The sequence below is a fragment of the Paenibacillus sp. VT-400 genome (assembly GCF_001029205.1).
Taxonomy (GTDB): Bacteria; Bacillota; Bacilli; order Paenibacillales; family Paenibacillaceae; genus Paenibacillus; species Paenibacillus amylolyticus.
The window spans coordinates 1-57,671 of record NZ_LELF01000039.1 but is presented as its reverse complement, the minus strand read 5'-3'; the positions used below and the strand labels follow the sequence as shown (position 1 = coordinate 57,671).

General features: G+C 47.0%; 48 protein-coding genes, 1 rRNA gene and 1 riboswitch (1 of these 50 running past the window's edge). Of the genes, 8 read left to right on the top strand and 41 right to left on the bottom strand.

Annotated features, from left to right (window positions below; all coding sequences use genetic code 11):
- A protein-coding gene (locus tag EL84_RS02030; RefSeq protein ID WP_036606047.1) for a DUF4395 domain-containing protein crosses the window boundary here: on the bottom strand, nt 1-52 show its start. Its footprint begins 365 nt before the window's first position; 52 of the gene's 417 nt are visible here — the first part of the coding sequence; it begins with the start codon at nt 50-52; its stop codon lies off the left edge, out of view.
- Nucleotides 53-123: 71 nt separating this feature from the next.
- Nucleotides 124-1,050: a ketopantoate reductase family protein gene (locus EL84_RS02025; RefSeq protein ID WP_047840508.1), complete on the bottom strand. Its 927-nt coding sequence runs from the start codon at nt 1,048-1,050 to the stop codon at nt 124-126.
- A gap of 168 nt (nt 1,051-1,218) precedes the next feature.
- Between EL84_RS02025 and EL84_RS02020 the strand changes: the two genes are divergently transcribed.
- Complete coding sequence (locus EL84_RS02020; protein ID WP_047840507.1) at nt 1,219-1,788, top strand: TetR/AcrR family transcriptional regulator; 570 nt, start codon at nt 1,219-1,221, stop codon at nt 1,786-1,788.
- 145 nt (nt 1,789-1,933) lie between these two features.
- Here EL84_RS02020 and EL84_RS02015 read toward each other — a convergent pair whose 3' ends face one another.
- Together EL84_RS02015 and EL84_RS02010 are read right to left on the bottom strand one after the other, a co-directional pair.
- Nucleotides 1,934-2,719 carry a sirohydrochlorin chelatase gene (locus EL84_RS02015; protein WP_036606050.1) on the bottom strand — a complete coding sequence of 262 codons (786 nt, stop codon included), beginning with the start codon at nt 2,717-2,719 and terminating at the stop codon, nt 1,934-1,936.
- A gap of 1 nt (nt 2,720) precedes the next feature.
- Entirely contained in the window at nt 2,721-3,011 is a 291-nt protein-coding gene (locus EL84_RS02010; RefSeq protein ID WP_017690665.1) for a YerC/YecD family TrpR-related protein, read from the bottom strand.
- A 454-nt stretch (nt 3,012-3,465) separates the two neighbouring features.
- On the opposite strand from EL84_RS02010, the gene EL84_RS02005 reads away from it, so the two are divergent.
- Together EL84_RS02005 and EL84_RS02000 are read left to right on the top strand one after the other, a co-directional pair.
- Complete coding sequence (locus EL84_RS02005) at nt 3,466-4,101, top strand: hypothetical protein (RefSeq protein ID WP_053061353.1); 636 nt, start codon at nt 3,466-3,468, stop codon at nt 4,099-4,101.
- A 133-nt stretch (nt 4,102-4,234) separates the two neighbouring features.
- Nucleotides 4,235-5,317: a DNA alkylation repair protein gene (locus tag EL84_RS02000; protein WP_047840506.1), complete on the top strand. Its 1,083-nt coding sequence runs from the start codon at nt 4,235-4,237 to the stop codon at nt 5,315-5,317.
- A 913-nt stretch (nt 5,318-6,230) separates the two neighbouring features.
- On the opposite strand, the gene EL84_RS01995 is transcribed toward EL84_RS02000, so the two are convergent.
- The 5 genes from EL84_RS01995 to EL84_RS01975 all read right to left on the bottom strand — a co-directional run bounded on the left by EL84_RS01995 (nt 6,231) and on the right by EL84_RS01975 (nt 11,063).
- Complete coding sequence (locus EL84_RS01995; protein WP_047840505.1) at nt 6,231-6,665, bottom strand: DUF4259 domain-containing protein; 435 nt, start codon at nt 6,663-6,665, stop codon at nt 6,231-6,233.
- Between the two features lie 73 nt (nt 6,666-6,738).
- Nucleotides 6,739-7,698, bottom strand: coding sequence for a magnesium/cobalt transporter CorA (corA, locus tag EL84_RS01990; protein ID WP_036668386.1), 960 nt, complete (start codon nt 7,696-7,698; stop codon nt 6,739-6,741).
- A 349-nt stretch (nt 7,699-8,047) separates the two neighbouring features.
- Entirely contained in the window at nt 8,048-9,037 is a 990-nt protein-coding gene (locus EL84_RS01985; protein ID WP_036668387.1) for an inorganic phosphate transporter, read from the bottom strand.
- Nucleotides 9,038-9,051: 14 nt separating this feature from the next.
- Nucleotides 9,052-9,672: a DUF47 domain-containing protein gene (locus EL84_RS01980; RefSeq protein WP_017690670.1), complete on the bottom strand. Its 621-nt coding sequence runs from the start codon at nt 9,670-9,672 to the stop codon at nt 9,052-9,054.
- A 317-nt stretch (nt 9,673-9,989) separates the two neighbouring features.
- A complete protein-coding gene (locus EL84_RS01975; protein ID WP_082218803.1) occupies nt 9,990-11,063 on the bottom strand; it encodes a DUF3048 domain-containing protein in 1,074 nt (357 codons plus the stop codon).
- Nucleotides 11,064-11,400: 337 nt separating this feature from the next.
- Here EL84_RS01975 and EL84_RS01970 point away from each other — a divergent pair, with 337 nt between their 5' ends.
- Nucleotides 11,401-11,943: a DoxX family protein gene (locus EL84_RS01970; RefSeq protein WP_047840504.1), complete on the top strand. Its 543-nt coding sequence runs from the start codon at nt 11,401-11,403 to the stop codon at nt 11,941-11,943.
- A gap of 155 nt (nt 11,944-12,098) precedes the next feature.
- Nucleotides 12,099-12,311 carry a hypothetical protein gene (locus EL84_RS01965; protein WP_017690673.1) on the top strand — a complete coding sequence of 71 codons (213 nt, stop codon included), beginning with the start codon at nt 12,099-12,101 and terminating at the stop codon, nt 12,309-12,311.
- Nucleotides 12,312-12,478: 167 nt separating this feature from the next.
- On the opposite strand, the gene EL84_RS01960 is transcribed toward EL84_RS01965, so the two are convergent.
- The 3 genes from EL84_RS01960 to EL84_RS01950 form a co-directional block, all read right to left on the bottom strand.
- The gene (locus EL84_RS01960; protein ID WP_047840503.1) at nt 12,479-13,264 is read right to left on the bottom strand and encodes a DODA-type extradiol aromatic ring-opening family dioxygenase; all 786 of its coding nucleotides are present in this window, start codon (nt 13,262-13,264) and stop codon (nt 12,479-12,481) included.
- 103 nt (nt 13,265-13,367) lie between these two features.
- Nucleotides 13,368-14,198: an alpha/beta hydrolase gene (locus EL84_RS01955; protein WP_036606057.1), complete on the bottom strand. Its 831-nt coding sequence runs from the start codon at nt 14,196-14,198 to the stop codon at nt 13,368-13,370.
- Between the two features lie 254 nt (nt 14,199-14,452).
- Nucleotides 14,453-14,686, bottom strand: coding sequence for a hypothetical protein (locus EL84_RS01950; RefSeq protein WP_047840502.1), 234 nt, complete (start codon nt 14,684-14,686; stop codon nt 14,453-14,455).
- 412 nt (nt 14,687-15,098) lie between these two features.
- Here EL84_RS01950 and EL84_RS30645 point away from each other — a divergent pair, with 412 nt between their 5' ends.
- Nucleotides 15,099-15,911 (top strand): DUF1129 family protein, encoded by an 813-nt coding sequence (locus EL84_RS30645; protein WP_053061352.1) that lies wholly within the window; start codon nt 15,099-15,101, stop codon nt 15,909-15,911.
- A 26-nt stretch (nt 15,912-15,937) separates the two neighbouring features.
- Here EL84_RS30645 and EL84_RS30640 read toward each other — a convergent pair whose 3' ends face one another.
- Nucleotides 15,938-16,843: an AraC family transcriptional regulator gene (locus tag EL84_RS30640; RefSeq protein ID WP_053061351.1), complete on the bottom strand. Its 906-nt coding sequence runs from the start codon at nt 16,841-16,843 to the stop codon at nt 15,938-15,940.
- A gap of 305 nt (nt 16,844-17,148) precedes the next feature.
- On the bottom strand, nt 17,149-20,292 hold the full coding sequence (locus EL84_RS01935; protein WP_053061350.1) for a copper amine oxidase N-terminal domain-containing protein: 3,144 nt from the start codon (nt 20,290-20,292) through the stop codon (nt 17,149-17,151).
- Nucleotides 20,293-20,608: 316 nt separating this feature from the next.
- Between EL84_RS01935 and EL84_RS01930 the strand changes: the two genes are divergently transcribed.
- Complete coding sequence (locus EL84_RS01930; RefSeq protein WP_053061349.1) at nt 20,609-21,577, top strand: hypothetical protein; 969 nt, start codon at nt 20,609-20,611, stop codon at nt 21,575-21,577.
- A 156-nt stretch (nt 21,578-21,733) separates the two neighbouring features.
- Here EL84_RS01930 and EL84_RS01925 read toward each other — a convergent pair whose 3' ends face one another.
- The 24 genes from EL84_RS01925 to EL84_RS01810 all read right to left on the bottom strand — a co-directional run bounded on the left by EL84_RS01925 (nt 21,734) and on the right by EL84_RS01810 (nt 51,892).
- Nucleotides 21,734-22,321 (bottom strand): GNAT family N-acetyltransferase, encoded by a 588-nt coding sequence (locus EL84_RS01925; protein WP_047840589.1) that lies wholly within the window; start codon nt 22,319-22,321, stop codon nt 21,734-21,736.
- A 14-nt stretch (nt 22,322-22,335) separates the two neighbouring features.
- The gene (gene ilvA / locus EL84_RS01920; RefSeq protein WP_017690682.1) at nt 22,336-23,628 is read right to left on the bottom strand and encodes a threonine ammonia-lyase IlvA; all 1,293 of its coding nucleotides are present in this window, start codon (nt 23,626-23,628) and stop codon (nt 22,336-22,338) included.
- Nucleotides 23,629-23,920: 292 nt separating this feature from the next.
- Nucleotides 23,921-24,811 (bottom strand): alpha/beta fold hydrolase, encoded by an 891-nt coding sequence (locus EL84_RS01915; RefSeq protein WP_047840588.1) that lies wholly within the window; start codon nt 24,809-24,811, stop codon nt 23,921-23,923.
- 366 nt (nt 24,812-25,177) lie between these two features.
- A complete protein-coding gene (locus tag EL84_RS01910) occupies nt 25,178-27,469 on the bottom strand; it encodes a beta-glucosidase family protein (protein WP_047840501.1) in 2,292 nt (763 codons plus the stop codon).
- Nucleotides 27,470-27,685: 216 nt separating this feature from the next.
- Complete coding sequence (locus EL84_RS01905) at nt 27,686-28,291, bottom strand: alpha/beta hydrolase (RefSeq protein ID WP_047840587.1); 606 nt, start codon at nt 28,289-28,291, stop codon at nt 27,686-27,688.
- 14 nt (nt 28,292-28,305) lie between these two features.
- Nucleotides 28,306-29,256: a ring-cleaving dioxygenase gene (locus EL84_RS01900; RefSeq protein WP_047840500.1), complete on the bottom strand. Its 951-nt coding sequence runs from the start codon at nt 29,254-29,256 to the stop codon at nt 28,306-28,308.
- A 399-nt stretch (nt 29,257-29,655) separates the two neighbouring features.
- Nucleotides 29,656-30,738, bottom strand: a complete 1,083-nt coding sequence (locus EL84_RS01895; RefSeq protein WP_036606063.1) for a hemolysin family protein — start codon at nt 30,736-30,738, stop codon at nt 29,656-29,658.
- A gap of 285 nt (nt 30,739-31,023) precedes the next feature.
- The gene (locus EL84_RS01890; protein WP_047840499.1) at nt 31,024-32,361 is read right to left on the bottom strand and encodes a hemolysin family protein; all 1,338 of its coding nucleotides are present in this window, start codon (nt 32,359-32,361) and stop codon (nt 31,024-31,026) included.
- Nucleotides 32,362-33,080: 719 nt separating this feature from the next.
- Nucleotides 33,081-34,346: a phosphoribosylamine--glycine ligase gene (purD, locus tag EL84_RS01885; RefSeq protein WP_047840498.1), complete on the bottom strand. Its 1,266-nt coding sequence runs from the start codon at nt 34,344-34,346 to the stop codon at nt 33,081-33,083.
- Nucleotides 34,347-34,474: 128 nt separating this feature from the next.
- Nucleotides 34,475-36,022 carry a bifunctional phosphoribosylaminoimidazolecarboxamide formyltransferase/IMP cyclohydrolase gene (gene purH, locus EL84_RS01880; protein ID WP_047840497.1) on the bottom strand — a complete coding sequence of 516 codons (1,548 nt, stop codon included), beginning with the start codon at nt 36,020-36,022 and terminating at the stop codon, nt 34,475-34,477.
- A 293-nt stretch (nt 36,023-36,315) separates the two neighbouring features.
- Entirely contained in the window at nt 36,316-36,933 is a 618-nt protein-coding gene (gene purN / locus EL84_RS01875; protein WP_047840496.1) for a phosphoribosylglycinamide formyltransferase, read from the bottom strand.
- The gene (gene purM / locus EL84_RS01870) at nt 36,933-37,973 is read right to left on the bottom strand and encodes a phosphoribosylformylglycinamidine cyclo-ligase (protein WP_047840495.1); all 1,041 of its coding nucleotides are present in this window, start codon (nt 37,971-37,973) and stop codon (nt 36,933-36,935) included. The genes purN and purM overlap by 1 nt, the downstream gene beginning before the upstream one ends.
- Nucleotides 37,974-38,561: 588 nt before the next feature.
- A complete protein-coding gene (purF, locus tag EL84_RS01865; RefSeq protein ID WP_036606069.1) occupies nt 38,562-40,040 on the bottom strand; it encodes an amidophosphoribosyltransferase in 1,479 nt (492 codons plus the stop codon).
- The gene (gene purL, locus EL84_RS01860; protein ID WP_047840494.1) at nt 40,025-42,268 is read right to left on the bottom strand and encodes a phosphoribosylformylglycinamidine synthase subunit PurL; all 2,244 of its coding nucleotides are present in this window, start codon (nt 42,266-42,268) and stop codon (nt 40,025-40,027) included. The genes purF and purL overlap by 16 nt, the downstream gene beginning before the upstream one ends.
- The gene (gene purQ, locus EL84_RS01855) at nt 42,246-42,935 is read right to left on the bottom strand and encodes a phosphoribosylformylglycinamidine synthase subunit PurQ (RefSeq protein WP_047840493.1); all 690 of its coding nucleotides are present in this window, start codon (nt 42,933-42,935) and stop codon (nt 42,246-42,248) included. The genes purL and purQ overlap by 23 nt, the downstream gene beginning before the upstream one ends.
- Before the next feature lie 4 nt (nt 42,936-42,939).
- Nucleotides 42,940-43,185 (bottom strand): phosphoribosylformylglycinamidine synthase subunit PurS, encoded by a 246-nt coding sequence (gene purS / locus EL84_RS01850; RefSeq protein WP_017690695.1) that lies wholly within the window; start codon nt 43,183-43,185, stop codon nt 42,940-42,942.
- A gap of 570 nt (nt 43,186-43,755) precedes the next feature.
- Nucleotides 43,756-44,628, bottom strand: coding sequence for a phosphoribosylaminoimidazolesuccinocarboxamide synthase (locus tag EL84_RS01845; protein ID WP_047840492.1), 873 nt, complete (start codon nt 44,626-44,628; stop codon nt 43,756-43,758).
- Between the two features lie 250 nt (nt 44,629-44,878).
- Nucleotides 44,879-46,177, bottom strand: a complete 1,299-nt coding sequence (gene purB, locus EL84_RS01840; protein ID WP_047840491.1) for an adenylosuccinate lyase — start codon at nt 46,175-46,177, stop codon at nt 44,879-44,881.
- Nucleotides 46,174-47,376, bottom strand: a complete 1,203-nt coding sequence (gene purK / locus EL84_RS01835) for a 5-(carboxyamino)imidazole ribonucleotide synthase (protein ID WP_047840490.1) — start codon at nt 47,374-47,376, stop codon at nt 46,174-46,176. The genes purB and purK overlap by 4 nt, the downstream gene beginning before the upstream one ends.
- Nucleotides 47,373-47,858 carry a 5-(carboxyamino)imidazole ribonucleotide mutase gene (purE, locus tag EL84_RS01830; RefSeq protein ID WP_017690699.1) on the bottom strand — a complete coding sequence of 162 codons (486 nt, stop codon included), beginning with the start codon at nt 47,856-47,858 and terminating at the stop codon, nt 47,373-47,375. The genes purK and purE overlap by 4 nt, the downstream gene beginning before the upstream one ends.
- Nucleotides 47,859-48,052: 194 nt before the next feature.
- Nucleotides 48,053-48,154: riboswitch (purine riboswitch) on the bottom strand.
- A gap of 270 nt (nt 48,155-48,424) precedes the next feature.
- On the bottom strand, nt 48,425-48,859 hold the full coding sequence (locus EL84_RS01820; RefSeq protein ID WP_047840488.1) for a universal stress protein: 435 nt from the start codon (nt 48,857-48,859) through the stop codon (nt 48,425-48,427).
- A gap of 211 nt (nt 48,860-49,070) precedes the next feature.
- Nucleotides 49,071-49,334: a DUF1294 domain-containing protein gene (locus EL84_RS01815; protein ID WP_017690702.1), complete on the bottom strand. Its 264-nt coding sequence runs from the start codon at nt 49,332-49,334 to the stop codon at nt 49,071-49,073.
- A 126-nt stretch (nt 49,335-49,460) separates the two neighbouring features.
- The gene (locus EL84_RS32205) at nt 49,461-49,598 is read right to left on the bottom strand and encodes a hypothetical protein (RefSeq protein ID WP_017690703.1); all 138 of its coding nucleotides are present in this window, start codon (nt 49,596-49,598) and stop codon (nt 49,461-49,463) included.
- A 164-nt stretch (nt 49,599-49,762) separates the two neighbouring features.
- Entirely contained in the window at nt 49,763-51,892 is a 2,130-nt protein-coding gene (locus EL84_RS01810; protein ID WP_047840487.1) for a DNA topoisomerase III, read from the bottom strand.
- A gap of 366 nt (nt 51,893-52,258) precedes the next feature.
- Here EL84_RS01810 and EL84_RS01805 point away from each other — a divergent pair, with 366 nt between their 5' ends.
- Complete coding sequence (locus EL84_RS01805; protein WP_047840486.1) at nt 52,259-54,193, top strand: amidase family protein; 1,935 nt, start codon at nt 52,259-52,261, stop codon at nt 54,191-54,193.
- Between the two features lie 174 nt (nt 54,194-54,367).
- Here EL84_RS01805 and EL84_RS01800 read toward each other — a convergent pair whose 3' ends face one another.
- The 3 genes from EL84_RS01800 to rrf all read right to left on the bottom strand — a co-directional run bounded on the left by EL84_RS01800 (nt 54,368) and on the right by rrf (nt 57,560).
- A complete protein-coding gene (locus EL84_RS01800) occupies nt 54,368-55,375 on the bottom strand; it encodes a ketoacyl-ACP synthase III (protein WP_047840485.1) in 1,008 nt (335 codons plus the stop codon).
- A 336-nt stretch (nt 55,376-55,711) separates the two neighbouring features.
- A complete protein-coding gene (locus EL84_RS01795) occupies nt 55,712-57,217 on the bottom strand; it encodes an alpha/beta hydrolase family protein (protein ID WP_047840484.1) in 1,506 nt (501 codons plus the stop codon).
- A 226-nt stretch (nt 57,218-57,443) separates the two neighbouring features.
- A 5S ribosomal RNA gene (gene rrf, locus EL84_RS01790) occupies nt 57,444-57,560 on the bottom strand.
- Between the last annotated feature and the right edge of the window lie 111 nt (nt 57,561-57,671).

The window sequence follows — 57,671 nt, the reverse complement described above, 5'->3', positions numbered from 1 at the left end:
ATACAATACCAACCTGATTTGCTTTCACATAGCGCATAGGTACTTCCCGCATCTGTATATCTCCTTATCCCCATTTTATTAGTTGGTTTTATTGTAGTCGGTATTGGGTTAATGAGCAACACTTCATTTAAGGGGAGTAAAATCTCTTTTCAGCACATCCCAATGGGGAGTCGGGGTGCCTGTTGTCTTTTTCCAATCGGTAAATGCATTATTTAACGCCTCAATCTCTCCAAAAGAACCCGCGACCAGCTTATGAACCGGAAGCATGCTATAGATCTTCAACAGAAGGTACAACATCCGTTGATGCTTGCGGATCATTTTAGCCTGAATCTCCGGTATAATCGTTATGCCCATAGCCTCAAGTACGCTAAAGCCTTCATCCATCGCCCTAATCATATGTTGGATTTGCTTTCTATTCCCGTCCAACTTGATCAACTCACGCTCCTCATTAAAGCTCACCGCATTAAGCATCAGAATGGGGATGATATGGCTTTTCAGCCAGGCATCAATATCGCTCAGAACATTTAACCTGTATTTCACATGTTGGAAAGCTTGATCCAGCAAAGGTTTAAAGCCTATTTCACCGTCCAGACTACCGATCACCATTTGTCCGTTGCCTCCACCGACCGATAACATGCGGTCCTTTTCCCGCTTCCCTGCACTCACATGAAATCCAAACGCGACCTTTTTTGGTGCCCGGCTGTTTTCCTCCAAAAAGTTTTGCATGCTTCGTGCATCTGCGTTGTTTCCCACAATCACAATATTACTGCTCTGATTGTCTGCCAGGACAGGCAAGACTGAAGGAAAATCGTTATATTTCATGACAACAAAAATCAGATCATATTGGTCATCCACTTCCAACGTTCTGGCTACCCGAACCTGATCAACTGTCGTTTTGAATTGAAAAATATGCCGGATGACGATTCCATCCTTCTCCAGCTCCTCTGCCCGCTTCCCTCTAGCCAGAATAGTAACATCATTGCCGCCGCGCACCAGAACCTGTGCCAGTTGACTGCCCAAAACACCTGCACCATACACTAATATCTTCATTGGTTATCCCTCAATTTCATGGTTTATAAATAATCGTTGTTTTATCAACATTTGTTGATAAAATAAGAGTAACAAAGCACCTACTGTGCTTCAATCGTTAAAATATCCGTTTTTGTTGAATAATCAACGAATGATTCCTTATTGTTGAAAACCATCATAGGAGGGGCCATGGACAGACGAGTACTCAAGACACGAAAGGCGATAATCGAGGCTTTTGTGGGGTTACTGGAAGAACGGGATTTCGAGCAAATTACGATAAACGATATTGCTGATCGGGCTAATGTAAACCGAGGAACAATCTATTTGCATTACGCTGACAAGTTCGACCTGTTGGATCAATGCATTGAGACCTATTTGCAGCGGTTGTTGGATGCCTGTATGATCGAAAGCCCTACTACAACACCCGTTACGGCCAAGGATGCGCTGCTCAGAACTTTCCGTTATCTGGAACAGCATGCCTCTACCTATACCACACTTCTAACCAAAAAAGGTATTCCGGCATTCCGTAGTAAGTTGATGACATTGTTGGTCCAGGGAGTGGAGGAACAGATGGATGCCTGTGGCATCCAGGAAGGTATGAAAAAAGAGATCACCATACAGTTTCTTGCTTCCGCTGCTGTGGGCCTCCTGGAGTGGTGGATTATGAATTCCATGCCTTATCCGGCCGAGGAGATCGTTGACCAATTAATAAATTTACTGGAGCTACATCTGCAATTGCACGCACCCATTAATGGATAACCCAATCTCTTTCAAGTGATCTACAACAAACAAAAACCACGTCCTTCGACGTGGTTTGATTGTTTATGAAGCTATGGAGTTCAAATCAATTGATACTGCATTACTACGAGCGATGCGATCACACACCTATGCCAAAGCGATCACTTCAAGAAGAAGCTTTAACTTCATTACATCTCTCCAGCAAAATCTGGATCTGGCGCTCCAGCCACTGCCCAAGCAATGGATGTGGCAACAGTGTCTCACCGCTGTACACATAGTTCAGTTCTTGCAACCGACCCGGGATAACGTTCCTCGTGAAATAACCGGCACTCAAAAACAGCGGCGCCACAATGACTCGGTTCCCCCGCTCTTCGCTCCAATACTTCACTTTGTCGTACACACTCTCCGGATTCAGCAATGCATAATCCGTATGGGCTACATCACTAACTTCCTGCACACGCTCTGCAAGGGAAGAAATTCCGGCTTCCCAACGCTCGCGAAAACCATCATGAATACTCCCATGGCCAACCAGCAGAATCGTTTCTTCCTCCGGTTGCTGCGACAGTACTCGGACTTTGTCCCACACCATCACGGCAATATCCGGATCGTTATCCACCGGATAACCGAAGTGAACCCGAGCCTTCACATCGAACGGTTCCAGATCCGTTTCGCGATCAGGTGTTTCCTTTGCACCAATGGCATATTCAATTTCATCCACATGTGTACTGCCGGACGAAACAAATAGAGGTACGACCAGAATATCGGTTACGCCTTGTGCTTCCAGTCGGTCGATACCGTCCTGGATCAGGCGTCCTTCCACAAGTTCAAGAAAACCGGCTTCAACCGGTAATGGAACAGGCAGATTCAACCGGGAGATCGCGTCATCGACGGATTCCACCCAGGTCTGCTCCTGTGAACCGTGACTGATGATGAGTACACCCGGCTTCTTCATGTTAGCGTCCCAGGCGTTCCAGCGTCATTTTATAACCATCATTACCGTAATTCAGGCAGCGTTTCACACGTGAAATTGTAGCTGTACTCGCACCTGTCTCTGCTTCAATCTGGTTATACGTATTGCCTTTACCCAACATACGAGCCACTTCCAGCCGCTGGGACATGGATTGGATCTCGTTAACTGTGCAGAGGTCATCAAAGAAAACATAACACTCTTCAATATCTTTTAGCGTCAAAATAGCCTCGAATAGTTGTTCAATGCTTTTATCATTTAGCTTTTTCAGCTGCATTTCATCATCATCCCCTAGCGGTTACTGTGTACCTACATTGTACTCACCCTGAGTTGGTATTTCAAGCGTTACCGATTTCACGCACTACAGAATAAAAATACATGTTACCGCTTACAAAAGGTACTATTGTCCTCCCCTCGTGTACATCGGGCGAAATTTCCGCGCTTTTTCCCAGTTTTCACCTGTATATATCCGATTACTTATGTAGGATTTCAATCCTCCTAAATGTTACAATTTTGTGTCTAAACTTCATTTTACTCTTCGTGAACCTGCCATCTTACATGCGCCCAAATCCGCAAATATCCCGTTTTCCGGGATACCCGCCTACGCCGTCTCTCCGCGAATGACATACAGTATAACAAAAGGGAGTTCCACAAGGGTCTATGATGTACATCTGTCATGCAACTCATGGAACGCAATTCCGAAATCCAACATAGAAGGAACGTGATCGTTCATGCCACAGCATTATTATCACCGCCAGCCAGCACCAGGGCAACGTCCGTCTTCTCATGCTCATCGGCAGGCGCATACTTCTGCCTATATGCCGCCCGGTGTGGTTCCGCGGTCTTTGAATGAAACCCAGATCCAACCGATGTATCCTGGAGTAGAGCCCCATTACCCGAGCTTCGGTGAAGTCGAAGCTTCTGCAGTCGTACCCTATGGGCAGGGTGTGGCTGGCGGGAACTTTTATGGAGGTGCAGCTCAGGTTGTTCCCCCACCTCCGGTAACGGCGCCTGCTACTGGCAGTTCCGGCTTTTCATTAGCCAACATCGGTGAGTTAAAAGGAATGATCGACCGCTTCGGCGGCATTGATGGAATCATGACTGGAATAGGCAAAATGCAAAAGGTCGTCGGTGGTATCCAGCAGATGGCTCCGATGATGAAACTCGTTATGGGCATTCTGCCTTTTGGAAAAGGAAAAACGGATAACAGCGCGGCCGATGCAGACTATGAAGAATATAAGCCGTCCCGCAAACGCAAAAACAAACGTCGGAACAAAGCAACGAATGTTCCACGTCGCCGTAATACGACTCCAACCCGTCGCAAATCCAATTCCACGAAGCGCCGTCCCAAAAGTCGCAAAGGTTAAGAAGATTCAGGCACCCCCATACAGAAGGTGGGTGCCTTAACACCGTTCATCCGTATACAAATAAATTTCAGGAACTTACGTTCTTATTTCTGTAATTTGAGGTATACTGGATAGTAACTAAAGGAGGCGGACCATGGAACTTATCAAAGACAAATACACTCCCGCATTAATCAATCGGACCGGCGAACAGATGCGTCAATTCTACCCTAAGCTAGATACACAGCAATTTCATGAATTGGTTTTCGCTGAAGGCTGGGAACAGTTGGAATTCAAAGCGCGCATTCGCAGAATCACATTGGCTTTGACCCAAGTACTGCCTGACAATTATGAGGAAGCATTACATATTATCGAACAAGCCGCCCCTACGATGAGAGGCGTTGAATATCTGTTTGTACCGGATTTTATCGAAGTGAACGGACTTGACCCAGAGGATTACGAGTTATCCATGAAGTATCTGACCCTCTTCACACCTTATTCCAGCTCGGAGTTCGCGGTACGCCCGTTTATTGAACATTATCCAATCCAAACGATGAAACATATGATGGAGTGGGCAGAGAGCAACAACGAGCATATCCGCAGACTTGCCAGTGAAGGCAGCCGGCCACGTTTGCCATGGGGTGCGAAACTCCAGAACTTTATCACTGATCCAACACCTGTACTTCCGATTCTGCATGCATTGAAACAGGACGAGTCCCTCTATGTTCGCAAAAGTGTCGCCAATCATCTGAATGACATCTCCAAGGACCACCCTGAACTAGTTATGGATCTGGCCACGACCTGGTACGGACAACATGTACACACAGACTGGATTGTCCGGCATGCCAGCAGGTCATTGCTAAAGAAAGGACATAGCAAAGCACTAAGTCTTTTTGGTTATAATGAGCAGGATTCGATTCACATTGAGCAGCTTCAGCTTGTCCAGGATACGATTAGCATTGGCGAGGATCTTCATTTTTCGTTTGATGTCGTTAATGAGAGCGGCGAGTCACAGATGCTGCGAATTGAATATGAGATGGGTTATATGAAGGCAAACGGCAAGCAGGCTCCCAAACGATTCAAATGCTCCGATAAAATGTACCCGACAGGCAGAACCAAGGTAGCCACTAAACAATCTTTCAAAGTCATCACAACGAGAAAATATTATGCCGGTCTGCATACGCTAACGATTGTTGTCAATGGACAACCTACCTCTACTACTACCTTTGTATTGGAGTAAGAAGTGTAATATATGAACGTTGCATTTCAGCCGATCATGAAACTAGGGCTTGTCTTAGAACTCTAAAAGGAGCAGATTTTTCCAAATTTACATTCCAAGCCAGAAACCTTTTCGCAGACGTACCGGGGTACATCAAGAGAAAGTAACGCAGCAGGGGACGAAAAGGCGGTGAAAGATGCCCATAACTGAGATTTAAGACACGCCCTAATATTACATCTAATGAAGTTCAAGTCATGAAATTAAATTTTTGGAATTTTCGAAGGAGATGTCCCATAAGTCATGAATCTGACGGGGGACATCCCTTTTAGCGTTATTTTGTTTTAAAAAACCTGACACACGCTATTCGCTCCATTTGCTCATATCTGAGATCTAACAAATCACAGAGACGTTATTTCGACGATTTGGTCGATTTTTTAGGTCTTGACACCGTTTTATGACGGAATAGCGTTACTGAGGTTCGTTAAATCTTGCATACGTAGATGATCCGCCTTTTAAGATGCGGGAGGCTCGTTAGCGCTTGAAGCGAGGAGGAATTCCTTTTGGGACATCCCCTTTTTGAACTTTTTTTCACCTAAACTAATAACTATTTCTTCATCAAGTTATACACATCATTCAACTTAATTACCTTATCCACATGTGGACATCTTCTCAGAAAATGATTCTATATGTACTCCATGACCTCTTATACACACCATCCACAGGCCAAAAAGCGATCTTCACAGAACGCTATGTACAATGTGAGTAGGCTTGGAAGGGCCCAGAATTAACGAGTCTTTGTAGCGGCAACCAGTCGGGGGTCTGATCATACCGGTTCGTGGACAGCAACAGCAGAAACTAACGGAAAATCCGCTAAAAAAACACCGCAGCTCTATCATTCGGATTGCAGCGCTTTTATTCTCTTTCAATCATCCTTCTACTGTTCTTTGGCAAGCCGTGCTTCCAACTTGGCAATCAATTGCTGCACATGTACCCGCCATTCGTCCCAGCTCGATGATTCCCGCCACAGCTCCGCCAAATCCCCCTCGCAGTCCCCCTCAATGTCAATCCAAATCACGTTTAAATGCTTCAGCAAAGCCCCAAGTGCGGCACGATCGGCTGTGAACACCCTTACTTGCGTCAAGGCCCGTTCTTCCTCCTCATGATCGTAATTCAAACTGCCATTCTCTAGAAACTCGATATACAGCTCCGCAAGGGCGAGCACTGTTCCGTCATAAAGGAAATCATCCTCACCAAACCTCGCCATCAATTCACCCAAATCCAACGTGTCACGAGGAAGCAAGTCCTCGATCGCTGCCACTAAATCCAGCCCTTCATCACTTTCCAATGCTTTAATGCCCCATGCTCCCATACGATGTCCTCCTGTCACTGTCTGTTGAACTATACATTTAAGTATAACTATTCATTAATTGAAGTGATATCCTCTACTTAAACCAACCGCGCTTCACAAACCAGGCGACCATGCTTCCGCCAAGCACAAACATCAACAGCAGCACCGCACCATACCCAAACTTCCATTGAAGCTCAGGCATATAGGCAAAGTTCATGCCATAAATACCCGCGATCAGTGTGAGCGGCATAAATACAGTCGTAATCACCGTGAGTGTCTTCATGATCTGATTCATCCGGTTGGAGTTCAGGGAAATATAACTGTCGCGCAGGTCAGCAGTCATCTCCCGATCGGCTTCAATCATGTCCGTCAGCTTCAATAAATGGTCATAGATATCGGTAAAATAAGCCGTATGTTCACCTGTTCGCTGCACATGCTGGGAGTTCACCACCCGATAGAGCAGATCCCGCATCGGTACTACGGTTCTTCTAAGCTTCAGCAATCGAGTCCGCAGATCAAACACCTGGTTCATCAAGTCTTCAACCGATTCTTGTCCACCCCGGTTCTCCAGTTCAGCCAGTTCATCCTCAATGGCAAATAGAGACGGAAAATAATGATCGACCAGCTTGTCCATCACCGTATAGGCTGCTGCCACCGGACCTCGCGCCCAGATGGTTCGTTCATGTGCATGGTGCAACAAGCGTTCCCACGCTTCATCCACTTCCTCCAATACGCCATGATGAAAAGACACCAGGAAGTTTGATCCGAGAAACAAGTCAACCTCCTCGGCTTCCAGTGTGGACGGGTTCAGTGCATGCAGCACAAGAAACTGCAGATTATCATAATAATCAAGCTTTGGCCGCTGCAACACATGCAGACAGTCCTCAATAGCTAAAGGGTGAAAATGAAAATATGTATCCAGCAAACGGCTTTCCTCTTCCGTCGGCTGGTTAAAATCGGCCCATACCCAGGCATAATCGTTCAGATCCAGCTGTGTAAGTGGTACGTTAACGGAGACTTGATGTTCTCGTGTAATGGCGAGTGTACGAATCATAAATTAGACCACGTCCTTGTCCTGTATCTTTACGTCATTGTACAACTTTAACCATAGGTACGTCTCCCACGTGTCCAAAATATCCACAGACGCTTTCAAACTCGACAACAAAAAAAGCCAACCCTGTTGGCTTCTCTCATTTCCCTATCCACAGTTCCCTGTATCCACAGGAATATCTTCTTTTGGTTTATCATTCCACGGATGGCTATCCACATATCCAGCCTGTCCACACGTTCATGCACAGGCGTCTCTTGATTTTGGTTGTATATTTATCCACATATCCCGATATTCACACAGTTATGAACAGTTTGTCTGGTAACTCCGAATTTGTTCGGGATAACTTCTCTTTTTAGAAAATAATCCAGTACAATAACCCTGCCAGTGCCCCAGTAATCGGAATCGTAATGAACCACGTAATAATAATACGTCCAGCAAGTCCCCATTTCACAGCAGAGAAACGTTTCGCGGAACCCACACCCAGAATTGCTGATGTGATCGCGTGCGTTGTACTCACTGGAAGGTGAAGCAACGTTGCTGTGAAAATAACGGATGCAGCTGACAGATCGGCGGCAAATCCGTTGATCGGTTCAATTTTAAAGATTTTGGTACCCATCGTTTTGATGATTTTCCAACCACCAATGGATGTACCCAGAGCCATCGCAGTTGCTGCTGAGATTTTAACCCACAGCGGAACATCCAGATTATCCTGCACACCTGCTGCAACCAAAGCAAACGTAATAATCCCCATCGCTTTCTGTGCATCATTCGTACCATGCGTGAATGCTTGCAGTGCTGCCGTGAAAATCTGTACCGTACGGAAACCTTTGTTCACGTTATGCGGACTGCGTTTGGCGAAAATATATTTGAGAATCGTCATGACCACATAACCGATGGCAAACGCGATCAGAGGTGATAATAGCAAACCTCCGACGATATCAATGAATCCGCTCCATTTCACTTTATCAGATCCTGCGCCAACGAGCACGGCACCTGCAAGGGCTCCAATAAGTGCATGTGAGGATGAGGACGGAATACCGAACCACCATGTAACCAGGTTCCAGATAATCGCTGATATCAAGGTGACTATGACGACCTCTATCCCGTTATCCAGCGTGGTGGGGTCGGTCACACTCCCCCCAATCGTCTTCGCAACACCTGTGAACATCATCGCACCGACAAAGTTCATCACCGCTGCCATAAGAATAGCTCGACGCGGCGTCAGTGCTCGGGTTGAGACCGAAGTCGCAATGGCATTGGCCGTGTCGTGAAAACCGTTGATGAAGTCAAACGCCAGTGCAAGGAAGACGACTATACCCAATACCCAAATCGTTGTTTCCATTATTCTCTGGCTCCTTAAGAATTACGCATAATGATGGATTCAAGCACGTTCGCCACGTCTTCACAAGCATCCGTTGTTGTCTCAAGACGTTCGTAAATTTCCTTACGCTTGATCAGTTCAATCGGATCAGACACGGTAGCGAAGAGATGTTTGATACACATGCGCAGCACTTCGTCGCCTTGGTTTTCCAGATCATTCAAACGAATGGTATACTCACGGATCGCGAGCAATTTTTTCTGGGACAGCAGATGGATCGCCTTCTGAATTTCGTAAGCCGATTGGCGCAAAATTTCAGCAAACTGTATGACGAACTCATCATCTGGATCTGTCAGTTGGTACATATAGAAACGGGAAGCCGTTGCTTCGAGTCCGTCCAATACGTCATCAAGTGTTGTTGTCAGCTCCATAATATCATCGCGTTCGATCGGCGTGATAAATGTTTTGTTGAGTTCTGTAATGATCGTATGCACATAATCATCACATTTCGACTCGTACTTCTTCATTTCATTAGCAAAAAGAGTCACATCCTGAAGGTTGGAAACATGCTGGGAGAAATAATCTGCCGCTTGAACAACCGTATCTGCCATATTCTCCAGTGTCTCAAAAAATATATCCTTCTTCTTCTTAAGCTTCATAGCTCTATCCCCTTTACGAGAAAAATTGCCGACAACCGATGAAACATGAAATGACAACCTTTGATATCTTATCATATTTGTTTCATGGTTTGTACAAAAGGTGTGATCCTTTTTTATATTCTTATCACATTAATCTGAAATGAATCTTAATTATTTGGAATAATGGTAAATTCAAGTCAAGATTTTACACTGCGTTTACAATTCGACATCAAAATTCAAAATCGACACGATTCTACTTTTCACGCTAAGGACAAATATAATGCCTTTTCGACAACAAAATGAATACATGTTTCATTGTTTTCTTTCATTACATCCTTTTATTGCTGCGCAGCCAGCTTCACATGACTGGAAAATTCCGGTTGATTGGGAACAATGCTGATAAAGGTTTTACCCGGTACAAGAGCAACTTCACTGCCACCCTGAACAAACCGTATAATATCCCCCTGCTTCTTCACCCACTGCCCACGAATCATCTTGCCCTTCTGAAAAAGCATGGCTTCCCCGCCCTGTTCCAAATTAACGGACAACCGACCTACACTATCGAGCACCTTGTGATCTGCACCTGCCACAATGATGTTCGCTGCGCCAAGTTGAGTCCCATTATCCAGATCCTGATCTGCCTTGCCATTCACCATTCTCATATATCGTCCGCTAACTTCATCATAATCATACGTCACCCGGTAACTATCCAATAAATAATGGATATTGAATTGCTTCACTGCCTCTCCTGCGGATGTCGAGCCTTCTTCGTTATAGGTGTATACCGGCGACTTGAAATCATGGCTGTAACCCTTGATATCTGACCCTTCTCTCAGCTTGTCCGCTGAAGTATACAGATTATGTGGGGCTTTACGATCCGAGGAACGCCAGAAGTAAGGTCCACCATTCGAGATTTCATCCATATGCTGTTTCTGCTGCCTTTGCAAAATGGAATACGCCTCCGGACTGCCTCCGGCGTGAACAAGTACCCCATCATAACTCTCGCCGAGCTCAATTAGATATGGACGTATACTGCGAACGGGTCCAACCGTCTCCGCACCGCCTCCACTCTGGAAGATGGCTATGAAACGGGTAATGCCTCCCTCAGCGAGAACTTCAAGAATGATATCGGCTGAACTTAGACCCGATTGGGGCCGAGCTGCGGGTGCATTATTAATCATTACGGCGAGTGGTCGACGCGTAATCGCTTCATCTACAGGCAGACCCGTCAGAGGTGCTGTATAGAGAGACGTGTTGGATTCCTCCACGTGTTCTTCTTGTACAGGTGCAGGTGTCGGTTCTGGCTGAACTGGCATCTGCGCCACCTCCTGGTTTTGGCAGGCAACAAGACTTAATGAGAGAATAAACAGAGATGCAGCCGATGCTGCTTTGTTCCATTTAAAAAGCTTCAATAGAGGACCTCCTGAACGATATGGCCTGGTTCTAAGTTGTGATATATGTCTCATGTGGGCAACCATTTCACGTATTTCTTTCCATTTAATCACACCCCATCCGATTTGTCTGCGCCTAGAAGGCCTTGATACAGCTTGAAATTCACATTCGAAACAGCATATAGCCAGAAAAATATGTCCTAAATGTGAACTTCTCAAACCTTACTTAAAATTTGAACTAGATTGTGATTTTAATCACAAACAAAACAACTTTTGAACTATACAATAAAGACATCAAAGGTGATCACTTAGAAAAACAAAAACAACACACACTAGATTCCATGAAGGAGTGGTTCATATGTTCAGCACAAACCAATGGCTTAGAGAAAACAAAGTAGCAATGTGGATTTTGACAGTACTTCGGGTGTATATCGGTTATGATTGGATGACTCACGGATGGAGCAAATTGACTGGCGGATTCCAAGCTGGCGGGTTCTTGGCTGGTGCGGTAGAAAAAGCAACAGGTGATCATCCAGCAGTTCAAGCATGGTGGGCAACGTTCCTTGAGAAATTCGCAGTACCAAACGCAGGACTGTTCGACTTCGTTATCCCATTGGGTGAATTCCTTGTAGGTTTGGGTCTCATCCTCGGTTGCTTCACTACACTAGCAGCACTGATGGCTATGGTCATGAACTTCGCGTTCCTCTTCTCGGGAACAGTAAGCACGAATGCTCAACTGGTTGTAATGGAAATCTTCCTTGTCGTTGCTGGTGCAAATGCAGGTAAAATCGGTCTGGATCACTGGGTAATGCCTTACCTTCGCGGATTGTTCACTCGTAACAACAAAGGAAATCTTCCTAAAGACACACCAACGATTAGCCCTACTCAAAAAACAGCTTAAGCAATCATTCATAGTATTCTCGGCCCTGCTCCCAATCCCCCTGGAGAGCAGGGCTTTTTACTTTTCAAAATCAGCCTGAATGCCTGACTGACTTGCCCATCCACAGAAAATCGTATTATGATGAAATAAAGTTGAACTTCAAAGGAGTACACGATATGCCGACCCAGCGACGTCTCGAGACCGATGCGGACTTCCAGGAAGCCATGAATATGAAGTATAAGGTTCGAGTTTTTAAAGATAATCACCAGATTGACTCCGGTGGCATCATTATCCGTTTTGACAGCAACACCGTAGTAGTACAATCCAGTGTCAGTGAGCTCGCTTATCATTCGCGTACAGACTGTGAATTGTTCGAAATCCGCAAATAAAGATCTATTGCATGAATAAGTCCTCGTATTGAAAAAAGGTTACTGTAGCCCTTCAAGGGTGTACAGTAACCTTCTTTTGTTTATATATTGTAATTGTATGCATTAATACACGTTATCCGTACGAAACTGGCTTCAAGCACCATAATCAGGCTGTTGTCTGTTCCAAGTTACACGCCGTCTCCAAACTGCCAGCAGTTTAAACTGAGCGTTCCATAAGGGTAAGACTGGAATAGACGCTTCGCTGATCGGGACATATCCGCTGTACCCATGGCGTAGAACAAAGGTGCAATGTGTTCTGTACCATACGACGGAACCGCCGTACGTGCATGAGGGGCTTTTTTGTCATATTGAAACAGTTCTCTTGTGTTCCACTGCTGCAAGCGCTCCCCAATCCAGTTATCAAATTCAACCGCCCACTCTTGCGGTTCATCCGTATTGCCCAGCAATCGCAAATTGTGAACCGTTCCACCGCTGCCAATGATTAACACATCATCATGACGTAGCTGTTCCAGCATTCGGCCAATATCATACTGTTCCTGCGGCGTACGCAGCGAGTCTACAGATACAGCAATCACAGGTATGTTAGCCTCGGGATACATATGGAGCAACGGTACCCATACGCCATGATCCAGCCCTCGGCCTCGAATCGGCTGATGTGCCAGATTGCTGCGGGTGAACAAAGCACATATCTCGTTCGCTAAATCTGGCTGCCCAGATGCAGGGTATTCCATCGTATACATCGTAGAAGGAAATCCGTAAAAATCATGCAAGGTCTGATGTGTATCATCCATCGTCACGGACGGCTTAGGACAATCCCAATGCGCCGTAAATACGACAATGGCTTTCGGAGCCGGCAGCCTGTCTCCAAGCTGGTTCAAGAAGTGAGTGTAGTCATTGCTCTCCACCGCCAGAGCGGGAGAACCATGCGCAATGAAAAGTGCGGGTAATGTCATTGCTGCCAACCTCCAGACACGGATAGAATGCTTACTCCTCTATTTTACCCTTAAGAAGGCGCTTTTCCAAGCTGACATCCCCAAACAGTTGTAATCCTGCCACTTATATCATCCAGTGTTGCCAATCCTGCTCGATCTTCTGACGTTCGCCAAGCCACTCTCTGGTACGCGTAATGAGCTGTTCCCGCTCTTTACCTGAAGAGAAGGTGTGATCGCCCTGGAAGATGATCTCCTTGTCACAGCGGCCCTCTTGGCGCATCCAGAATACCTTTTGATACAGGAATGCGTAGTCTACAGGAATAATCTCATCTGACGTGCCATGTACGACGAGTACATCTCCGCTAAACTTAACTGCTTCCTGGAATGGCTGTTGTTCAGCAAGAGACTCGAAGAACGTTGGTGTGAATTTGTATCCGAGATAATCAGCCGCACCCAGTTTCACGCCTTCATCGTATACTTCCCGTCCCGTAATCTTCACGATATCATTGAATGGATAACCCACGGAGGACCACATAACCAGGTTTTTGACACGTTTGTCACGTACAGCAGTTAGTAATGCAACGGCACCACCCAGACTATGACCAATCAGCGTAACACGCGTAGGATCTACATCACTGCAATTCACCGCGTAATCCAGCACCGAACGGGTCTGCAGCACCATGGACTCCAGTCCCTCCGCTCCGTACTCCCCACTGCTCTCTCCGCAACCGATATAATCGAAACGCAAGACCAGATAACCGTCTTCAGCCAGCTCCCGTGCAGTCTTTACAAACAAACGATCCACGCCGATCCGGCTACCAACGAAGCCGTGGCAGATGACCGCCAGAGGGACCCGTTGCTGACTCTTCTCCTCCTTGATATCTTTCACAACCGGATAATGAATCGTGGCTGTTAATTCTTCCTGTCCATGACGGATACTGATCTGACGTTCCATACCGATTTCCCCTTTCCACGCTTAGCCTGTTAACTTCCATTTATCAAATATATATAATCCGATAAGTTTAGTGTGTATTAAGATGTTATTCATATATTATCATCCCGTACCCTGCAAGTCAACGTAAGTAAGAACCCTTTCTACGTCGACTACCAATCTACATTTTATCGGATAATAAGCACAAAAAAATGAGCCACGCTGATGACAGCTGGCCCGGATATCGTTTGGAATTCAAACCAAGTGTTGCAGGATCGTTATTCGTAGCTTCTACGGAACATCTCGTGGGTCTCCACCCGTCCATTCCACTCATGCTCATGACCCGAATCACTATTGTCCCAGAAACTTCTTCCCTTCAAATTCCCATCTGTCAGTTCTTCTGCATACTCCGTATCCTCCAGGTTCTCTTCAAAGGATACAACTTCGTCCACGACTCCACGGGAGTTGCTGTTCAGTAGCAGCTTCCGCGTCAATTCTGTTTGTTTATCCATAACAAGCACACTCCAATCTTGGATTTCTGTTGGAAATGCTACTATTGTGATGGAATCGGCTGCTCTTTATGCATACTTCACACAATCGTTAGATCTGTGAGGCGTGAGGGTATTTTTTCACATGAACGGGGGAAAATAAACGAACAAACATAGGTAGCATATGCCTCGGAATCCTTCTGCCGAAAGGAATGAATTCATGGAACATCTACTGGAATGGATTCAACATCACGGTAAACTGGTACTGTTATGCACCTGTGTTATACTGGCCTGTGTATGGATATGGGTCCACCATGAGCAGCTTTTTTATAAGGAATGACTTTGCGAAACGAGAGCCCTTCCCGTATACTAAAATACCGTCAGGGTCTTCAGTCCATTGGAAGATCAGAACGTGTGTAGACAGGGGGAGCAATCATTGGGGATTTCCTATAAGAAGCTTAAAGAAATACAGAATCGGCAAATAACTGAGATGAGTCGAATGACACCTGAACATGTGAAATTGTATGACGAGATCAGCACAATTGCGCGTCATGCGCCAGCGGACGAGAGAACACAGGAAGAGTGGATACTCTCCGCAGGAAAAGCAATCGTACAGGCTCAGCGGGATAACAAACCCGCTCGCGAGTTATACGGACCTGATCTGGAACAAGACATCCATACACAGCTCGGGATTACAAATACAGCACCGGAGAAGACGGCTGTCGTTGAGATGGGTAAATCCAGCCCAACCCGTGATCATAGTTCAACAGCTTCATCGAAAAAGAATGCCAACGCTGTAGAACCACAGCCAACTGAGAATCCAGAGCCTGTGAAACGGACACCAAAGTGGTATGTCATGATCGCTTGGGCGGCTTTGTCTTTTGTCATGTTGATTCAAGGATGTGTGGGATTGTTCGTGGGTTGGACTGGCGGAGATACGGAGCCGTTCCAACACATCAGTCTGTTCTCTCTGATCGTTGCGGCAGTTGGCGGTATTGCATTGGTGGAGATGCTTCGCCGTCTTGCTGAGCGACCAGACGATGAAGGAGCAGACAAGAACACCGTACCTAAGGTTAACCTTAAGGGAATCATCATTTACATCGTCATCGTGGTCCTTATGCTCTTTGTAGGGTATCCACTGCGTGATAAACTTCCGGTATTTGCACTGGCTCCATGGGTGAGTGCAGTGATCGGAGTTGTGGGACTTGCAACGGTAAGGCCTTTATTTGGACAAAAGAAAACAGCATAACACGTTATAAAATCGATTAAGGGGCCTCACGAATTCGTGAGGTCTTTTTCCATTTGGAGCTGGTTCCGCTGTTTGATTCCTTTACCCGGTGTTTCTCCAAACTCCCGCTTGAACATCCGGATAAAATAGTTCACTTCCATCCCTACGGTCTCTGCCGCCTCTCGTACACTTGCTCTTGGATGCTTGTCCATCCAGTCCGAAGCCTTCTGCAAACGTAATCGTTGCATATATTGATGTCCTGTCACGCCATAATGCTGGTGAAATAATCGATTGAGATGCTGCACCGAATAACCCACTGCGTCAGCGATGTGCTTCAATAACAGGTCATCCGGGTAGTGCGTATGCATCAATGCTACTGCTCGGATGAGTGCATCCTTGCTCGGATCGGTCTCCCGATTAGAGTGTTTTACAGTGCCATCCTGTGCCCTAGATGATCCAATACCTCCTGTGCCGACATCAGATGGTATTTTCGATTGTGCTAAATCCAAAATGAGCTGGTAGATCAGGGTTGATGTGTCCCACATCTCCGTTGCTCCTTGATCCAACGCGTGCCAGAGATTGGTCATCCGTGACCAGATGATTTCAAAACCAGAGATATGGCACGGTTCGTTCTGAAGCAAACCCGTGGATTGTAGTACCGAACCAGCAGATGTACCGCCAATACCGATATAACCCAGTTCTCCTTTGGATTTGGAATGAGGCACATACTCATGCGCAATCCCAGGTTCCACGATGAATACCTGCCCTGCTCCCATCGTCCATGTCCCTTTTCCCGGAAGCCTGAACTGCCCCTCACCGCCGCCTGACAAAAACAACTGATACACCGGAAATCCATCTGGTCTATGCAGAACTTTCTCTTCCTGCGTGCCCACACAATACAGGTACAGCGGCAGCCGGGAATCCGGCAGGCCCGTCAAACGAAACGCAAGCATTCCATCATTCCTTTCGGCTCATAGGCTTTTACATAAGGTGAACTAAAGAAAATTACACGGGCCACTCCGTTTCGTGTAAATGTTTAGCTCGATCTATATAGCCAACTTTCCTTTATTATCCATTATTTGTTCTCGATGTAACAATGGTCTTAGGAACCTTTTTGGCGACAAGATTTTCAAAAAGCGAGTCTGAAATTCACGCCAGACGATTGTCGTTCATACATAATGAAAACACCCTTTCCGGATGGAAAGGGTGTTCGAGTTTGTTTCAGTGTAGATTTTTACATTCAGCCCTGTGGAGGTGTTTACCCCTCACTTGAGGCTGGTGGATTGGTAATAGACGTCTGCTCCTGTGTAGGCGTAGGCTGAGCTTTTTCAAGCTTGAATGTATCCGATGGGCCTGAAAGTGTATGTTTATTCGTTGTTGTATTTGCAGCAACTGAAAGAATATACACCTTGTACTCGCCTCCTTCCACCAGATTGGCTCCAGTTGAATCTATAGCTGATTTCGTTAAAGTAACTTCAACCGCTGCAGGATTTCCAATTGGGTAGCTAGTGTTAGAGCTTGCTGTAGTAATATCCAAATTATCTGTTCCTTTAACAATAAAGAGTCGGTATGCAGAAATCCCCGTTTCAGCAGTTGGTTTAGTAAAGGTAAGCTTATAACTCGCTTCGGTTACAGTACTTGTATTTTGAAGGCCTGTAATAGTAGCAGTTTGAACCACATTTGCTTGTGTAAAGATATTAAACTCATTGGAAGCAAGGGACAGATTGGAAGCACGTGATGTACTGTCCGAAACGGACAAGACAAACACTCTGTATTTCTGTCCAGCTACAAGGGCACTACCATTAATATCTCGATGTCCACCGTTTAGTACTACCGGACTGCCTGCATTGTTTTTGTTGATTTCAATAAAAGAATTAATTCCAAGAGCAGAACTTGTATTAAATCCACTCACTTGGTTAGCAGGCACAATCAGGATACGATAATTGGAGATATTGGTCTCGTTAGTTGCCTTATTGAAGGTTATTGTTACATCCGAAGGCGTTCCAGACTGTCCTTGATCTTTAACGGTTGCATTCACATTACTCGCCACTGCTACAGCGGAATTTGAAGTCAGTGTCACTATACCGGAGGCTGACGATATTGCATTCACTAAAGACGTGTTATTATTAACAGCCATCACGTACACTCGATAGCCTACATCATTACGGATCAAGTCACCATCCACTGATCTCGAACCATTAGACAAAGTAATCGTCTGGTTGCTTCCAGTTCTACTTACATACGTATAATTCGAGCTATTCACTGTATTGGCTACGTTCAGATTGAAGCTGCCTGCATTTGCATTTTTCACTACAAACACCCGATAATGATTCACATTTGTCTCATCTGCGGATTTAGTGAACGTCACACGCAGATCACGTCCATCTCCAGTATCCCCAATATCAGTTGCAACCACATTGCTCGGAGCTGTTACAGCCGCGTTTGCCGACAATGTAATCTGGGAAGAGTAACCAGACAAAGCATTTTGACTGGAGTTTCCGTTGTTGTTCACCGACAGAACGAATACCCGATAAGCAACATTATTGCTAATGGTATAACCATTGGTATCTACCGCATAGTTTGGAAGCGTAACGGACAGGTTACCACCCGTTTTGTTCACCTGCGTATAGTTGTTTGACGCATTAGCTGCGCTTAGTGTGAAGCTGCCCACATTAGCGGAACGAACTACATATACTCGGTAGGCAGAGATTCTGGATTCATCCGCAGCTTTGTTGAAAGAAACCCGCAGATCACGCCCATCACCGTAGTCACTAATATCCGCAACAGACAGGTTGCTAATAACTCCCGCGTTACCGGTCGTTGTCAGTCTCAGAGCTGTGGAGGAAGCTGACAGCGCATTGGTGTATCCATTTTGCTGATTGCCCACCGCCATCACAAAGATGCGATAATCTTGCAGATTCGTTACATTATAACCACTTGTGTCCTTCATGGATGAAGGCAAAGTCGTTGTAATGTTGTTACCTGTTTTATTCACCGTATAGTACAGACTGGAGGACAGGTTACTCGCCGTTGTCAGATTAAAGCTGCTGGCAACCGAGTTGCGCACCACAAAGACGCGATAATTCGCCACCTTGGACTCATCTGATGAACGGTTGAAGCTCACCTGAATATCACGACCATCTCCATAATCCGAATTATCCTTTACCTGCGTAATTACTGGAGAGGTTGCTGTGTTCACGGACAGCGTAAGTGAAGATGTTGCTGCGGACAGCTTGCTGTCTGTTGTTGTATTAGTGCTTACCGACAAGATGTAAACTACATATGCTGTACCGCTTTTGATCAATTCGCCGGACGTATCCCGTGTCGAAGAAGTCAGCTGGCTTTTCACTGCGGTACTGTTTCCTTTGTATATGATCGTGGAGTTTGCACTGGACACTTTGTTCGCTGCAGCCAGATTGAACGCAGAAGAGTCCTTCGCTTTAACAACAAAAGCACGATAATACGTAATGTTCGATGTTGTGCTCGGCTGCGTGAAGTTAATCTCCAGATCGCGGCCATCGCCATAGTCACTAATATCTGCGGCACGCAGACTTGTAACCGCCTGTACCGTGGATTTCACATTATTGAGCTTCAATGCTTGGGAAGACCAGTTCAATGCATTTTTATAATTATTGCTGCTGTTACCAACAGTCAATACATACAGACGATACGTTTCATTGCTGTTAAGCAGATCCCCGTTTACGTCACGTGTCTGTGCATTAAGTGTCAGTTTCGGGTTGCTGCCATTTGGTGTAACAGATGTATAGTTCGCAGAAGGTACGGCAGTTGCTGAGGACTCCGTGAAGCTATTCACATCGCGAGTTTTCACCAGCATAATCCGGTAAGCAGATACCGCCTTCTCTGAAGTTGGACGTGTGAAGCTCACGGTCAAGTCACGACCATCTCCGTTACTTCCGGATACCGAACCATAGATGTTCCATGCAGCATATTGTGTCTCATCTACTGGAGGTGTTGCTGTTGTCTTGATATCTACACGCTGATTGCGTGAGTTCCAGAATACTTTTTCTCCAAAAGCTTCACTGACAAAACGAATTGGAACCATCGTGTTGCCCTTAATCGTGTTTGCAGGTACATCCAACGATATCGCTTCCCCGTTGATGTATGCCGTTTTGGAACCAAGTGTCAAAGTAACTTCCTGATCGTCGCGAGTTGCAACAATCGTTTTGGTTCTGTTCGTGTACTGTACCTTCGCATCCAATCCTTCAAAAATCGACCGTAGCGGAACCAGTACGCGTCCACCTTTCATCACAGGTGCCTGAACAGATGATAACTCTGCATCATTAATATATATACTGATCCTCGCGGCTGCATCCATAACCGACGTTGGAAGTGCGGACATCAGCATGGCCGATACAGCCAGCGCTGACATTACCTTCTTCACTTGTTTCCCTCCCGCTTTCCTCATATCCCATATCCCCATTCTCGCATTTAGTTAACATCGAAATAGATTCGCTGTTCATTTCATTAATTCCTGTATTTACCTATGCACCACTAAGACGTTCCGATCGGCTCAAAAGTTTCCAGTTGTACAAAAATTATTTTCTCAGAAATCTTTCTCTATCTTCCACCCTCCAAAAGTTAAAAATAACAGAAGAATTTGTCACCATTCCGCAACCACATCCTGCACCAATTGGGTTAATGTATAGTGACTAGTGAACAACACCTATCATTTTCTCAACTACGGGAGGTTCATATCTATGACATCATCGTTCCAATCTGCCAAACGTAAAGGCATGCGCACCTTCATTACAGCCACCGCCATCCTCATGCTGCTCCAAACGGCTGTCGCTCCCTTATCCGGAGTCGCTGCTGCCGCTTCTTCCAGTACAGATACCAAAGTCACGACTGCCAGTTCAACAACGATATATAAAACATTTCAGTCCATGCTCTACAAAAAGAAAGGCTTGCCTGCCGCGGATATTTATCTCGAATCTCATATCGATCAAGTTACGACTCATCATGCAACTCTGATGGTCTTACAACTGGAGAATGCCCGCAACAAGGCGTTAACAGCCATGACGGACCGTCTACTGGTGCCTAATGTTCAAGACAAGATGATCAAAGCCTACAAGTGGAATGATAGCTTCACCCAACTGATGAGCCGCACCAACGACGCCAGTCTGCGTGCACTGCTCCAGCAAGCACGGGATAGCGGTTATCGCCTGGTTATGCTGGAAGGTTCCCTCTATCCGATCATGAATTATATGGCTTTTCAGAAATATATCTCTTACGTGAAACCAGACATCAAACAATACATTAATATCATGGCAGTTGAAACCAGCAACCTTGCCGCCGATGATGGTGCACTGGTCATTGGTTATCAAGAGATACTCAATCGCGCTTTGAATCAGGAACGATTCCTGAACGAATATCCGAAGTCCAATCGATTACAACAGGTGAAAAATCTGATGCATAACTATACCTTGTATACGTTTTATGGCCTGAATAATACGCCTTTATTTGACTATGAAACGAACAAAATGACAGCCAATGCCCAGAAAGGTTACAAAGCTGTCTTACAACGTAACTCATCCGAAGACAGTGCCTTCCTGACCAAACTCGAAAAGTTCATGGACATCGTAACCGAAGCCAAATTCGAGAAAACCGCTGCTGTCGAGAAATGGCTGGAGCAGAATGTGCCGGTCAGCGACTACGCGAATTATTGAGTTAATCTGCTCCCACGGTTAACACCCGGTTCAAGCCAAAACTTGGGCTAAATCCTAACAGATAACCACGACAAAAACCGCCACAGGATTTTCTCCTATGGCGGTTTTCTTCATGCTTTTATCATCAAAACTGACTCAATCCGTCAGCTCCCTGCACTATTGAATCGGTTTGACCATATGATTATACTCATGTCCTGCGATGACAATCACATCGTCTTTGACATATCCCTGCCGTTCATAGAGCCTTAGCGCACGGCCGTTGTCCCGTTCTACAATCAGGGAAACCTGTGAGTGACCCTGATCTCTGCCCTGCTGCTCAAAAGCAGCCATCAGTGCCCGGCCGATGCCCTGCCCCTGATAAGCTTCACTTACCGAGAGAGTATCCAGATAATACTCCCCCGGACGGGTCTCTTTGACCAATGCATACTTCTCATCCCGGCTTCGTCCAGGTCGATCCAGAATCGGCTGGTCCAGACGATCTGCTTCTCCGCCATCATAGGCTACCAGAATCCCCGCAATCAGCCCATCCTGCTCCATCACTGTCACATGACGATAGCTAATCCGGTTGTTTTCCTGTACATAGAACGCCTGCAAAATCTGCATCGCCTTCTCATGATCCGCCTCACCCGCAAGCGCGTATGCAATGTCTCCTATCGCCTGATACAGCAAAGGAATGACCTGATCAGCATCTTCTATGCGCGCAGGTCTGATCAGAGGAGATGTTTCTTGGTGATCTAATTGCATCTTGGAATCATTCATCAGATTAACATGTTGAACAGATTTAGATTTTTGTTCAGTTCGGTATAGGCGATACCTTTGCGGTTCATACGTTCAATGAGCGGGTGGTAATCTTCCTTGTACATCAGCTCGATGCCCACCAAGGCAGGGCCATTTTCCTTATCATGCTTTTTCGTATATTCAAACCGGGTGATATCATCATTTTTCCCTAGAACTTCCTCCAGGAATTCACGTAAAGCTCCTGCACGCTGCGGGAAATTAACCATGAAATAATACTTCAGACCTTCATATATGAGGGAACGTTCCTTGATCTCCTGCATCCGGTCGATATCGTTGTTACCGCCACTAATTACGCAGACAACCGTCTTGCCCACGATTTGCTCACGATATTGCTCAAGCGCCGCAACAGCCAAGGAACCGGCAGGCTCGACAACGATCGCATTTTCATTATATAACTCCAGAATAGTTGTGCAGGCTTTGCCTTCCGGCACTTTCACAATGTCATCAAGTATACTATTGCAGATATCAAAGGTGAGATCACCAACACGTTTCACCGCTGCACCATCCACGAATTTATCTATGTCATCCAACGTCACAACCTGTTTGCGGAACATCGCCTCACTCATGGAAGCTGCCCCAAGTGGCTCAACTCCAATGATGCGTGTCTCTGGACTCACGGTCTTCATGTAGGTTCCCACGCCAGCTGCCAACCCTCCGCCACCAATCGTCACGAATACATAGTCGGCATTCTCATCGAGACTTTCCATGATTTCCATCGCTACCGTACCATTACCTGCAATAATCTTCGGTTGATCAAAAGGATGGATAAACGTCATGCCCTGTTCGTCACATGCACGCATCGCTTCAGCATAAGCGTCATCATACGTATCCCCGATGAGCACCACTTCAACGTTACTGCCGCCAAAACGTCTGACCTGCTTCACCTTCTGGTTCGGCGTTGTACTCGGCATGAAGATTTTGCCGTTAATTCCAAGGGCATTACAGCTAAAAGCAACACCTTGGGCATGGTTGCCTGCACTCGCACAGACAATACCTTTCTCCATCTCGGCTGGTGTTAGACTGCGAATCATATTATAGGCACCCCGAATTTTGAACGAACGCACCACTTGAAGGTCTTCCCTTTTCAGATACACATTACAGTTATATTTGGCCGACAATACAGCATCCCGCTGTAACGGCGTTCTTACAATGACCTCACGCAGCACATGATGTGCGCGTACGATATCTTCCATGCCAACACTGGCACGACCGGGACTTGTGGTTCCCGTTGGTTCCTGTTCAACTGGTTTCATGTTGTCTCCACACTCCGCTTTTATGGTCTATATATGTTGAACTAAATTTTATTTACACTGACACTACGATGACAGAATAACCCTCCAATCGCTGTTATCCCCAGATTTTTTCGATTCCCTTTTCTCAAGGGAAAAATCCGGTGATAGCGTATGCTTCCGATGCAGCTTTCTTTCAGAAAGCTTTTAGACGAACGCTTCGCTTTTTCAGGTTCTTTCTGTCCTCTCCGTTATCGTGTAAATCATTAATTCAACTTATCTAGCAATGTCGCGCACTGCTTTTCTTTGTATTGTATCACTTTTGTTCTGTTCTTGCGCCTGAGCTCTCATCATTTATCATTCGTACAATCTCATCAATAATGACCTGAGGGTCTGTATACATAACCATATGTCCCGATTGATCGGCCCCAATCCATCTCGCATTGGATAGCTGGCTCACCGTCTGGCGATGCGCCGTGATGAGGGCAGGTCTGATTTTCCCCTCTCCCTTGCCCGGGTTCGTACCCGAGATCACGCTAACTTCCAGATTACCCAGAGCCGGAGGATGTTCCAGGAGCCCTGCCATGTCATCCAGAAATGTTTTGCCTTCCGCAAGCATCGTGCTGGCTGCCCGTACAGTGAAATCCTCCTTGAGGTGATCCGCTGCCACATCGTCAGGCTGAGCACTTCCAGCTTTGCTGCCAAGCATCTTATATAAGCCAGTCCGCGCCATGATTGGAATAATGAAACCATTGATGGCAAAGCTCTTTTTAGTAAGCTTGGAAAAATACATTTCGCAATGCTCGTCTGATGGATCTACCAGAATAATGCCACGTAATCGAGATAGATGTGCAGCTGCCGCAGCCCGTACAATCGGACCGCCCCAGCTATGTCCAACCAGAATGAATGGGCCCGGGCCCAGAGCTGTCAGCAGTTCTCCAAGATCCCCTGCAATGCGTTCAAGGCTGCGGGGAGCTGAGTCGATATCACTTCGTCCCGCCCCTGCCCTGTCATACACAACAGTACGTGCATGCTCAGCAATGGCTGGTGCAACCAGTCCCCAGTTTGATCTAGAGGCGCCCATACCGGACTCAAATACAACCGTCAGCTCTCCTGTTCCCCTGGACATATAATGTAGTTTGCGACCATCGCGGGTCCGAACAAACGCACTTGAACCAAACGTATGTGAGCTAGGGTTAGGATTCATATTCCCCTCCTGATTACGTGCATAATCATCTATCACCGAATCTAATTGAAAATGATTATCAATTACTTCATTATAGAATAATCCATGCTTTACGACAACCATGTTGCTTCAGCAAGTTACAGCAGTCCTGTCACCTCTGTCACATTGCAAGGATCATCCCCACATCCCACCGTTCTGTTAACCCTCCTTTTTCCTTATGCAAAAAGAAAACCCGATCCATGATTGGATCGGGTAACTGTACCAGCGACTATGCGGCTGGCCCTCATGCACATTCTTATGACTTCGTGCGCAGTTCCTGCACGTATCGCATAATCGTAATCGCTTAATCCAAGGATGGACGAATACTCGGTTTAAGAGCCCAGCCCCTTATCCCCTAATACCATGATCCTTGTTGTTCAGCTGCTCCAGAAGTTCATTCATCGCTTCTTCCGTCATGGCCCCACCGCTAAACGCAACCAGTGCTCGCAGCGGCATATATTTCATCATCGCATCCATCATATCTGCATGATCCCCGGCATCATCACCGCCGAACCCACTGGCTTCCTGGAATTGTTGCAAAGCCTGGTCCAGTAGCTGTTTATGGGCCGGATCACGCTGGATATCACCCAATGTACTATTACGCGTATAGGTTGGAAGGAATGTCGCTGTAGACTCTACATTCACACGTGTGTGCACATGAATGTCCCGTGAGGAACTGCCTACTTGAATCTCGAACTCTCCGGTCTCCACATGCCAGTCCTTCATATCTACGTTGTAATAGGCGAATGAACGTTTGTTTAGTGTGAAGCTCGCCACTTTGGACTCTCCAGGTTCAAGGGCCACCTTCGCAAATCCTTTCAATTCTCTTACAGGACGAATTACTGTGCTCTCTACATCGCTGACATACAACTGTACAATCTCCTTGCCCGCTCTGTCACCGGTATTGGTGACCCTTACTTGCACATTCACCTCATCCTGATCGGTCAATTCTGTGCGATCTACCTTCAGGTCAGCATATTCAAATGTCGTATAACTTAGTCCATAACCGAACGGAAACAGTGGCTCCAGCTCTTTTTTATCATAATAGCGGTAACCAACAAAGATGCCTTCCCGGTAATCGACACGATCCCCTTCACCCGGGAAATTTAGATAAGATGGATTATGGCTGAGCTTGGCAGGGAACGTCTCCGCCAGTTTACCGGACGGATTCACCTCACCATACAGCAGATCAGCTATCGCTCCACCAACGGCCTGTCCACCAAGATAAGCTTCAAGCACCGCTTGCACCTGCGGCAACCAAGGCATCTCCACTGGAGATCCGTTGCTCAGCACCACAACCACACGTGATTGTACTTTTGCAATCTCTTCAATCAGACGAATATGATTGTCAGGCAGACGCAAATGGGCACGATCATACCCTTCGGATTCATAACGATCCGGCAATCCAACAAACACAACAGCGGTATCCGCTGACTGTGCTGCCTGAACAGCCTCATGCATCAATGTCTCATCCACATCATCCGCTTCAATCCGATAACCTGGGGCATACGAGAAGGTTACACCTTCGCCAGCCACCTGGGTCATCTCTTCCACAATATCATCCACTTTGGTCGGATTAATATGGGAACTGCCGCCGCCCTGGAAGCGGGGTTTACGCGCAAATGCCCCGATTATCGCCACATCGCCTTCACGCCCAAGCGGCAGGATACCTTCTTCATTTTTCAGCAAAACCATACTCTCGGCTGCCACCTTACGCGCAAGTTGGTGATGCTCATCCTTGTTATATGTAGCCCCATCTTGCTTTTGATCAACGGCATTAAAGATCAGCGTAAGCAGACGCTCCACCGCCCGATCCAGCTTGTCCAGCGGCAGTTGTCCGCTTTCTACGGCATCGATCACTTTACGCTCACCGATTCCACCACTTGTTGGCATCTCCAGTTCCAGTCCTGCTGCAAGGGCATCTGCACGTTCATTAACCGCACCCCAGTCTGATACCACAAGACCTTCGTGACCCCATTCGTCTTTCAGAATATCCGTAAGCAACCATTCATTCTCACCTGCATACGTACCGTTCACCTTATTATAAGAACACATCACCGTCCACGGCTGTCCATCCTTCACCGCACCTTCGAAGCTCGCCAGATAAATCTCACGCAGCGTCCGTTCATCCACCACCGCATCAATCGACATACGCCGTTCTTCCTGATTATTAACTGCAAAGTGTTTGAGAGACGTACCCACACCTTGGCTCTGCACACCCTGAATATGACCGGTAGCCATCTGCGTAGATAACAACGGATCTTCGGAAAAGTATTCAAAATTACGTCCACCCAATGGGGAACGTTTAATATTTACACCCGGTCCAAGTAATACCGCTACATCCTCGGCCTGACATTCCTCTCCCAAAGCCACCCCGACCTGACGCGCCAGCTCCTTGTCCCATGAACTAGCCAATCCTGCCGCAGACGGGAAACAGGTTGCAGGCACACTCGACGTTAGTCCAAGATGATCCGCACTCCCATCCTGCTTGCGTAGTCCGTGAGGTCCGTCCGTCACCATGATGGATGGAATGCCAAGACGCTCCACCCCTTTCAGATGCCAAAAGTCCAGTCCCGAGCACATGCCCGCTTTTTCTTCCAGTGTCATCCGCTGTACCAGTTCCTTGATGTTACGTTCCACATTAACCCCTCCAGTTCATGATGTTGATACATAGCTATATCACTAAGCATACAAGGTTATCTACCACACATTCAAATGTTTACCCGGTTAGTAACGGTTACATAACACCAGTCAATCATTTCTTCTTCCTGACGATGATCAAAATAAAAAGGAAAAACAGCCCGATCTTCACGATCAGGCTGTCTCTATATGTTTCATAACCGTCTATCCACCAATTTACGCCTGTGTCTTAAACCAAGCTGCTGCAGCTTCTGCCTCGGTACGAGTTAACTGATGACCCTGACGCTCCCAATGCGTGTTTACATCGGCACCTGCACCGCTGAGCAGCGAAGCAAGTTCCTCGGTTTCACGTCTTGGTACAATCGGATCGTTCTCGCCCGCACCAATGAACACAGGCAGACCTTTCAGATCCGGCAGTTCCAGTCCGCGCAGCGGTACCATTGGGTGATGCAAGATTGCACCTTTGAATACATCTGCTTGATGGAAGATCAAGCTTGCCGCAATGTTGGCACCGTTAGAGTAACCCAGTGCATACACGTTGGACCGATCGAAACCGTATTCCACCGCAGCTGCATCTACAAAAGATCCCAGCTCTGCCGTACGAGCAATCAGATCTTCTTCATCAAAAATACCTTCGGCCAGGCGGCGGAAGAAACGGGGCATCCCGTTCTCCGATACATTCCCCCGCACCCCAAGTATGCCAGCTCCTGGTGCGATCATCTCCGCCAGACCGATCAGATCATTCTCGGTTCCGCCTGTGCCATGAAGCAACAGGATTGTTGGCGCATCCGTCTGAGCACCTGCTTTATAGATATGTTTCATTGTATTGGTTGTGGTCATGATTTGGACTCTCCTTTCCATTCACGTACTTCAATTCGTGGCAACAATTGTTCAATCTGCTCACGCTGTGGTTCATACCATTCAGGCAACATCAGTTTCTCACCCATGCTCTCTGCTGGTTCATCCCGTGCAAATCCCGGAGGATCCGTAGCCAGTTCGAACAGTATACCACCCGGCTCCCGGAAATACACAGCGTTGAAGTATTGACGGTCAATAACTGGCGTTGGATGATATCCGGATTGTTCAAGATCCTGCTGAATTTGTTCATGTTCCGCGTAATCTTTGGCACGCCATGCAATATGGTGAACCGTTCCGGCTCCGCCAATCCCGCGTTGGATACCTGTGGACTGAATATCAATGATCTGACCAATATCGCCGCTTGCCTGAAGACGAAGGAGTCCGTTCTCTTCACCGACTTGCTCCAGACCCAGTTTGCTCACCAAGACGTCCATGGTTTTCTCAGGAACGTGGCTGAACAATACGGCTCCGCCAAATCCTTTGATGGCATGCTCCGGTGTCACACCGTTGAAACTCCAGTTGCTTGGCTGACCGCCTTCACGCTCAACCAGTTCAAGCAACAGACCGCCTTTGTCGAAGAAACGAATGTACTGCTCACCAAATCTGGTTTTATTTTCATATGGAATATCGAAGGAAGCAAGACGTTCTTTCCAGAAAGGCAGGCTTCCTACAGGAACCGCATATACGGTAACTCCAGTCTGACCTGACCCAATGACACCTCTTCTAGAATTTTGCTGTGGGAAAAAGGTAATGATTGTGCCCGGTGCACCCTGCTCATTCCCGTAATACAAGTGATACACGTCCGGTGCATCAAAGTTTATTGTTTTTTTCACCAGTCTGAGCGCCAACACACCTGCATAAAAATCAACGTTTTTCTGCGCATCGTCAACAAAAGCTGTAATATGATGAATTCCTGAAGTTCTGAACATAATCTCCACTCCCTTGGTTTATTTACACAGACACTACGATGACAGAATAACCTTCCAATCGCTGTTATCCCCAGATTTTTTTGATTTCTTTTCCTAAGGGAAAATCCGGGGGATAAAGGCGAACGCTTCGCTTTTTCAGGTTTTTTCTGTCCTCTTCGTTACGTGTAAGTTATTAGTTCGACTTATTTTGCTTCTTTTATTTATTGCTTTTTGTTATTTATCTTTAAATTAAGATTCTTTAATTTATATTAATCCATTGGACCTCAATATGCAAGCTTTTATTTTAAAATTAAGATTTAATACAAAAAGCAGGCCCCGATCACTCCGGGAACCTGCTTAGCGTTATAACGATTGATTAGCTTGTTTCGTATTCCTGTATCACTTTTGTATTACTGCTTCTTAAACCAGTTTCATTCTTTTTGGTGGATTCACCAAATCTTTATGCTCGTATTCATCCTTGATATCTCCGACAATCTCTTCAAGGATATCCTCCATCGTAACCATACCTACCGTAGCACCTGCCTCGTTTTTCACGGTTGCAATGTGTACACGGCTTTGCTGCATCTGGATCAGTACATCCTTGATTGGAGAACGCTCGGAGAAACTCGGCGTATTATGAACAAATGTCTCCATATTGAAATCTCTGCCCGCAGCTACACTCGTCAGCATTTCTTTCGTGTTAATGAAGCCAACAAAATGAGCCTGATCCCCATTTGCAATAACAGGGTATCTCGTGTATTCGTGTCGATTCAGCGTTTCAATGATCTGATCAATCGGCATTTCCTTATTCAAAGTAACAATTTTATCTCGTGGAATCATGATCTCCTGAAGCAGACGCTCATCAAAAGCAAAAATGTTTTTGAGATAGTCCAGCTCCGTCTGGTTGATCTCGCCACTCTCGTAGCTCTGTGCCATAATCAGCTTCAGCTCTTCTTCGGAGTGAACGGTATCATGCCCGGCAGGTTTTACACCAAATATGCCAAGTAACAGACGAGCAGCTCCATTTAGCGCGTAGATGAATGGATTCATGATTTTACCGAACCAGTACAGTGGTGGTGCCAGCAACAGCGTCATTCTCTCTGCAAATTGAATCGCCAGGGTTTTCGGCGCCAATTCACCAATAACCACGTGCAGGAACGTAATGATCGCCAGAGCAATACCATAGGAAAGCACGGTAGACAATGCCGCTGGTACTTCCATTCGCTCAAAGAGCGGATGCAGCATTTTCTCAACAGTAGGTTCACCCAAGGCTCCCAATACCAGCGCCGTAATGGTGATCCCCAATTGACATGCCGACAGATAATAATCCAGGTTGTGCGCCACTTTTTTGGCCAGTACTGCCTTTTTGTTGCCTTCCGAGATCAATTGATCGATTCGGGACATCCGTACTTTAAGAATTGCAAATTCGGCTCCAACAAAAAAGGCTGTCAGACCTATAAATACGGCTACTAAAAATAAATTCAAGGCTATTATTCCGTCCAATGATTTCCCTCGGGTTGAGGGATTCACCTCCATTAAATTTTAAAATAAGGTTTGCACGAGTGACGTTCCGGTGACGGCTCGTTCTTCCGATCGCCATTGCCTCCAAATTTTCCTGATTGTTGTTTTCAAAGGTTTAAAATTGGTTTGCAAACGCGAACGCTACGCTTCTTCAGAATCGATTCCGTCCCCTACACTGTTACGTTGCCAAAACGTTTTAAATTCTGAGGGCAGTAGCCAAATAGGCAGTCAAACCCTAGATTACAGTCATGATCGAACCAACCAAGATCAAACCAGGTCGCTAGTAGCTTCCTCAACCTGTGCGCCGCTCACTCGTTCCAGAAGAACTTGTTTGATGTGATAGTTTTCGGTATCCACAACGGTCCAGACATAATCGCCGTGTTCTACCGTGTCTCCTTTTTCCACACCTACACCCTTCTGGTACTGAATCCATCCGGCAACGGTGTCCATCTCTTCATTTCCTTCAAAGCTAAGTCCGAACTGCCGCTCCACTTCATCCAAAAGTACCCGACCATTAATGAGATATTGATTCTCTCCGGTCTCCTGAATATCGGCCACCTCATCGGCATCGAATTCATCGCGAATCTCACCGACAAGTTCCTCCAGAATATCCTCCATCGTAATGATACCCGAGGTACCCCCGTATTCATCCACGACCACGGCCATGTGTACACGTTCCTGCTGCATTTTAATCATCGCATCCTGGATACTTGTAACTTCGGAAACAAATGGGATCTCACGAACGAACTCGCTTAGTTGATATGATCTTGCAGCTACCATGTCAGGCAAAATCTTTTTCACATTCACAACGCCGATAATGCGGTCCTTGTCCCCATCCTCGATGACAGGGTAACGTGAATAGTTATGTTCATCCAATATAGGAATAATATCGTCATAGGTCATATCCTGATCTAATGTCACCAGTTCCGTACGTGGCACCATGATGTCTTTGGCATCACGTTCGTCGAACACAAATACATTTTCCAGATACGAAAGCTTGGTCTTGTTGTTCTCGTCACCTTCGTAACTCTGGTTCATGATGATTTTGATCTCATCCTCCGAGTAGGCCTGATCATGTTTGGCAGGCTTCACACCGAATCCTCGCAGAAGAACACGTGAAGTTCCATTAAGCGCCCAGATGAACGGATACATGATTTTACCAAACCAGTATAGCGATGGGGCGAGCATTAATGTCAGTTTTTCTGAGAATTGAATCGCCAACGTTTTCGGTGCCATCTCACCAACAACCACGTGCAAAAACGTGACGAGGATAAAGGCGATCGCATAGGAAGCAATCGACGAGATTGAAGCAGGTACATCTAAATAATTGAATACCGGATATAACAATCTCTCAACCGTCGGTTTTCCGAGCGCTCCCAGTCCCAGTGCAGTGACCGTAATACCGAGCTGACAGGCTGACAGATAATAATCTAGGTCCGAGACAACTTTTTTAGCCAATACGGCCTTTTTATTGCCCTCCGCGACCAGTTGATCCACTCTTGATGTACGAATTTTGACTACAGCAAATTCCGATGCTACGAAAAATGCAGTCAATGCAATCAAGATAATAAGTAAAACGATATTCAATATGGTAATTATGTCCAATGATTTCCCCGGTTCTCAGGGATTCACCTCCAGAGATAGTTACAGCGTGATACGTTAACTGTGTTAACCATTCATCAACTGTTAGTCTTTCAACACGACGTCTGCCTTATATAAAATTGATTTCAATGATATCTTTTGTATAAGTCTTACGTTTGACCTTGTAAAATTACAAAACAGGAATTCAAGATGAAGTCAATGACTTGCAGAAACTTCTTCATTCAAATCGGGTTACCCCTCATGCTGTCAATTGTTCCTCGCTTAACTCCACCTAGATTCGCCATTTGGACAATTTACAATATCGCCTACCCAATAGATATCCACCTCCCCTCGTACTCATTCCTGTTTCCGAAAAGTATACCATGTTTCCCGCTCAACCATCCAGTTGCACGTTATGGTTTGCCACAAGCTTACAGTATAATGTTCACAAATTAGTCTCTATGTATGTTACATACTTTATATAATATGATTGATATTACCTCACAATGTGATAATCTTCACATGTTTAGTATAGTCCAATTTATAAAAATACTACCCCTTACTTTAGGGCATTAAACATGCGTGATCTCCCTGATTTAATCCCGTTTTGAATCTTCCCCATATTCTTTCCCGTATAAAACAAGTCCGTCCGTATGCACAAGATACATCTATATACGTAGCAAAGAGCCCGCAAGATGCAAATACCTTTCCGGTATACATCTCTACGGGCTCTTATATTTATTCTATACGAGTGCTTTGGCAGCAATATCCGTCCGCTGATGTTTACCATCAAAATGGATACGCTCCGCCTGTTCATAAGCTTTGTTTCTAGCTTCGGCAATATCCGCACCAAGGCCAACTACACCCAGAATCCGTCCACCATTCGTAACCCAGTCTCCCGCTTCACTACGCGCTGTACCTGCGTGGAATACCACGGCATCATCCACTTGATCCAGTCCTTCAATGACTACACCTTTGGCATAAGGACCCGGATAACCTCCTGAAGCAAGTACCACACATACAGCAGCTTCATCGCTCCATTCAATCTCAATGTCAGCCAGCTTGCCATGAACGGTTGCCCAGAAAATATCGAACAAGTCGCTCTTCAAACGTGGCAAAACAACCTGTGTTTCGGGATCACCAAAACGTGCGTTGAACTCAATCGTTTTTGGTTTACCATCTGGTGAAATCATCAGCCCGGCAAACAATACACCCTGGAATGGGCGTCCCTCGGAAACCATCGCTTTGGCAGTTGGTTTGATGATCGTCTCCACGGCTTCCTCAATAATAGAAGCAGGGATATGTGGCAAAGGTGAGTATGTACCCATACCGCCTGTGTTTGGCCCCTGATCATTGTCGAATACAGGTTTGTGATCCTGTGCTGCGGCCATTGGGCGAACCGTCTCCCCATCGACAAAAGCCAGAATCGACATTTCCTGTCCTGCGAGGAATTCCTCGATAATCACTTTGGCTCCTGCTTCACCAAATACTTTGTCCACCATGATACTCCGAAGTGCCTGATCAGCCTCATCACGAGAATAAGCTACCGTCACACCTTTGCCCGCAGCCAATCCATCTGCCTTGATGACAACCGGGATTGCTTGCTCATTCAGGTATGCTTGAGCTTGTTCGTAGTTGTCGAATTTTTCATAGGCTGCGGTTGGAATGTTGTATTTGTGCAGCAGATCCTTCATGAACGTTTTACTTCCCTCGATCTCTGCTGCATTACGACGAGGTCCAAATACCGGAATACCTGTCGAATCAAATGCATCCACGATCCCATCCGCAAGCGGATCATCCGGACCAATAACCACCAATCCCACTTTAAGCTCTACAGCAAGAGCCGTTAGTTTATCGAATTCATTTACCGCAATGGCATGACACTCAGCCAGCTGAGCAATACCTGCATTTCCCGGTGCACAGTGAATCTTGTCTACCTTTGGACTCTTTGCCAGTGCCCAGATGATTGCATGTTCCCGGCCACCGCCGCCTACTACCAGAATATCCATTCGTTCTGTTCCCCTCCGTGCATAACTGAATTTGTTACGCTATTGCGTGTTGAAAAACCTAAAAAAGAGGGGGTGTACCATAAGTCATTAGCATGACAGGCGACACCCCTTATTAAACATTTTTCGTTCTAGTGTTTGAAGTGACGAACGCCTGTGAAGACCATGGCAATTCCGTATTCATTGGCTACTTTGATGGATTCTTCATCTTTGATCGAACCACCAGGTTGGATCACTGCTGTAATTCCGGCTTTTGCTGCCAGTTCAAGTGTATCACCCATTGGGAAGAACGCATCGGATGCCAGAATAGCACCTTTTGCTTGCTCGCCCGCTTGCTCAATCGCAATTTTGGCTGCACCCACACGATTCATTTGTCCAGCGCCCACACCCACTGTCATGTCATTCACAGCAAGCACAATAGCGTTGGATTTCACATGTTTAACTACTTTCCAGCCAAACAACAGCTGTTTCAGTTCTTCTTCCGATGGCGCACGATCGGTTACCACGTTCAGCTCGCTCGCTTCGATGGAGTGTACATCGGACTGTTGCACGATCATACCACCGTCGATGGACGTTACCACGAATTGGCTCTCCCGTTTACGAGCAGCATTCAGTTCACCCGTTTTGAGCAAACGAATGTTTTTCTTCTTCGTCAGGATATCGAGAGCCTCTTGTGTAAAGTCAGGAGCAAGTACGATTTCCAGGAAAATCTCGCTCAATTTGCCTGCTGTGTCGCTGTCGATAATGCGGTTCGCTGCCACAATGCCACCAAAGATAGACGTTGGATCCGCAGCATATGCCTTGCTGTAAGCTTCATAGATACTTGCGCCAATGCCCACGCCACATGGGTTCATATGTTTAACCGCGACAACGGCTGGTTCTTCAAATTCTTTGACAATCTGCAATGCTGCGTTCGCATCGTTGATGTTATTATAAGACAACTCTTTGCCGTGCAATTGCTCGGCTGTTGTCAACGTATCTTGAGCAGCCAGCGGTTTGCGGTAGAATGCCGCCTGCTGGTGTGGATTTTCGCCGTAACGCAAATCTTGGAGTTTTTCGTAAGTAACCGTTAGACGCTCTGGCAGTGGATCGCCATTTACGTTGGACAGGTAGTCGGAGATGAGTGCATCGTAAGCCGCCGTATGACGGAACACTTTTGCCGCAAGCCGTTTGCGAGTTTCGAGAGTGGTATCTCCATCGTTGCGCACTTCCTCCAGCACTTGGCTGTAATCAGATGCGTCTACAACGACACTGACAAAGGCATGGTTTTTGGCTGCCGAGCGAAGCATCGTTGGACCGCCAATATCGATGTTCTCGATGGCATCTTCGTATGCTACGTCCGGTTTCGCAATAGTCTCTTGGAATGGATACAGGTTCACGACAACCAGATCGATATAGCCGAGACCGAGTTCTTCCATCTGGCGTGTGTGCTCTTCGTTATCACGCACAGCCAACAACCCACTATGAACTGCCGGATGTAATGTTTTGACACGTCCGTCCATGATTTCGGGGAATCCGGTCACATCCGAAATTCCGATGACAGGTACGCCTTCCTTCGACAACAGGCTGCTTGTACCTCCTGTCGAAATAATCTCCACACCCATTTGCGACAGCTCGCGGCAAAAGTCCACGATGCCCGTTTTATCCGATACGCTAACCAGCGCTCTTTTGATACTCACAATATGCTCCTCCTTTAATGTCCCATGGCTTCGCGTTTCATGACGAAACACAGCCGATTTATTTCCCGAGAAATATCACAAAATGCGTACCAATATTCGACTTCTGTTATAGAAGTTGAACCAAGATGTTTACACGGGACACTCCGATGACAGAACAACCTTCCAATCGCTGTTATCCCCAGATTTTTTGATTCCCTTTTCTTAAAGGGAAAATCCGGTGATAAAGGCGAACGCTTCGCTTTTTCAGGTTTTTTCTGTCCTCTCCGTTAATGTGTAAAAAAATTCAACTTATATCAAACCGGTTTGTTAACAGTCACGTGACGTCCGTCTAATTGAACCAGACCTTGCGCGAACCAGGAAACAACTTCAGGGTATAACTGCTGTTCAGCTGCATGGATGGAACGGCTGATTGACTCAGGCGTATCCTCTGGCAAAATGGGAACCGGATGCTGGGCAATAATCGGTCCGGTATCCATGCCTCCGTCCACAAAATGCACGGTCACACCCGTAACTTTCACACCGTATTCCAATGCCTGTCCAATCGCATCCTTACCTGCAAATGCCGGTAGCAAGGACGGATGAATGTTAATCAACCGCCCTGCGTAACGATCCACCACAACGGAAGTCAGCAATCTCATATATCCCGCAAGAACGACCAAGTCGATCTTTTTGGATTCAAGTACTTCCACGATCTCTGCCTCATAGGCTTCACGGGAAGCATAATTTTTCGGAGTAAACAGATGACAATCCACGCCTGCATCCTGTGCCCGCTGCACAACGCGTGCAGACGGTTTATCACACACGAGCAGATCTACGGATGCATTCAGCCCACCGTTTCGTACTGCATCAACCAATGACTGAAAGTTAGACCCTTCACCCGAGGCAAATACAGCTATGCGGTAGTTCGCCATTAAACATCCGCTCCCGTGAAGGTTACTCGCGCATCTCCTTCAGTAACACGGCCAATGATGTACGCTTCTTCGCCAGATGCTTTCAGTTGTTGCAGCGCTTCCGATGCATCTGCTTCATTAACGACCAGTACAAGACCGACACCCATGTTAAATGTGGTGAACATGTCACGGTTCGAGACAGCACCCTTTTCCTGTAACAGGTTGAAGATTGGCAGGATCGGCCAAGATCCGTAGTCAATATCCACATTCACGTTGCTAGGCAACATACGTGGGATATTCTCGATGAAGCCGCCACCTGTAATGTGTGCCATGCCTTTTACTTTGACCTTTTTCAGCAGGGACAACAGAGGTTTAACATAGATCTTTGTAGGTTCCAGCAGAGAATCACCCAGCTTACCGCCCAGTTCCGCTACTTCATCATGCAGATCAAGACCCGCATCTTCCAACAAAAGTCTGCGTACCAGCGAGAATCCGTTACTATGCACACCGCTGGAAGCCAGGCCAATCACTGTGTCGCCAGGGGCGATGGTTGTACCGTTGATGATCTTTGCTTTGTCCACGATGCCTACCGTGAATCCGGCAATATCATATTCGCCTTCACTGTACATGCCCGGCATTTCCGCCGTCTCGCCACCGATCAGCGCACATCCCGACTGATGACAGCCTTCAGCGATTCCCGCAACAATAGCTTCAATCTTCTCAGGAATGACTTTGTCACATGCCAGATAGTCAAGGAAGAAGAGTGGTTCTGCACCCTGTACCACAATGTCGTTCACACACATCGCTACCGCGTCAATTCCGATGGTATCGTGACGGTCCATGGCAAATGCAATTTTCAGCTTGGTGCCTACGCCATCCGTACCAGATACAAGCACTGGCTCATCGTATTTATCTTTGTTCAAACCGAACAGGGCACCGAATCCACCCAGATCTGTCATCACTTCCGGACGGAAGGTACGCTTCACGTGTTTTTTCATCCGTTCAACCGCTTCATTACCTGCCGCGATATCAACGCCGGCCTTTTTATATGCTTCGGACAAGTGGAATCATCTCCTTTTTTTTCGCCCCACCTAAATCCTCCCGCCCGGGAGGACCCCATAGGACCTTGGCAGGCCCTCTGGACACCCGCCAAAAAAGCGGTGCAGAGGTGGCTGGTGTGATCTTGCTATGGTTGGTTCGTGCGTGATCTCGCGGGATTGTTCGCCGATTCCGTTGGCTGCAAGCCATCGGTCGGCGAACCCCGCTCAGCTACGCTGCGGGCAAGCCCGCTGGGCAGCTGCTTCGCTCGGCTGCCTGGCCCCTGTTGCTCCGCAAGGCGGGGCTTAAGGGCTCGGGCTTGGCCCGGGGGCAGCTGCTTCGCTCGGCTGCCTAGCCCCTGTTGCTCCGCAAGGCGGGGCTTAAGGGCGCGGGCTTGGCCCGGGGGCAGCTGCTTCGCCTGGCTGCCTGAGCCCCTGTTGCTCCGCAAGGCGGGGCTTAAGGGCGCGGGCTTGGCCCGGGGCAGCTGCTTCGCCTGGCTGCCTAGCCCCTGTTGCTCCGCAAGGCGGGGCTAAGGGCTCGGGCTTGGCCCGGGGGCAGCTGCTTCGCCTGGCTGCCTGGCCCCTGTTGCTCCGCAAAGCGGGGCTTGAGGGCTAACAGCTGCAGCCGAATTTTTCCTCGCCGCCAAAATCGAGGCGGGTTGGGTAATCATGATCAAAACATGCCAGACATAGTCCGCCTTTAGGATCATCCTGATTATCTCCCTGAATCGATGCAATCAGTCCATCGGGACTGAGGAACTCCAGGGAGTCCGCATTAATTTCACGGCAGATTTCTTCCACCGACAACTGTGAAGCAATTAATTCACGGCTGTCAGGCGTATCAATACCGTAGAAACACGGGTTTTTGAAAGGTGGTGATGTAATCCGTACATGTACTTCCGTTGCTCCTGCATCACGCAGCATGTTCACGATCCGTCGGGAAGTTGTTCCCCGTACGATGGAGTCGTCAATCATGACCACACGTTTGCCTTCCACAACGCGACGCACAGCGCTCAGCTTCATCTTCACGCCCTGCTCCCGCAATTCCTGGCTTGGCTGGATAAACGTACGTCCGGTGTATTTGTTCTTGATCATACCCATCTCATACGGAATACCTGTCTGTTCAGCGTATCCAATTGCTGCCGAGATGCTGGAATCTGGTACCCCCGTAACCAAGTCCGCATCCACAAACGACTCAATCGCCATCCGGCTTCCCATCCGTTTACGGGCCGCATGCTGGTTCGTACCATTCATATCACTATCCGGACGAGCAAAATAAATATATTCCATCGCGCATAATGCCTTGCGGTGTTTGTGATGATCAAAGCGATCCTCGTGTAGACCATCTGCATCCAGCACAAGCAGTTCACCCGGTTCAATGTCACGGATTAACTCTGCGCCGATTGTTTCCAGTGCACACGTCTCAGATGCAAACAGATATGCATCTCCCAGCTTACCCATCGTCAGCGGACGAAGTCCGTGCGGATCGGAAGCAACCAGCAACTTGTCGTTGGTCATGATCAGAAATGCATAACCACCCACAATACGCTGGAACGCCTCTTTTGCCGCTTCCACAAGCCCTTTGGAGGATCGTGCAATTAGATGCGCAATAACTTCAGTATCACTCGTTGTTTGGAAAATGGAACCGCTCTGCTCCAGCTCGCGCCGGATCGTTGGTGCATTCACAATGTTTCCGTTGGTCGCTACCGCCAAATCGCCATCACGGTATTTGAATACCAGAGGCTGTGCGTTCGTCAATTTACTGTCACCACTTGTTGAATAACGGACATGTCCAATGGAAATATCCCCGGTCAACGTCTGCATCAGGTCTTTGGTGAACACTTCCTTCACCAGACCCATGCCGCGATGATAGTTAAACTGACTGCCATCACTCACACACATGCCTGCACTTTCTTCGCCCCGATGTTGCAGCGCATGCAGTCCATAATAGGAGAGCGAAGCCGCGTCAGGATGTCTGAACACCCCGAACACGCCGCATTCTTCCTTCAATTTGTCGAGTCCTTCCTTGCCGGACCCTTCATTATAATAATCGCCTGTCCACAACGGTCCTGTCGTCAGTTCATGAGACATGGAATCGCATCCTCCCAGACCTGAGCCAAACCTCCTACAGGTTCGCTCACGGCTGATGTTCCGTTCAATTCAATCGTCAGGTTACTTCCTTCTACACGTCCAATCACAGCTACAGGTACACCACGCTCACGTACAAATGCTTCAAGTTTACCCGCTTGCTCAGGCGTAGCCGACAACAAGATACGGGATTGGCTCTCACTGAACAGAGCGTGATCTCCACGCAATGTCGTCTCCACGTTCACCTGTGCTCCTACGTTACCGCTGATGCAAGACTCTGCGAGTGCAACAGCCAATCCGCCTTCAGACAAGTCATGTGCCGAGCGAACGAGACCGGATTGAATAGCTTCCAGCACCGTGCTGAGCAACGCTTTTTCCGTTTGCAAATTCAGCTCTGGCGGACGGCCTTCCGTTTGACCATGAACCGCGTATTGCAGCTCGCTGCCACCCAGTTCAGCTTTTGTCTCACCGAGGAGGATGATAACATCACCTTCGGATTTGAATGCTTGTGTCGTGATATGATCCGTATCATGAACGAGACCTACCATACCGACAACTGGCGTTGGATAGATGGAGCCTTTGGCGTTTTCGTTATACAGACTTACGTTACCACCGATGACCGGTGTATCCAGCACACGACAAGCTTCCGCCATACCGTCTACCGCTTTCTCCATTTGCCAGAAAATATCCGGTTTCTCCGGGTTACCGAAGTTCAGGTTGTCCGTAATCGCCAGCGGCTCAGCACCGGAACATACAATGTTACGCGCTGCTTCACTTACGGCAATCCGTCCACCAACTTCAGGATCAAGGTACACATAACGTCCATTACAGTCCGTTGTCATCGCGAGACCTTTGCGTGTGCCACGAATCGTAACTACGGCTGCATCCGAACCTGGGCGAACGGCAGTGCTTGTACGCACCATGTAGTCGTATTGATCATAAATCCATTTTTTACTTGCTACTGTTGGTGATGCCAGCACTTGTTTCAGTGCTCCGCCGAGATCCGACACTTCGTCATAACGAAGCGTGTCGATGGAAGCACTTTGCTCGTAGTAGACAGGTACAGAAGAAGGTTTGTCATACACTGGACATTCGTCAACCAAAGCCGTTACCGGCATATCTCCGACCACTTCGCCGTGGTGGATCAATTTCAGACGACCATCATCCGTTACTTTACCAACTTTGGCACAGATTACGCCCCAACGTTCAAAGATTTCCATCGCCTGCGCCTCATCCTTCGGCTCAACGACGAACAACATGCGTTCTTGGGACTCAGACAACATCATCTCGTAAGGCGTCATGCCTTCTTCACGCTGTGGCACCTGATCCAGATACAGTTCCAGACCGTTACCCGCTTTACTTGCCATCTCTGCACTCGAACATGTCAGACCTGCAGCGCCCATATCCTGAATTCCGAGCACGATGCCCGAGTCGATCAATTCCAGACAAGATTCCATCACCAGTTTCTCCATAAATGGATCACCAACCTGAACCGCTGTCCGTTGGGACTCGGATTCTTCCGTCAGTTCAACCGATGCAAAGGTTGCTCCATGAATACCATCCCGGCCTGTTGGCGGGCCCACATAGTACACCGGGTTACCTACACCTTTAGCTACGCCGCGCTGAATCTTGTCATGATCAATCAGACCCACACACATGGCGTTAACCAGCGGATTGCCTTCATAGCTCTCATCAAACATCACTTCGCCACCAACGGTAGGAATACCGATACAGTTACCGTATCCAGCAATACCCGCTACCACATGTTCGAACAAATATTTAACGCGATCGCTCTCCAGCTTACCGAAACGAAGGGAGTTCAGTATTGCTACTGGTCTTGCACCCATGGAGAAAATATCACGAATAATGCCTCCCACACCTGTTGCCGCACCTTGATATGGCTCAACCGCGGAAGGATGGTTATGGCTTTCAATTTTGAATACAACGGCCTGGTTATCACCGATATCCACGATACCGGCACCTTCACCAGGTCCCATCAGGACACGTGGTCCAGTGGTTGGGAAACGGCGCAGCAATGGCTTGGAGTTTTTATAAGCACAATGCTCGGACCACATTACACTGAACACACCGATTTCCGTGTAGTTTGGCTTACGCCCCATGAACTCACAGATCAGTTCATACTCGCTGTCAGATACGCCCATTTGTGCGTAAAGTTTATGTTCTGCGACCTGTTCTGCTGTTGGTTCCTTAGCGGATAGCTGCTGCGTCATGCCGATCCCTCCATGCTTTCAAAATAGATGTAAACATACGTTTGCCGTCTTCCGAACCAAACAGTGAATCCACTGCACGCTCTGGATGCGGCATCATGCCGACCACGTTTCCAGCCTCGTTACATACTCCTGCAATATCACCCAAGGAACCGTTCGGGTTGGTACCATACGTAAATACGATCTGGTTGTTCGCTTGCAGACTCGCTAGCGTCTCCTCGTCGCAATAATAGTTGCCTTCACCGTGAGCAATCGGGATGACAATCTCTTCGCCCGGTGCGTAGTCCCGTGTAAATGGTGTATCTGCGTTTGCCACTTTTAATACCGTATCGTGACAACGGAATTTTAGGGAAGTGTTGCGGATCAATGCACCTGGAAGCAAGCCTGCTTCCGTCAGGATCTGGAATCCGTTGCAAATACCCAAAATATATTTACCTTGTTCAGCAGCTTTCGCTACCTCGTTCATTACCGGTGCAAAGCGGGAAATCGCTCCGCAACGCAAGTAGTCACCATAAGAGAAACCACCCGGAACTAAAATACAATCATAAGCCGAAAGATCTGTAGCCGTGTGCCATACATAATCAACCTCTTGTCCAATCGCATCTTCCACTGCCTTGTAACAGTCGATGTCGCAGTTGGAGCCAGGGAACACAAGAACTGCAAATTTCATGAGATTAACCCTCCAATTCGTAGCGGTAATCTTCAACAACGGTGTTGGCCAGCAGCTTTTCACACATGACTTTCAAACGTTTCTCCGCTTCCGCACGATCTGTTGTATCCAGGTTCAGTTCCATGACTTTACCGATCCGTACACTTTCCACTTCGTTGAATCCCATTGAATGCAGGGCTCCTTGAACAGCTACGCCTTGCGGGTCGAGTACGCTTTGCTTAATAGTGACATATACGGTTGCTTTGATCATGATCCTTATGTTCCTCCTCAGTAATGAACGGGATAAATGCTTTACGCTGTTAAAAAAGTTGCTTTTGGTGCTTGCTCCGGGGCGGATTGTTCTTTCCGGTCGCTTGTTGTCCCCAGGTTTTTTGGATTGTTTTGGCCCGCTCTGCGGTCAAAACCCGGGGACAAAGGCGAACGCTATCGCTCCTTTAAGAACAATTCCGCCCCTCCGCTAGTCCATGCGACGTTTTTTAAAGGCCTAAACCTTTTACGTTGCACGGTGTGTAATGGTCTAGACTGACCATTCCTTCAAAACAGTGAATGGTGAATGGTCTTTAAGTTACTTTAGTAATTAGTGAATTTAATTCTCTTAATTTTTCAGGCTTCCCCTACCTGTGGGAAGCCACCGCTCTTAATTGCCTCACCCACCAGTTTGAACACTGGCGGAGGGAAAGATTTGAGCTGGAGAAACGAAGTGCTCGCCTTTGCAACCGGAATGTTTCCTTTTGAAAAAAGGATTCCAATCAAAACATTCCGGGGGCAACAGCGATCAAAAGCCAAACTTTCCCATAGCTCGCTCAAACATTAAACTTTATTATCTCGTTAAACGGTTATAAATATCGACGTATCTTGCGGTTGTTGCTTCAACTACCTCTTGTGGGAGTGGATCGGGTATGCTGTTCTTGTCCCAATCAGTTCCGGCGAGATAGGTTCGCACTGGCTCTTTATCCATGCTGTCGATCTCGATGTCGAGTTCATAATTCTCTTTGGCCCAGAAGCGTGAAGCATCTGGGGTGAAGATTTCGTCAATCAGGATGACCTTGCCATCCACGATGCCAAACTCGAATTTGCAGTCTGCGAGGATGATGCCACGCTGATCACAGTAATCACGGGCGAATTCGTACAGTCGTAGGCTTTTTTCCTGAAGCTCAACTGCGAGTGCGTCTCCCACCAGTTCTTTCATGCGATCCATTGGGATGTCCTCATCGTGACCAACATCGTTTTTGGCTGCCGGTGTGAAAATGGGAACTTCGAGCTTGGCGTTTTTGCGAAGTCCATCAGGCAGTTTAATGCCATTCACTTCACCACTCGTCTCGTATTGTCTCCATCCCCCACCCGTGATGTATCCACGCACAACACACTCAATATCAATGCGTTCAGCTTTGCGTGTTACCATGATGCGGTCTTTGAGCAATTCAGGGTCTGTGATAAGGTCACCCAGTTGATTCACATCGGTATGAACGACGTGGTTCTCCATCATGTCACCTGTCAGTTCAAACCAGAAGCTGCTTAGTTTGTTCAGTACGTTTCCTTTCTCGGGAACTGCCGGGTCCAGCACGTAATCAAATGCCGAGATTCGGTCGGTAACCACGATTAGAAAATGTTCACCCAGATCGTACAATTCACGTACTTTTCCTTTATATAACAGAGGTGCTTTAACGAGATCTGCCGCAGTGGACAGTGCCATGGGCTCACCTTCTTTCAGGAGATGTAAAGTATACGTCCAATTCCCCTCTTCACGCGGGGCCACTCCGAATGCAGAATAACCTTCCGATCGCTGTTATCCCCGGATTTTTCTGATCCCTTTCTCAAGGGGGAAATCCGGTGATAAAGGCGAGCGCTTTGCTTCTTCAGGTTTTTTCTGCCTTCTCCGTTCCAGCGTGAACACATAATCAACCTATACTTTTAGAGAGAGAATAATTCAAAACCTTAATATATTAGTCGTTCAAGCCGAGCTTTTTGAAGATGGTGTCAACGTGCTTCAGGTGCCATGATGGGTTGAATGCATCTGCGATTTCTTCTTCGTTCAGCACTTCCGTGATTTCCGGTGTGGATTTCACGATATCCTGGAACTGGCGTTGTTCTTCCCATGCTTGCATCGCACGTGGTTGAACGGTATCGTATGCTTGCTCGCGGCTGAAACCTTTGTCGATCAGCTTTGTCATGATGCGACCGGAGAATGGTACCCCGTAGGTGCGCTCCATGTTGCGTTTCATGTTTTCAGGGAATACCGTCAGGTTCTTCACGATGTTACCAAAACGGTTCAGCATGTAGTTCAGCAGCATCGTTGCATCCGGTAGAATGATACGTTCTACGGAAGAATGTGAGATGTCGCGCTCATGCCAGAGCGTTACGTTCTCGTATGCGGATACCATGTGTCCGCGAATGACGCGGGACAGACCGGAGATGTTTTCACTACCGATCGGGTTACGTTTGTGTGGCATCGCAGAAGATCCTTTTTGACCTTTTGCAAAAGCTTCTTCCACTTCACGGAATTCACTCTTCTGCAGTGCACGTACCTCTGTAGCAAACTTGTCCAGGGACGTTGCGATCAACGCCAGTGTAGCCATATACTCCGCGTGACGATCACGTTGCAATGTTTGAGTCGAGATTGGCGCAGGTTTCGTGCCCAACTTCTCGCAGACAAACTCTTCAACAAACGGATCGATGTTCGCGTACGTTCCTACTGCGCCTGAGATTTTGCCGTATTGTACATTGTCTGCTGCATGACGGAAACGCTCCAGGTTCCGTTTCATCTCTTCATGCCACAATGCCATTTTCAGTCCAAATGTTGTTGGCTCTGCATGTACACCGTGCGTACGTCCCATCATAGGTGTGTGCTGATAAGCCAGTGCTTTTTCACGAAGAATTTCAATGAAGTTCACGATATCCTTTTCCAGAATCTCATTTGCTTGACGCAGTACATAACCCAGAGCCGTATCCACGACATCTGTGGAAGTCAGTCCGTAGTGCACCCATTTCCGCTCCGCACCCAGACTTTCAGATACCGTACGTGTAAATGCGATAACGTCATGACGTGTTTCCTGTTCAATCTCATAGATGCGGTCGATGTCAAAAGATGCGTTCTGACGAAGCAATGCTGCTTCTTCCTTAGGGATTACACCCAGTTCGGCCCACGCCTCACATGCACAAATTTCAACTTCAAGCCACGATTGGAATTTGTTCTCTTCGGTCCAGATGGCTCTCATTTCGGGTCTGCTATAACGTTCAATCATGAATTTGTATTCCTCCAGAGGTTAGTTTGTTCAATCCATTGCAATCCTTCTTCAACATCCTGACAGAGCAGATTCACATGCCCCATCTTACGTCCTGTTTTTGCTTCGGTTTTACCATATATATGAAGCTTGGGAATCACACCGAGTTCTATCGCTTCCGCATCAGGCTGCCCTGTTCTTGCGATAATGCCTTCCAGATGCTCTCCAAGCACATTGACCATAACAACCGGACTCAATAACGAAGTGTCCCCAAGTGGTAATCCGCAGATCGCACGGATATGTTGTTCGAACTGAGAAGTCGCACAAGCTTCCATCGTATAGTGACCAGAATTATGTGGTCTTGGTGCCAGTTCGTTGACGTACAGTCTTCCATCCGCCGCTACAAACAGTTCCACAGCCAGCAACCCAACAGCCTTCATCGATTCTGCCACCGCTGCTGCCAGCTTTTGCGCTTCAATCTGGATGTCTGTGGCAACTCTAGCCGGTACAATTGAAGCATGCAAAATGTTATTCACATGAATGTTCTCCGCTGGCGGGAACGTCTTGATCTCCCCATTTGTACTACGCGCTACAACGACCGATATTTCGCATTCAAACTTAATGAATTGTTCCAACACCAGTTCCGAACCAGTAGCTGCAAGTTCTTCGTATGCCGCAACAGCCTGACTTGCTTCCCGGATGACCCGTTGACCTTTGCCATCGTAGCCTCCAGTCACCGTCTTCAGTACACAGGGCACTCCAAGTTCGCTAACAGCAGCAAGCATCGTATCCGCACTTGTGATTTCCCGATAAGGCGCGACTCTCACTCCGGCGGCTTCGATCGCACGTTTTTCACGCAACCGATGTTGTGTGGTGTACAGTAACGCACTTCCTTGCGGAACGTAAGACTCACGTTCAAGCAGCCCAGCCACTTCTGCATCTACATTTTCAAACTCATACGTAATGACATCGCATTGCCGAGCCAGTTCAAGTGCAGCTTTGGCATCGTCATAACCAGCTTCAATCTGACGAGCAACTTGACCACAAGGTGCATCCGCAGCGGGATCAAGAGTAACGAATCGATAACCCATTGCCGTTCCTTCGAGCGTCATCATCCGTCCGAGCTGTCCGCCTCCAAGAATGCCGATGGTTGTTTTCCCGGGCAGCAGGACTTTTTTTAGCTCTCCTGCTATACCGGATTGGTTCCCTGCTCTATTCATAGTTCTTCACTACTTTCGAGTACTTCTTGTTTGATGCGCTCTCGGCGAGCTTCAGAGCGACGTTGGACATCCGGGTCAAAAGCACCGATCATTTGAGCTGCCAGCAATCCTGCATTCGTTGCCCCTGCCTTGCCAATCGCCACAGTTGCGACGGGAATACCACCAGGCATCTGAACAATGGACAACAAGGAATCGAGACCGTTCAATGCTTTGGATTGAACCGGTACGCCAATGACTGGAAGCATCGTTTTGGCGGCAACCATACCGGGTAGATGTGCTGCCCCGCCTGCCCCTGCAATGATCACCTTAAATCCTCGATCAATCGCCTGCTCTGCGTATTCAAACATCAGATCCGGTGTACGATGGGCGGAGACCACCTTTTTCTCATACCCAATCTCCAGCTCGTCCAGCACCTCGCACGCATGTTTCATCGTTTCCCAATCCGACTTGCTGCCCATAATTACAGCGACTTGCAGTGACATGAATACATCCAACTCCCGTCTGCGCTTTTTTGATTACATCTGACTATTAAGGAACTCTTATTACGTGTGAAATGAAAAAATCCGCTACCCGCGAAAACATCACATTTTCTCCGGACACCGGACTCCAAGAAATACGTATCCCTCATTTGGGCATGCCAAAAGGGGGCTTGCTGTCCGCATCTGGTTGCATGCGACTCTCAGCCGTATCTCCTCGTAGTCCGGAAATTTACGGTTCCCGGGTAGATACTTCCGGGCCCTATTCCCGGCGTTATACGAGCAAATATCTATCAAACTATCTTCGTTCATTTTAGTAATCTCTTATTACACATTTCGTTCCTACTCGACCTTATTCTTACCTGATCGACACATCTAACATTCTAACAATCCCCTACAGCTAATGTCAACTTAAAGACGAACATTTAACATATTGACAAATATAATGTTCGGGAATTGCTTCTTTAAATTCGTTTAACCAACCATTTCATCCCATAAAAGAAAGCCGGCTCCTCTTCAATCTCTCGAAGACAACCGGCTTCCTGCTTTTCAGTGCGTACACACTTCATCCATTATTTTACGATCAGTACTGGAACCTGCGCATGCTGAACCACATTGTGACTGACACTACCCAGGACAAATTCCCGAATACCACCCAGTCCGCGGCTACCAATAATAATGATATCAGAATCATTTTCTTTGGCAAAATCAAGCAATACTTCCGCAGCTGCTCCTTGAATCAGGTCCACATTGGCCGTTACACCCGCAGCCTGAATTCGTTCTTTCGCTTCATCCGTCGTCTGCACGGCCAGATTGTAATAGTCATTATTAAGTGAAGGTGGCAATGGAGCCAACCCCTCACCGATGAATACACGTGGGAAATCAAAAGCATGAATGACATCCAGTACTGCATTTGGGGACACTTTAGCTAGCTCAATGGCACGATCAAGTGCTTTATTTGAAGCTTTGGAACCATCATAAGCCACTAATATTTTGGAAAATAACATGTGAATCCCGTCCCTTCCTTTATATGTAGAGCACGCGAAGCAAGCTTCGGTCTGACATGTAATAAACTAACAGAACCATATAACTCCTTAAACGTTCCGGAACCACAATGAACCATTTATACGAATGAATTTACATATCAGACGAATTAATGATACACCTTTCACTTCAGCGTAAGTCTTGTTTGAATGGTTACGCATTTGTTCCATGTGTTCATTGAATAAAGTAACCATAGATTACCGCATTCAAGAATAACAACAATGGAATGCCAATGGTGAAGCTGGGATGTTTAGTCTTGTGCCTTTTCCGATACATCGCGATCCAGACTCCCAAAGCACCGCCTATAAATGCTAATAAGAATAACGTCCGTTCGGGTGTACGGTCACGACGCTGTTGTGCACGCCTCTTATCATCCGACATCACCAGATAACCAACTACATTAATAAATAAAAACCACAATATAAGTCCGGTTTGCATATAATTCTAGCGATCCCCCTGTCCCGGGACATCTCCCTGTCTCCATTATAGTCCTCATCAGAGACATGTTCAACGCACCGGATAGGGAACCGCAATTTTGTGTAATAACGCTAACCTCGCTCTAACCTAGGACTCCTGCTTTGGAATACCGTTCAGGCTTGGTGCTCTTTTGGCTGCCTTGTCCGGGCGCACAGCGATACTCTCTTCCCGAATACTGTCTTTGTTTTGCTGGTTATGGATCTTCTCTGGTTTGTTATGCGGCATGTAGGTATCACCTCCTAGGCTTACGTTGCCTGAAAACGTAGGATCTTATACGACTTCACATAGATGAGTAGAGAAAAGTTATAATCAGTCCCTTTGGAGTAAATGAGTACATCATTCGCATGGCTCGTACCGCACGAGATACTACCTTAATTACCTCAAGCGTGTTACTCTCCCTTTTTCTCCATAGCCGCCTTCAGCAGATCTCCAAGGTTAGACCCAATGGACTCCTGCTTCGCATATTGTTTCACCAGCTTTTGCTGATCGCGTTTGTTCACATGCTGTTTATCCTTATCCAACGTTTCTGTAATACCACAAGGCAGACATTGCACGTATAACCCCGCCTTGCCTTCTTTGATTTCCATCTTTTTGTGGCACTGCGCACAACGTCGGTTGGACAGTCTCTTCTCTGCCGAACGACGATACCCGCAGTCCTCGGTAGGACATACCAGAAACTTGCCGCGCTTGCCTTTCTTCTCCAACAACCGTGCGTTACAGTCCGGGCAATGGCTATTGGACACATTATGCGGCTTGTACTCTGCTTTGCTGCCTTTTACCGTAGACACCAACTCTTTCGCCATGGATCGAATACTATCCAGAAACGGCCCCGGTTTCCCTTGCCCACGAGCGATGCGTTCCAGTTCAGCTTCCCAGCGGGCAGTCAGATCCGGTGAACGAAGCTGCGGGGCAGCCAGTTCAATCAACTGTTTTCCTTTACCGGTTGGATGCATGCTGTTGCCTTGACGATCTATTGTATCGGAACTGACCAGCTTCTCGATAATATCCGCACGTGTAGCTGGAGTGCCGAGTCCATGCTTTTCCATCTGGGAAAGCAAAGCAGCTTCGGTATACCGTTTGGGCGGCATCGTCCGTCCACTTTTAATATGGCAACGCTGAACCGTCACGGACTGCCCTTGCTGCACATCTGGCAAAAGCGCACGCTCATGGTCTGCTGCATCATCAGTACGGTCATCGTCATCATCGCTGTAATCGCCGCCGTATACTTCACGCCATCCACTTTCTTTCACCGTTGTACCTTTAACATGGAAGGAGTCATTCCCCACCTGAACCGTGATCGCAACCGAATCGTACTTCGCTGCCGGATAGAATAGGCTGATAAAACGACGTACGATCAGATCGTACAATTTGCGTTCCTCTGGATTCAATTGATTCAGAAGCACCGTCTGCTCCGTTGGGATAATCGCATGGTGATCCGTAACTTTGCTGTCATCCACAATCCGTTTGGTCATATTCAGATTTTTGCGCAGTAAAGGACGTGCCAAAGACGCATAAGGTCCAATGGCTACACTATCCAGCCGTTCTTTCAACGTAGCTGTCATGTCCGAAGTCAGGTATCGACTGTCCGTACGTGGGTACGTGACGAGTTTATGCTGTTCGTACAGACGTTGCAGGACATTTGATGTTTGCTTTGCAGAGAAACCATACTTCCGGTTGGCATCCCGTTGTAGTTCCGTCAGATCATATGCCAGTGGATGCGGCTCAACCTTCTCGCTTTTCTTCACTTGGGCAATCGTGCCCTTGCGCCCATCTACCCGTTTCTTCAATTCTTGTGTTTCTTGAGGGTCGAAAATTCGTGAATCTCCTCCAGCTGCCCGCCACACAGCCTGAAAACCTCCCATGTCTGCCGTTAACGTCTCATACTCCTGCGAGCGGAAACCGTTAATTTCATTTTCCCTGTCCATAATCATGCCCAAGGTCGGAGTTTGTACACGTCCAGCAGACAACTGGGCATTGAAACGAACGGTTAATGCACGGGTCACGTTAAGTCCGATCATCCAGTCAGCCTCCGCCCGGCAACGTGCAGATTCATAGAGGCGGTCGAACTGACTGCCTGGCTTCAGCGAAGCAAATCCGTCTTTGATCGCCTTATCTGTCTGGGATGAAATCCACAGGCGTTTAAAAGATTTTTTCCACCCCGCCATCTGCATGATCCAACGAGCCAGCAATTCTCCCTCACGTGCTGCATCCGTCGCAATGACAAGCTCACCCACATCCTGACGCTTCATCAGCTGCTGCACGGCTTTATATTGATGGTTGGTCTCTTTAAGTACTTTCAGTTTCGTACGATCTGGCAGAATGGGCAGGTCCTCCAGATTCCATGTTGCATACTTTTTGTCGTAATCCTCGGGTTCAGCTAATCCAACCAGATGTCCAAGCGCCCAGGTAACGATATATTTCGGGCCTTCCATATAACTTTTATGTTTATCACGCGCACCCATAACTCTGGCTATTTCGCGTGCTACAGATGGTTTTTCTGCGAGTACCAATGTCTTCACTTCATATCTCTTCCTCTCTGTAATACCTTATGTCTCTTCTATTCCTATCTTTTCATTATATCATTTCACGCTAAAGGTATGCTCTGTCATCTCTACTTCCTAACTACTCGCATCCTGTAACCTCATGTTTAATAAACTTATTAAAATGATGTTATATTTATTAACATTATATTATGTAATAGTTTTTATGAGTACATGTAAACAGAAGCATGAATAAGTATTAACACTATAAAGTATTGATGTATACGTTTTTTTGGATAAATATAAACATTGTAAGATTACCTGACATAACTATACAATGTGTCAAAAGCATAGAAACAGAATCGCTACACACATCAATGAGACACAGGAAGGGAGCGTGGATGCATGACTTATCATGGATCTGTATTGAAAAAAAGTGGGGCTTTGTTACTGGCAGGTGCTGTTGTTGCCACAACATGGGGAGAAACGGTACCTTCGGCATCAGCCGCAACGGCAACGCCTACGAGTAAAACAACAGTAGCAGCTGTATCCAAAGGAAAAGCGCCAGCAACTCCGGTAGCATTTGTTCAGGCTATGGAAGAAGCGGCTACACTTGCAGGTGTTCCTTTTACCATGGACAAGCTCTCCGGCACAACCGTACAACGTAAAGATGCTGCGGTCGCCTTGCAACAATGGCTCAAGCTGGATTCGACTACCGTATCATTCAAAGATGTCCCGGATGAAGCCACTTTCGCAGGTGCTGTTGGTGCATTGAATACGGCAGGGCTAATGAAAGGTTATACCGATTCCCTCTTCCTTCCAAACGCTGTACTTACCGAGAATGACCTCTCCATACTGAAAGACCGCATTTATAACTACATAAAACCGTTTGTCCTGGAGGAAGCAACCATCATGGATCTCCAGACTGCAATGACGCAAGGAAAACTGACATCAAAAGAACTGGTTCAAAAATATCTGGACCGCATTGAAAAATACGATGATCAAGGTGTAAGCATCAACGCCGTATTAACCCTGAACCCGGATGCACTCCAAATTGCGGAGCAATTGGATGAAGAACGTGCAGCACAAGGTGCCCGCGGGCCTCTGCATGGCGTTCCGATTCTGGTGAAAGACAATTTCGATACCAATGACATGCCGACAACCGCAGGCTGTATCTGTCTGAAAGATTCCATTCCTGCTCACGATGCTGAACAAGTGAAGAAACTCAAAGCAGCTGGCGCCATTATTTTGGGCAAAACGAACCTGCATGAATTCGCATTCGGCATCACGACATCCAGCTCATTAGGCGGACAAACACTGAACCCTTACGCCCTGGACCATTATCCAGGTGGCTCAAGCGGTGGAACAGGCGCAGCCATTGCATCAAACTTTGCTGCAGCCGGCATGGGTACAGACACTGGCGGTTCGATCCGAATCCCATCCAGCTTCAACAGCCTTGTGGGTATCCGCCCAACCATCGGACTGTCCAGCCGTGAAGGCATTATTCCACTGGCTTTGACACAGGATGTAGGTGGACCTATGGCTCGTACGGTTAGTGACGCTACAATCATGTTGGATGCTACAGCCGGATATGATAAAAAGGATGTCGCTACAGCTTACGCGGTTGGAAAAATCCCTTCCAGCTATACAGACTTCCTGGATGTAAACGGACTGAAAGGTGCACGCATCGGTGTGGCCACAGAACTCATCCCAAGTACCAAAGCTGAAGAAAAAGCCGTTGCTGACGTGATCAACACCGCTGTGGAAGAATTGAAGACACTGGGCGCTACCGCAGTTCCCATCTCCATCCCGAACTTGACTGAGATCAATAAATATCCAAGCCTTAGTGGATATGAATTCAAGTTCCAGTTGAATGACTATCTGGACTCATTGGGTGCAGACGCTCCATATCACAGTCTGTCCGAGATCATCGCTTCCGGAGAGTTCGACAAATCTCAGGAGCAATCCATGAAGACTCGGGATGCACGCCAAACGTTGGAGACTACCGAATACAAGGACATCGTCCTGAAACGTACCCAAGTTACACGTGAGTCCCTACTGAAAGTTATGGCAGATAATAACCTGGATGCCATCATCTACCCTACGTCCACACAAGCCGCTGGTGTTATTGGCGAAGGACAAAACTCTGGTGGTAACAACCGATTGAGTCCTTTCTCCGGCTTCCCGGCGATTACTGTACCTGCTGGTTTCACAACTGATGGTTTGCCAGTAGGTATGGAATTTCTGGGTCGTGCCTTTGATGAAGGTACCTTGATCAAGCTGGCTTACAGCTACGAACAAGGTACACATCACCGCCAAGCACCTAAGCTTACGCCGTAAAATATTTATGGGATTAAGCAATTCCGGTTAACACAAAAAATAGATGCAATCATATCACTTTTTTGAAACGAGTTAACCCACTAAAGAGACCACCTTCTTCATGACAGCATGAAGTTTGGGTGGTCTCTTTTATGTTCTCTATTTATTTTTGTGTTGCATACCGTCGGATGTTACTCATTCCTGAACGTTGCCTGGCACGCCCCATTTCAGCACCAGACCTGCGTACGTCAGACCACCGCCAAAGCCAAAGAGAGCTACGTTCTGTCCTTCTTTCAATTTCCCTTCATCCACTGCAAGCTGTAAAGCAAGCGGAATGGAAGCAGCAGATGTGTTCCCCCGATACTCGACACTGGTTAAAGTACGTTCCAAAGGAACCGGACCACGTTCGCAAACAGCTTCAATCATTCTCATGTTGGCACTATGCGGGACAAACCAGTCAATCTGGTCAGGGCTTAATTCAGCTTTCGTTATAAGTTTACCCAATTGCTCTGGAATCGTCCGTACAGCCCACTTATAAATCTCTCGCCCATTCTGAACTAAACAACCTTCGCCCTGTAAAGGCACACCATTCATCTCCGAAGACAGACCACTCTTATAGAGATGTACACCGCCTTCTCCATGTGTACCTGATATGGCTGCCATAAAGTCACCTTCAGCACCCGATGATCTCTCCACCAAGAAGGCCCCCGCTCCATCACCAAACAGTACACAAGTCGTGCGGTCTGTGTAATCCGTAATTTTGGATAATGTCTCTGCTCCAATAACCAGTACTTTGCGGTACATTCCACTGGTCACCAGACTGTCGGCTAGCTGTAGTCCGTAGGTAAAACCTGCGCATGCAGCATTTAAATCGAGTACGCCTGTGTGTGGGATCTTAAGATTAGCCTGTACTCTGGATGCTGTACTTGGGAAAGCATATTCAGGTGTACTTGTAGCCACAAGGATCATATCCACATCTTCTACACTTACATCATAACGACGTATCATATCTTCTACAGCCTTCGTAGCTAGGTCAGATACAAATTGATCTTCAGCTGCAATTCGCCGTTCTCTCATACCAGTACGCTGTACAATCCATTCGTCACTTGTCTCGACCAATTTCTCCAGATCAGCATTCGTTAATATTCGATCCGGTACATATGTCCCCATTGCCGTGATGGTTGCCTTTGATTGATGATTCATACCGGTAGTCACCTCACTTGTTTTTTACTATTATAGCACTAAGTCTTAGTACTTGGTACTAATTTTTTTATAATATTTACTCGATTTATACTTGAAATCAGCATTAATTTTATGCGAGTGAAGAGATGTTTCTGAACCATTACCCTATTTACGAGCTTTTTATAGACACTTTGTCCTTATAAAAGGGTTACATCAGTCGAATTAAAAATTACAGGTTAAGGTGAACCTCAATAACGGGGACGGGGGATTGACATTTCTGCTAGCTACGTTTGAAGAAACGAATACAAAATCTCATAAAAAAACAGGTTGTCGCAATATCGACAACCTATTCCATAATTATAATAACGGGGTTATGAACTTCACTTCCGGGAACCGACTATCGGGTCCGTTCATTAGAATTCCGCCCTTTTCTTTCAGATACATATCAAAGAAATCCAGCATATAGGAATTAATAATGAAATTCGCTCTATCGGGCGCAATCTTGCCTGTAATACCCAGAATTTTGAAAATTGGAGAAATGAACTGCACGTCTGCAAAATTTAAATGCTCCGCATTATCGATATAGAGAACTTGTCCCCCTGCGGCAACTGTTTTACGCATCCGATCAAGCTCCAACTGTTTGTCTTTCTTTTCTTGATCCACCCACTCTCTTGTATTACCCATACGCTTAAGTTCAGCGTCCGTGTAAACTCGGTGATCGATCAACATTTTTAATTTTTCGTATCCACTTTCCGAGTTCATGAACAAAATCGGCTTCCGCAGGCCCTCTTTGTCATGCAGACCATAAAGTCCTCCATCAAGGTCTATCCCAGCTTTTATTCGTGGATCGTAAGAAGCATCATAGGCCGTCGCTCCTCCAATGGAATGACCAAACACTCCGATATGACCCAGATCCACCCTCCCTTTTAGCTGACTTGGAATTTTCCCCGATTGAATCAGTTCGAATTGGTCCAGCGCAAACACCACATCGGCGGTTAACACTTTTCCCAACTCGTCACGTTTTTCTCTTTCTGTTCTGTAATCATGTTCGGGTGAAAACAAATCGCTGGTTGTATTGGTCGTGATTTGACCGTCCGGAAACTCAGTTGCAAATGTATTATAGGTGTGGTCGATCACTGCCACGATATATCCGTGACTCGCCAGATTTTCGGCTTGTGACGTGTGAAGAAACCTGGAGGAACCAAAGCCGGGATTTGCAAGAACCAGTGGGTATGAGACCTCAGCTGAAGAGACTTCAGTCGCAAAGTATGCATGACTGGGTACATACTTCAGGTGTTGAAAAGTAAACCCGGGGAGGCCATAACTCTCCGCCATATAAGATAAGATTCGGGGATTAGGGATAAATGGAGTATACTTCCCATTGCCAGCTTCAGCCGGATACCATACCTGAACCATTAATTCTCTCTTGCCTGTCTCTGATTTCCCGAATGTCTCCTTCCGGTTTGGATCGACGAAATGAAAGACTTGTGTGCCTACTTTTAACTTGCCAGTTGGTGCTGGAAGGTCAAAAACCGGAAACACATAGTGGAAACAGACTGTTGCGATCAGCCCAATTGCAATAAAAAGGGGACTAAGCACTCTAAGAATTCGGGAGACTGGCCACACGCCTTTCTGCGTTCGAACAACTTTTATAAGAGAAAACATGAACATCAGGATCGTAAATCCGTATAAAAATAAAAGCTGAATTCTGTATCCTTCGACAAGAAGATGTATCACTAAAAAAATGGAGCCTGCTCCGCTTGTCAGGAGCAAAGCTATTCTTCGTATACGTGGATTGGGAATGAACAAAAATGCCAATAAACAAACACTTGAGAAGAATAATAAAATTTCAATAAGCCTCACGCCAACTCCCCCTGAAAATCAACCTCATCGATGGATAGGGTTAGTATACAGGAGGCCCTAGATTGATTGTATTGATCTAACTTACAATTGCCTTACAACCGTGTAAGTTAAGTGAGAGGACAATAATAAGAAAAAGCCCAACAAATGTGAGCTGTTCCTCTTTCATAGATCAGATTAGATAAAACAAAAAGACACACTCGAAATCATTCAAGTGTGTCTTCCTATTGCTTGGCGGCATCCTACTCTCCCAGGACCCTGCGGTCCAAGTACCATCGGCGCTAGAGGGCTTAACGGTCGTGTTCGGGATGGGTACGTGTGGAACCCCTCCGCCATCGCCACCAAACGCATAGCTTAGCTTACATTTCAGAGATCGTTCTCTGAAAACTAGATTCGAAACGAAACATGCGAATTATCACTTGCTATTGGATAAGCCCTCGACCGATTAGTACTGGTC

What these genes read in the sequence shown, in the direction of transcription:
- EL84_RS02025 (WP_047840508.1), bottom strand. Translation starts at nt 1,050, where the DNA reads ATGAAGATATTAGTGTATGGTGCAGGTGTTTTGGGCAGTCAACTGGCA.
- EL84_RS02020 (WP_047840507.1), top strand. Translation starts at nt 1,219, where the DNA reads ATGGACAGACGAGTACTCAAGACACGAAAGGCGATAATCGAGGCTTTT.
- EL84_RS02015 (WP_036606050.1), bottom strand. Translation starts at nt 2,719, where the DNA reads ATGAAGAAGCCGGGTGTACTCATCATCAGTCACGGTTCACAGGAGCAG.
- EL84_RS02010 (WP_017690665.1), bottom strand. Translation starts at nt 3,011, where the DNA reads ATGCAGCTGAAAAAGCTAAATGATAAAAGCATTGAACAACTATTCGAG.
- EL84_RS02005 (WP_053061353.1), top strand. Translation starts at nt 3,466, where the DNA reads ATGCCACAGCATTATTATCACCGCCAGCCAGCACCAGGGCAACGTCCG.
- EL84_RS02000 (WP_047840506.1), top strand. Translation starts at nt 4,235, where the DNA reads ATGGAACTTATCAAAGACAAATACACTCCCGCATTAATCAATCGGACC.
- EL84_RS01995 (WP_047840505.1), bottom strand. Translation starts at nt 6,665, where the DNA reads ATGGGAGCATGGGGCATTAAAGCATTGGAAAGTGATGAAGGGCTGGAT.
- corA (WP_036668386.1), bottom strand. Translation starts at nt 7,698, where the DNA reads ATGATTCGTACACTCGCCATTACACGAGAACATCAAGTCTCCGTTAAC.
- EL84_RS01985 (WP_036668387.1), bottom strand. Translation starts at nt 9,037, where the DNA reads ATGGAAACAACGATTTGGGTATTGGGTATAGTCGTCTTCCTTGCACTG.
- EL84_RS01980 (WP_017690670.1), bottom strand. Translation starts at nt 9,672, where the DNA reads ATGAAGCTTAAGAAGAAGAAGGATATATTTTTTGAGACACTGGAGAAT.
- EL84_RS01970 (WP_047840504.1), top strand. Translation starts at nt 11,401, where the DNA reads ATGTTCAGCACAAACCAATGGCTTAGAGAAAACAAAGTAGCAATGTGG.
- EL84_RS01965 (WP_017690673.1), top strand. Translation starts at nt 12,099, where the DNA reads ATGCCGACCCAGCGACGTCTCGAGACCGATGCGGACTTCCAGGAAGCC.
- EL84_RS01960 (WP_047840503.1), bottom strand. Translation starts at nt 13,264, where the DNA reads ATGACATTACCCGCACTTTTCATTGCGCATGGTTCTCCCGCTCTGGCG.
- EL84_RS01955 (WP_036606057.1), bottom strand. Translation starts at nt 14,198, where the DNA reads ATGGAACGTCAGATCAGTATCCGTCATGGACAGGAAGAATTAACAGCC.
- EL84_RS01950 (WP_047840502.1), bottom strand. Translation starts at nt 14,686, where the DNA reads ATGGATAAACAAACAGAATTGACGCGGAAGCTGCTACTGAACAGCAAC.
- EL84_RS30640 (WP_053061351.1), bottom strand. Translation starts at nt 16,843, where the DNA reads ATGCTTGCGTTTCGTTTGACGGGCCTGCCGGATTCCCGGCTGCCGCTG.
- EL84_RS01930 (WP_053061349.1), top strand. Translation starts at nt 20,609, where the DNA reads ATGACATCATCGTTCCAATCTGCCAAACGTAAAGGCATGCGCACCTTC.
- EL84_RS01925 (WP_047840589.1), bottom strand. Translation starts at nt 22,321, where the DNA reads ATGCAATTAGATCACCAAGAAACATCTCCTCTGATCAGACCTGCGCGC.
- ilvA (WP_017690682.1), bottom strand. Translation starts at nt 23,628, where the DNA reads ATGAAACCAGTTGAACAGGAACCAACGGGAACCACAAGTCCCGGTCGT.
- EL84_RS01915 (WP_047840588.1), bottom strand. Translation starts at nt 24,811, where the DNA reads ATGAATCCTAACCCTAGCTCACATACGTTTGGTTCAAGTGCGTTTGTT.
- EL84_RS01905 (WP_047840587.1), bottom strand. Translation starts at nt 28,291, where the DNA reads ATGAAACATATCTATAAAGCAGGTGCTCAGACGGATGCGCCAACAATC.
- EL84_RS01900 (WP_047840500.1), bottom strand. Translation starts at nt 29,256, where the DNA reads ATGTTCAGAACTTCAGGAATTCATCATATTACAGCTTTTGTTGACGAT.
- purD (WP_047840498.1), bottom strand. Translation starts at nt 34,346, where the DNA reads ATGGATATTCTGGTAGTAGGCGGCGGTGGCCGGGAACATGCAATCATC.
- purN (WP_047840496.1), bottom strand. Translation starts at nt 36,933, where the DNA reads ATGGCGAACTACCGCATAGCTGTATTTGCCTCGGGTGAAGGGTCTAAC.
- purF (WP_036606069.1), bottom strand. Translation starts at nt 40,040, where the DNA reads ATGTCTCATGAACTGACGACAGGACCGTTGTGGACAGGCGATTATTAT.
- purL (WP_047840494.1), bottom strand. Translation starts at nt 42,268, where the DNA reads ATGACGCAGCAGCTATCCGCTAAGGAACCAACAGCAGAACAGGTCGCA.
- purQ (WP_047840493.1), bottom strand. Translation starts at nt 42,935, where the DNA reads ATGAAATTTGCAGTTCTTGTGTTCCCTGGCTCCAACTGCGACATCGAC.
- purS (WP_017690695.1), bottom strand. Translation starts at nt 43,185, where the DNA reads ATGATCAAAGCAACCGTATATGTCACTATTAAGCAAAGCGTACTCGAC.
- EL84_RS01845 (WP_047840492.1), bottom strand. Translation starts at nt 44,628, where the DNA reads ATGGCACTGTCCACTGCGGCAGATCTCGTTAAAGCACCTCTGTTATAT.
- purB (WP_047840491.1), bottom strand. Translation starts at nt 46,177, where the DNA reads ATGATTGAACGTTATAGCAGACCCGAAATGAGAGCCATCTGGACCGAA.
- purK (WP_047840490.1), bottom strand. Translation starts at nt 47,376, where the DNA reads ATGAATAGAGCAGGGAACCAATCCGGTATAGCAGGAGAGCTAAAAAAA.
- purE (WP_017690699.1), bottom strand. Translation starts at nt 47,858, where the DNA reads ATGTCACTGCAAGTCGCTGTAATTATGGGCAGCAAGTCGGATTGGGAA.
- EL84_RS01820 (WP_047840488.1), bottom strand. Translation starts at nt 48,859, where the DNA reads ATGTTATTTTCCAAAATATTAGTGGCTTATGATGGTTCCAAAGCTTCA.
- EL84_RS01815 (WP_017690702.1), bottom strand. Translation starts at nt 49,334, where the DNA reads ATGCAAACCGGACTTATATTGTGGTTTTTATTTATTAATGTAGTTGGT.
- EL84_RS32205 (WP_017690703.1), bottom strand. Translation starts at nt 49,598, where the DNA reads ATGCCGCATAACAAACCAGAGAAGATCCATAACCAGCAAAACAAAGAC.
- EL84_RS01805 (WP_047840486.1), top strand. Translation starts at nt 52,259, where the DNA reads ATGACTTATCATGGATCTGTATTGAAAAAAAGTGGGGCTTTGTTACTG.
- EL84_RS01800 (WP_047840485.1), bottom strand. Translation starts at nt 55,375, where the DNA reads ATGAATCATCAATCAAAGGCAACCATCACGGCAATGGGGACATATGTA.